General features: G+C 71.5%; 57 protein-coding genes, 2 tRNA genes and 1 pseudogene (1 of these 60 running past the window's edge). 37 read left to right on the top strand and 23 right to left on the bottom strand.

The genetic code is table 11. The features are described from left to right. The 9 genes from KBX46_RS28740 to KBX46_RS28700 all read left to right on the top strand — a co-directional run. Positions 1-103: the final stretch of an RNA methyltransferase gene (locus KBX46_RS28740; RefSeq protein ID WP_141912352.1), read on the top strand. The gene continues 521 nt to the left of window position 1, outside the view; only the last 103 of its 624 coding nucleotides appear in the window; the start codon falls outside the window, past its left edge; it ends in the stop codon at positions 101-103. An 11-nt stretch (positions 104-114) separates the two neighbouring features. Next, positions 115-861, top strand: a complete 747-nt coding sequence (locus KBX46_RS28735; RefSeq protein WP_330464265.1) for a DUF6758 family protein — start codon at positions 115-117, stop codon at positions 859-861. A 116-nt stretch (positions 862-977) separates the two neighbouring features. Next, positions 978-1,136, top strand: a complete 159-nt coding sequence (locus KBX46_RS28730) for a hypothetical protein (protein ID WP_172862153.1) — start codon at positions 978-980, stop codon at positions 1,134-1,136. A 6-nt stretch (positions 1,137-1,142) separates the two neighbouring features. Then, entirely contained in the window at positions 1,143-2,018 is an 876-nt protein-coding gene (locus tag KBX46_RS28725) for a PH domain-containing protein (RefSeq protein WP_088951386.1), read from the top strand. A 103-nt stretch (positions 2,019-2,121) separates the two neighbouring features. After that, positions 2,122-2,898: a SigE family RNA polymerase sigma factor gene (locus tag KBX46_RS28720; RefSeq protein WP_210795067.1), complete on the top strand. Its 777-nt coding sequence runs from the start codon at positions 2,122-2,124 to the stop codon at positions 2,896-2,898. Positions 2,899-2,981: 83 nt separating this feature from the next. Then, the gene (locus KBX46_RS28715) at positions 2,982-4,157 is read left to right on the top strand and encodes a hypothetical protein (RefSeq protein WP_210795065.1); all 1,176 of its coding nucleotides are present in this window, start codon (positions 2,982-2,984) and stop codon (positions 4,155-4,157) included. Positions 4,158-4,214: 57 nt separating this feature from the next. Continuing rightward, positions 4,215-5,087: a PHP domain-containing protein gene (locus tag KBX46_RS28710; RefSeq protein WP_210795062.1), complete on the top strand. Its 873-nt coding sequence runs from the start codon at positions 4,215-4,217 to the stop codon at positions 5,085-5,087. A 40-nt stretch (positions 5,088-5,127) separates the two neighbouring features. After that, positions 5,128-5,742 (top strand): MarC family protein, encoded by a 615-nt coding sequence (locus KBX46_RS28705; RefSeq protein WP_088951390.1) that lies wholly within the window; start codon positions 5,128-5,130, stop codon positions 5,740-5,742. Between the two features lie 44 nt (positions 5,743-5,786). Continuing rightward, positions 5,787-6,707 (top strand): PD-(D/E)XK nuclease family protein, encoded by a 921-nt coding sequence (locus tag KBX46_RS28700; protein ID WP_210795060.1) that lies wholly within the window; start codon positions 5,787-5,789, stop codon positions 6,705-6,707. A gap of 21 nt (positions 6,708-6,728) precedes the next feature. Here the strand turns inward: KBX46_RS28700 and KBX46_RS28695 are convergent, their stop codons facing one another. Together KBX46_RS28695 and KBX46_RS28690 are read right to left on the bottom strand one after the other, a co-directional pair. Then, a complete protein-coding gene (locus KBX46_RS28695; RefSeq protein ID WP_210795058.1) occupies positions 6,729-7,592 on the bottom strand; it encodes an oxygenase MpaB family protein in 864 nt (287 codons plus the stop codon). 135 nt (positions 7,593-7,727) lie between these two features. Then, positions 7,728-8,156 carry a Fur family transcriptional regulator gene (locus KBX46_RS28690; protein ID WP_210795056.1) on the bottom strand — a complete coding sequence of 143 codons (429 nt, stop codon included), beginning with the start codon at positions 8,154-8,156 and terminating at the stop codon, positions 7,728-7,730. A gap of 203 nt (positions 8,157-8,359) precedes the next feature. Between KBX46_RS28690 and KBX46_RS28685 the strand changes: the two genes are divergently transcribed. Further along, positions 8,360-8,842, top strand: coding sequence for a DUF2231 domain-containing protein (locus tag KBX46_RS28685; RefSeq protein ID WP_088952183.1), 483 nt, complete (start codon positions 8,360-8,362; stop codon positions 8,840-8,842). An 18-nt stretch (positions 8,843-8,860) separates the two neighbouring features. Here KBX46_RS28685 and KBX46_RS28680 read toward each other — a convergent pair whose 3' ends face one another. Then, positions 8,861-9,253: a hypothetical protein gene (locus KBX46_RS28680; protein ID WP_210795053.1), complete on the bottom strand. Its 393-nt coding sequence runs from the start codon at positions 9,251-9,253 to the stop codon at positions 8,861-8,863. A gap of 131 nt (positions 9,254-9,384) precedes the next feature. On the opposite strand from KBX46_RS28680, the gene KBX46_RS28675 reads away from it, so the two are divergent. Beyond that, positions 9,385-9,567, top strand: a complete 183-nt coding sequence (locus tag KBX46_RS28675) for a hypothetical protein (protein WP_088952184.1) — start codon at positions 9,385-9,387, stop codon at positions 9,565-9,567. A 21-nt stretch (positions 9,568-9,588) separates the two neighbouring features. Here the strand turns inward: KBX46_RS28675 and KBX46_RS32765 are convergent, their stop codons facing one another. The 3 genes from KBX46_RS32765 to KBX46_RS28660 form a co-directional block, all read right to left on the bottom strand. Then, positions 9,589-10,251, bottom strand: coding sequence for a flagellar biosynthesis protein FlgA (locus tag KBX46_RS32765; RefSeq protein ID WP_247668332.1), 663 nt, complete (start codon positions 10,249-10,251; stop codon positions 9,589-9,591). Positions 10,252-10,562: 311 nt separating this feature from the next. Next, a complete protein-coding gene (locus tag KBX46_RS28665) occupies positions 10,563-10,991 on the bottom strand; it encodes an FmdB family zinc ribbon protein (RefSeq protein ID WP_210795051.1) in 429 nt (142 codons plus the stop codon). A gap of 62 nt (positions 10,992-11,053) precedes the next feature. Further along, positions 11,054-11,704, bottom strand: a complete 651-nt coding sequence (locus KBX46_RS28660) for a 5-formyltetrahydrofolate cyclo-ligase (protein WP_374225035.1) — start codon at positions 11,702-11,704, stop codon at positions 11,054-11,056. Between the two features lie 112 nt (positions 11,705-11,816). Between KBX46_RS28660 and KBX46_RS28655 the strand changes: the two genes are divergently transcribed. From KBX46_RS28655 to KBX46_RS28630, 6 genes are all read left to right on the top strand, one after another. Beyond that, positions 11,817-14,129, top strand: coding sequence for a diguanylate cyclase (locus KBX46_RS28655; protein ID WP_210795049.1), 2,313 nt, complete (start codon positions 11,817-11,819; stop codon positions 14,127-14,129). A 9-nt stretch (positions 14,130-14,138) separates the two neighbouring features. Then, positions 14,139-15,101, top strand: a complete 963-nt coding sequence (locus KBX46_RS28650) for a UTP--glucose-1-phosphate uridylyltransferase (RefSeq protein ID WP_210795047.1) — start codon at positions 14,139-14,141, stop codon at positions 15,099-15,101. Beyond that, positions 15,098-16,411 carry a gephyrin-like molybdotransferase Glp gene (gene glp / locus KBX46_RS28645; RefSeq protein WP_210795046.1) on the top strand — a complete coding sequence of 438 codons (1,314 nt, stop codon included), beginning with the start codon at positions 15,098-15,100 and terminating at the stop codon, positions 16,409-16,411. Before KBX46_RS28650 ends, glp begins: the two co-directional genes overlap by 4 nt. A gap of 109 nt (positions 16,412-16,520) precedes the next feature. Next, entirely contained in the window at positions 16,521-17,171 is a 651-nt protein-coding gene (locus KBX46_RS28640) for a GNAT family N-acetyltransferase (RefSeq protein WP_088951400.1), read from the top strand. 177 nt (positions 17,172-17,348) lie between these two features. Beyond that, on the top strand, positions 17,349-18,131 hold the full coding sequence (locus KBX46_RS28635) for a hypothetical protein (protein WP_185755188.1): 783 nt from the start codon (positions 17,349-17,351) through the stop codon (positions 18,129-18,131). A gap of 377 nt (positions 18,132-18,508) precedes the next feature. After that, positions 18,509-18,585 (top strand) — tRNA-Ala (locus KBX46_RS28630). A 93-nt stretch (positions 18,586-18,678) separates the two neighbouring features. Here the strand turns inward: KBX46_RS28630 and KBX46_RS28625 are convergent. The 3 genes from KBX46_RS28625 to KBX46_RS28615 all read right to left on the bottom strand — a co-directional run bounded on the left by KBX46_RS28625 (position 18,679) and on the right by KBX46_RS28615 (position 20,107). Further along, positions 18,679-18,846 (bottom strand): hypothetical protein, encoded by a 168-nt coding sequence (locus KBX46_RS28625; RefSeq protein WP_374225034.1) that lies wholly within the window; start codon positions 18,844-18,846, stop codon positions 18,679-18,681. A 123-nt stretch (positions 18,847-18,969) separates the two neighbouring features. Then, the gene (locus KBX46_RS28620; protein ID WP_112673937.1) at positions 18,970-19,533 is read right to left on the bottom strand and encodes an NADPH-dependent FMN reductase; all 564 of its coding nucleotides are present in this window, start codon (positions 19,531-19,533) and stop codon (positions 18,970-18,972) included. A gap of 85 nt (positions 19,534-19,618) precedes the next feature. Then, positions 19,619-20,107 carry an SRPBCC domain-containing protein gene (locus KBX46_RS28615; RefSeq protein WP_088951403.1) on the bottom strand — a complete coding sequence of 163 codons (489 nt, stop codon included), beginning with the start codon at positions 20,105-20,107 and terminating at the stop codon, positions 19,619-19,621. Between the two features lie 139 nt (positions 20,108-20,246). Between KBX46_RS28615 and KBX46_RS28610 the strand changes: the two genes are divergently transcribed. Continuing rightward, a complete protein-coding gene (locus KBX46_RS28610) occupies positions 20,247-20,672 on the top strand; it encodes a helix-turn-helix domain-containing protein (RefSeq protein WP_088951404.1) in 426 nt (141 codons plus the stop codon). 303 nt (positions 20,673-20,975) lie between these two features. On the opposite strand, the gene KBX46_RS28605 is transcribed toward KBX46_RS28610, so the two are convergent. From KBX46_RS28605 to KBX46_RS28585, 5 genes are all read right to left on the bottom strand, one after another. Then, a complete protein-coding gene (locus KBX46_RS28605; protein ID WP_374225033.1) occupies positions 20,976-21,134 on the bottom strand; it encodes a hypothetical protein in 159 nt (52 codons plus the stop codon). 223 nt (positions 21,135-21,357) lie between these two features. Beyond that, positions 21,358-22,272 (bottom strand): protease inhibitor I9 family protein, encoded by a 915-nt coding sequence (locus KBX46_RS28600; RefSeq protein WP_210795044.1) that lies wholly within the window; start codon positions 22,270-22,272, stop codon positions 21,358-21,360. Between the two features lie 500 nt (positions 22,273-22,772). After that, on the bottom strand, positions 22,773-23,645 hold the full coding sequence (locus KBX46_RS28595; RefSeq protein WP_210795042.1) for a hypothetical protein: 873 nt from the start codon (positions 23,643-23,645) through the stop codon (positions 22,773-22,775). Between the two features lie 134 nt (positions 23,646-23,779). Further along, entirely contained in the window at positions 23,780-24,382 is a 603-nt protein-coding gene (locus KBX46_RS28590) for a hypothetical protein (protein ID WP_210795040.1), read from the bottom strand. A 46-nt stretch (positions 24,383-24,428) separates the two neighbouring features. Then, positions 24,429-25,163 carry a hypothetical protein gene (locus KBX46_RS28585; RefSeq protein WP_210795038.1) on the bottom strand — a complete coding sequence of 245 codons (735 nt, stop codon included), beginning with the start codon at positions 25,161-25,163 and terminating at the stop codon, positions 24,429-24,431. A 69-nt stretch (positions 25,164-25,232) separates the two neighbouring features. Here KBX46_RS28585 and KBX46_RS28580 point away from each other — a divergent pair, with 69 nt between their 5' ends. Both KBX46_RS28580 and KBX46_RS28575 read left to right on the top strand, forming a co-directional pair. Beyond that, positions 25,233-26,318, top strand: a complete 1,086-nt coding sequence (locus KBX46_RS28580) for a Gfo/Idh/MocA family protein (RefSeq protein ID WP_210795036.1) — start codon at positions 25,233-25,235, stop codon at positions 26,316-26,318. A 32-nt stretch (positions 26,319-26,350) separates the two neighbouring features. After that, positions 26,351-27,631, top strand: coding sequence for a ferritin-like domain-containing protein (locus tag KBX46_RS28575; protein ID WP_210795034.1), 1,281 nt, complete (start codon positions 26,351-26,353; stop codon positions 27,629-27,631). A gap of 296 nt (positions 27,632-27,927) precedes the next feature. Here KBX46_RS28575 and KBX46_RS28570 read toward each other — a convergent pair whose 3' ends face one another. Together KBX46_RS28570 and KBX46_RS28565 are read right to left on the bottom strand one after the other, a co-directional pair. Then, positions 27,928-28,815, bottom strand: a complete 888-nt coding sequence (locus KBX46_RS28570) for a DUF4352 domain-containing protein (RefSeq protein WP_210795032.1) — start codon at positions 28,813-28,815, stop codon at positions 27,928-27,930. Between the two features lie 148 nt (positions 28,816-28,963). Next, entirely contained in the window at positions 28,964-29,620 is a 657-nt protein-coding gene (locus KBX46_RS28565) for a 4'-phosphopantetheinyl transferase (RefSeq protein ID WP_210795030.1), read from the bottom strand. A 202-nt stretch (positions 29,621-29,822) separates the two neighbouring features. On the opposite strand from KBX46_RS28565, the gene KBX46_RS28560 reads away from it, so the two are divergent. Next, entirely contained in the window at positions 29,823-30,092 is a 270-nt protein-coding gene (locus KBX46_RS28560; protein ID WP_088951411.1) for a hypothetical protein, read from the top strand. 45 nt (positions 30,093-30,137) lie between these two features. Here KBX46_RS28560 and KBX46_RS28555 read toward each other — a convergent pair whose 3' ends face one another. The 3 genes from KBX46_RS28555 to KBX46_RS28545 all read right to left on the bottom strand — a co-directional run bounded on the left by KBX46_RS28555 (position 30,138) and on the right by KBX46_RS28545 (position 34,267). Continuing rightward, positions 30,138-30,920 (bottom strand): peptidase, encoded by a 783-nt coding sequence (locus tag KBX46_RS28555; RefSeq protein WP_210795029.1) that lies wholly within the window; start codon positions 30,918-30,920, stop codon positions 30,138-30,140. Next, positions 30,920-32,203, bottom strand: coding sequence for a VWA domain-containing protein (locus tag KBX46_RS28550; RefSeq protein WP_210795026.1), 1,284 nt, complete (start codon positions 32,201-32,203; stop codon positions 30,920-30,922). Before KBX46_RS28550 ends, KBX46_RS28555 begins: the two co-directional genes overlap by 1 nt. 402 nt (positions 32,204-32,605) lie before the next feature. Next, the gene (locus tag KBX46_RS28545) at positions 32,606-34,267 is read right to left on the bottom strand and encodes a dolichyl-phosphate-mannose--protein mannosyltransferase (protein ID WP_247668341.1); all 1,662 of its coding nucleotides are present in this window, start codon (positions 34,265-34,267) and stop codon (positions 32,606-32,608) included. Positions 34,268-34,399: 132 nt separating this feature from the next. Here KBX46_RS28545 and rsmI point away from each other — a divergent pair, with 132 nt between their 5' ends. Further along, entirely contained in the window at positions 34,400-35,248 is an 849-nt protein-coding gene (gene rsmI / locus KBX46_RS28540) for a 16S rRNA (cytidine(1402)-2'-O)-methyltransferase (RefSeq protein WP_088951415.1), read from the top strand. A 41-nt stretch (positions 35,249-35,289) separates the two neighbouring features. On the opposite strand, the gene KBX46_RS28535 is transcribed toward rsmI, so the two are convergent. Beyond that, a complete protein-coding gene (locus tag KBX46_RS28535) occupies positions 35,290-36,021 on the bottom strand; it encodes a hypothetical protein (protein WP_210795022.1) in 732 nt (243 codons plus the stop codon). Positions 36,022-36,602: 581 nt separating this feature from the next. Between KBX46_RS28535 and metG the strand changes: the two genes are divergently transcribed. Continuing rightward, positions 36,603-38,405 carry a methionine--tRNA ligase gene (gene metG / locus KBX46_RS28530; protein WP_210795020.1) on the top strand — a complete coding sequence of 601 codons (1,803 nt, stop codon included), beginning with the start codon at positions 36,603-36,605 and terminating at the stop codon, positions 38,403-38,405. A gap of 45 nt (positions 38,406-38,450) precedes the next feature. Here metG and KBX46_RS28525 read toward each other — a convergent pair whose 3' ends face one another. Continuing rightward, on the bottom strand, positions 38,451-39,698 hold the full coding sequence (locus KBX46_RS28525; protein ID WP_210795018.1) for a hypothetical protein: 1,248 nt from the start codon (positions 39,696-39,698) through the stop codon (positions 38,451-38,453). A gap of 205 nt (positions 39,699-39,903) precedes the next feature. Between KBX46_RS28525 and KBX46_RS28520 the strand changes: the two genes are divergently transcribed. The 6 genes from KBX46_RS28520 (at position 39,904) to KBX46_RS28495 (ending at position 45,932) form a co-directional block, all read left to right on the top strand. Further along, the gene (locus KBX46_RS28520; protein ID WP_088951418.1) at positions 39,904-40,803 is read left to right on the top strand and encodes a TatD family hydrolase; all 900 of its coding nucleotides are present in this window, start codon (positions 39,904-39,906) and stop codon (positions 40,801-40,803) included. Between the two features lie 46 nt (positions 40,804-40,849). Beyond that, entirely contained in the window at positions 40,850-41,719 is an 870-nt protein-coding gene (rsmA, locus tag KBX46_RS28515; RefSeq protein WP_099850378.1) for a 16S rRNA (adenine(1518)-N(6)/adenine(1519)-N(6))-dimethyltransferase RsmA, read from the top strand. A gap of 87 nt (positions 41,720-41,806) precedes the next feature. Then, entirely contained in the window at positions 41,807-42,757 is a 951-nt protein-coding gene (locus KBX46_RS28510; protein WP_210795016.1) for a 4-(cytidine 5'-diphospho)-2-C-methyl-D-erythritol kinase, read from the top strand. Positions 42,758-42,877: 120 nt separating this feature from the next. After that, positions 42,878-44,686 carry an ABC-F family ATP-binding cassette domain-containing protein gene (locus tag KBX46_RS28505; protein ID WP_210795014.1) on the top strand — a complete coding sequence of 603 codons (1,809 nt, stop codon included), beginning with the start codon at positions 42,878-42,880 and terminating at the stop codon, positions 44,684-44,686. A 100-nt stretch (positions 44,687-44,786) separates the two neighbouring features. Beyond that, a complete protein-coding gene (locus KBX46_RS28500) occupies positions 44,787-45,242 on the top strand; it encodes a DUF4383 domain-containing protein (RefSeq protein ID WP_088951422.1) in 456 nt (151 codons plus the stop codon). 213 nt (positions 45,243-45,455) lie between these two features. Next, positions 45,456-45,932 (top strand): DUF4383 domain-containing protein, encoded by a 477-nt coding sequence (locus KBX46_RS28495; protein ID WP_088951423.1) that lies wholly within the window; start codon positions 45,456-45,458, stop codon positions 45,930-45,932. A gap of 49 nt (positions 45,933-45,981) precedes the next feature. On the opposite strand, the gene KBX46_RS28490 is transcribed toward KBX46_RS28495, so the two are convergent. After that, positions 45,982-46,695 carry a TetR/AcrR family transcriptional regulator gene (locus tag KBX46_RS28490; RefSeq protein WP_088952186.1) on the bottom strand — a complete coding sequence of 238 codons (714 nt, stop codon included), beginning with the start codon at positions 46,693-46,695 and terminating at the stop codon, positions 45,982-45,984. A 224-nt stretch (positions 46,696-46,919) separates the two neighbouring features. Next, a complete protein-coding gene (locus KBX46_RS28485; protein WP_088951424.1) occupies positions 46,920-47,885 on the bottom strand; it encodes an acyl-CoA desaturase in 966 nt (321 codons plus the stop codon). 371 nt (positions 47,886-48,256) lie between these two features. Here KBX46_RS28485 and KBX46_RS28480 point away from each other — a divergent pair. From KBX46_RS28480 to KBX46_RS28445, 8 genes and pseudogenes are all read left to right on the top strand, one after another. Continuing rightward, a tRNA-Gln gene (locus KBX46_RS28480) sits at positions 48,257-48,328 on the top strand. 167 nt (positions 48,329-48,495) lie between these two features. Beyond that, a pseudogene (gene glmU, locus KBX46_RS28475) lies at positions 48,496-49,997 on the top strand (bifunctional UDP-N-acetylglucosamine diphosphorylase/glucosamine-1-phosphate N-acetyltransferase GlmU). Positions 49,998-50,055: 58 nt separating this feature from the next. After that, positions 50,056-51,036, top strand: coding sequence for a ribose-phosphate diphosphokinase (locus KBX46_RS28470; RefSeq protein WP_030329105.1), 981 nt, complete (start codon positions 50,056-50,058; stop codon positions 51,034-51,036). Positions 51,037-51,380: 344 nt separating this feature from the next. Continuing rightward, positions 51,381-52,073: a 50S ribosomal protein L25/general stress protein Ctc gene (locus KBX46_RS28465; protein ID WP_210795010.1), complete on the top strand. Its 693-nt coding sequence runs from the start codon at positions 51,381-51,383 to the stop codon at positions 52,071-52,073. Between the two features lie 95 nt (positions 52,074-52,168). Further along, positions 52,169-52,759, top strand: a complete 591-nt coding sequence (pth, locus tag KBX46_RS28460) for an aminoacyl-tRNA hydrolase (protein WP_088951427.1) — start codon at positions 52,169-52,171, stop codon at positions 52,757-52,759. Between the two features lie 155 nt (positions 52,760-52,914). Continuing rightward, positions 52,915-53,745 carry an inositol monophosphatase family protein gene (locus KBX46_RS28455; RefSeq protein WP_210795008.1) on the top strand — a complete coding sequence of 277 codons (831 nt, stop codon included), beginning with the start codon at positions 52,915-52,917 and terminating at the stop codon, positions 53,743-53,745. Positions 53,746-53,820: 75 nt separating this feature from the next. Beyond that, complete coding sequence (gene cysD, locus KBX46_RS28450; protein ID WP_088951429.1) at positions 53,821-54,732, top strand: sulfate adenylyltransferase subunit CysD; 912 nt, start codon at positions 53,821-53,823, stop codon at positions 54,730-54,732. Next, positions 54,732-56,060 (top strand): sulfate adenylyltransferase subunit 1, encoded by a 1,329-nt coding sequence (locus tag KBX46_RS28445; RefSeq protein WP_374223692.1) that lies wholly within the window; start codon positions 54,732-54,734, stop codon positions 56,058-56,060. Before cysD ends, KBX46_RS28445 begins: the two co-directional genes overlap by 1 nt. Positions 56,061-56,084 lie beyond the last annotated feature (24 nt).

Raw genomic sequence — 56,084 nt, 5'->3', positions numbered from 1 at the left:
CATCGCCCAGTACGGCTCGACCAGGTCGATCAACGCGGGCGTGGCCAGCGGTATCGCGATGCACGCCTGGATTCGTGCCCACGCCGGCCCGCCGCCGGACTGACCCGCGCCCGGGTGCCGAATCGGACGTTCCCGCTTGACGAGCCGGCGGTACCGGAGAACGGTGGGGATGTGAGTGTCGCGGTGAGTTGTCCGAGATGCGGGGGCCCGGTAAGGGCGCCGGATCTGATGCACACCGACTCGAGGTGTCTGCGCTGCGGCCCGGTGCCGCCCCTGCACGTGCCCGAGCACATCGGAGCGGAGATCGTGGCGAGCGTGGTGGAACGGATCACCGCGACCGCGGCTCCGCCGGGAACGCCGCTGTGGTGCCCGTGGCCGCTGCCGCCCGGCTGGACCCTCACCGGGGTGGCGTACGCCGGGGACGACCGGACGGGAGTGCGGGCGACAGCGGTGGCCTGCGCGGGCCCGGCGCCGCTCGGTGGTGGTCCGGCCGACCTGGTCTTCGTGGCCGAGGAGCCGGGTGTCGGCCTGGGCACGCGACTCGCCGGACTGGCCGGGCCGGACCCGGGACCGGAACTGGTGGACGCGTTGACCGACCCGGGGCCGGGTCACCCCGACCACGTTGGGCAGGCCAGGATCAGGGTCGCCGGGCATCCGACTCCACTGTGGTTGGTGAATTCTCCAACGGATCGAAGCGCGTACGCCGGCGAAGCTCGGGGAATGTGGCTCCATGCGATAGCCTGGCCGGCGAGTGCGGGTCACCTGCTCGCGGAAGACGTCGTCCTACACGACCTGACCGAGTGGACTCCCCCCGAGCTCGTGTATGGCGCACCGTCCCCGCACTTACCTGGGAGAGCCTGACAAGTCTCCCGGTTTGACGGAGAACGGACGCAGATATTCACTGTACGACGCCACACTGATACTCTGGGTGCCGCTGCGGTAATGGGACCCGGCGCCGCGCGAGAGGATGGCCCGCCATGGTCAAGAAGGTCCTCACCTGGGCCGGAATCGCATTCTTGATCTTCTTCGTCGCCTACCGGCCAAACTCTGCGGCGGATGTGTTCAAGTCACTCGGCGGCGGCGTCATGGACATCGCCCAAGGGTTCGGCGACTTCTTCACCAGTCTCGTCGCCTAGCAGCCGATGGGCAGCCCCTCCGGTCCACCCTTCGACCCGGACGACCCCGACCGGGAACGCCGCGAGCGTGACACCGAGCCGATCCCGAGGATCGGGCCCGATGACGGCCCGGGATACGGGGCCGGTCCCGGCCTGTCCGACGGTCCGTCCCTTTCGGACGACGTCGGCTATGGCGACGGGCCCGGCTATGCCGGCCAGGGCCGCTCCGGTCGAGGGTGGATCCGTGATCCGGAGGCGAGCTACCAGCCGCCGCAGATCTCCGAGGACGAGCTGGCCGGGTTGCGCGCCGACGCGACCGGTTCGACTCCCCGGCGGGTGCTGCCACTGGAAGACGAGCCCAGTTCGCTGGTTGCCCGCTACCTCTTCCCCACCGAGCGCTACCGGGGTGAGTGGAAGCGGCACTGGATCCACCTCACCAACCCGCTGCTGATCGGCGTCGCGGCGACCTTCGTGCTCGGCTACCTCTCCGGCTTCCTCGCCGGGCAGGACGTCGGTGCGCTGACCACCATCGCCGTGCTGCTCTGGTTCGCGGTGATGGGCTGGGTGGCGTGGAAGGTCGCCGACTGGTGGTATGACCGTTTCATCCTGACCAACAAGCGGGTCATGGTGGTCAACGGCATCGTCACCCGCAAGGTGGCCATGATGCCGCTGGTCCGGGTCACCGACATGAAGTACGAGCAGACCCCCACCGGCCGAGCGCTCAACTACGGCACCTTCGTGCTGGAGTCCGCCGGCCAGGAGCAGGCGCTCCGCGAGATCAAGAACCTGCCCAACCCGAACGAGCTCTACCTGCGCGTCGTCGAGGAGATGTACGAGCCGCAGGCAGTCGAGGCGCGGCTCGGCAAGGAAGCCGACGAGGCCAAGGCCGACGACGGGGCGTGAAGGTTTTCGACCGAACATCGGAGTAAGTGCGCACCTTTCGTCATGGACCGGAACGCCTCTGACGTGGCACTCTGCCAGGACGACTGGGGTGTGGAGGTGGGCGGTGGCGAGCAAGGACTCGTTGGAGGAGCAGTTCCGCGAGTTCGTCGCGGCCCGCTCCGCCGCGCTCCTACGCACCGCTTATCTGCTCACCGGAGACTGGGCCACTGCCGAGGACCTGCTCCAGACGGCACTGACCAAGACCTACCTCGCGTGGAAGCGGCTCGGTGGGATCGAGGCGGTCGAGCCGTACGCCCGCCGTGTGATGGTCAACACGTCGACGAGCTGGTGGCGGCGCCGCTGGCACGGCGAACGCCCGACCGAGGTGCTGCCCGAACGCGCCGGTGTCGACGAGATCGAGCAGCAGCTCGACCGTGACCTGCTGTGGCGGCACCTCAGGGAGTTGCCCAACCGGCAGCGGGCGGTGCTGGTGCTGCGCTACTACGAGGACATGTCGGAGGCGCAGACCGCCGCGATGCTGGACATCTCACCGGGCACGGTGAAGAGCCAGGCGTCGCGAGCCCTGGCCACGCTGCGCCGACGGTTGGGAGCCGACGCAGCGGAGCTCGCCGCCGCTGCCGGCATCGCCGGCCGGCAAGCATCACCGGCTGCCGACGGTCGTCCGGCCGCTGCCGGCGCCCCCCGACGTGGCGTCCCGGCCGGGCAGCACCCGACCACCGGTGCCGCCGCGACGCGCCGACCCCGGCAGGCGGAAGGCCGAGCCGTTCCCCGCCCTGCCGCGCCCCGACCGGTCGCTCCGCGTCCGATCGGCCCGCCGGTCGTGCTGCCCACCGCCCCGGCGGCCGTGCCCGTCGGCACGGGCTCCGGGGAGCAGCAGTGAGCGGATTCCCGGGCCGGTCCGACAACCTGACGGACGGCCCGCGGCGTTCTAACCAGGTGCGGCCTGACGAGTTGGAAGGTGCGGTGCGGGAGACCCTCTCGCACCAGGTCGCCCTTGCCCGCCCCCTCGCAGCCGACCCGGCGGGTCAGGCGATCCGCCGCGCGAACCGGATCCGTCGCCGGCGTACCGCAACAGGCCTCGCCCTCGCGGCGGCCGTCACCGTGCTGCTGAGCGCCGGGATGGCCCAGCTCGGTGCCGAGACCAGGCGGGACGGCGCGCCCATCGTGGTGATCGGTGATCCGGACCCGTCCAGCCGGCCGATCCCGACGGTCAGCGCCCCGGGCCCCGGCCCCTCGCCGGGAACGTCCGCGTCCCTGCTGGTGAGCGAGACGCTGGTCAGCGCCGATGGGAAGCGGCTGGTGCTACCCGACGTCGGGCCGGCCGAACACGCCCAGCTCCTGCCCGGCGGTACCGGTTGGTTGGTGGTCGGCACGGCGAGCACCGCCGGCCGATCCCTCTGGGTGGTGCAGAACGACGGCCTGGTGCAGGTCCTGCTGGCCGGGGCAGGCCCCATCGTCCTGGCACCGGACAGCCGCCAGGTCGCCTGGCGTGACGGCAGCGACCTGCTGGTGGCGGGGGTGGTGGGCACCCAGCTCATCGGCGCGGTACGCACGCCCGCGCCCGCGGACGCCCAGCCCGTCCGGTTCGTCGGTGACAACGTGCTGGTCCGACTCGACCCCGCCAGCGCCGGCCACACCCTCTGGCGGCCCGGCGCCGGGCCGCTGCCCGCGACCGTCGACCGACAGACCCTCCACGTCTACGGCGCGCTGCCCGACGGGCGGCTGGTCGGCCAGATCGCCGCAACCGACCCGGGCGGGACCTGCCTGGCCGTGCTCGACCCGACGCGTCACCTGACCCCGGTGGACTCCGGCTGCGGGCCGGACCTCAGCGAGGACGGCGTCGGCGGAGTCTCCGCCGACGGACGGTGGCTGCTGGTGAACGGACGGGTGGGCAAGGCCGACCGTGCCCTCCTGGTCGACCTGCGGCAACTCGGGCCGGTCACGACCGCCGTTCCGGCCGGACCGCCGATGACCGGCACGATCGTCTGGAACAACGACTCCCACGCCTCCTACCTCGACGAGGCCGGTGCACTGGTCCGGGTCGACCCCGCCCGGGTACGGGCAGGAGAGTCCGCCAACCCCGAGCCGGTGCCCGGCCTGCCCGCCGGGGAGCGGCCGGTCCTGGTGAGCAGCTTCTGACGCCGTCGGGATGACCTTCGCGAGGCGGGCTCGGCTATCCCTGGGTAGCGTCGTGCGGTGACCTCGCGTACCGGCGCCGCCCCGCGGATCGACCTGCACACCCACTCGACGGCCAGCGACGGCACGCTGACCCCGGCGGAGCTGGTCCGCGCGGCCGCCCAGGCCGGGCTGGACGTGCTGGCGATCACCGACCACGACACCACCGCCGGCTGGGTGCCGGCCGTCGGCGCGCTGCCGCCGGGACTACGCCTGGTCCGGGGGGCGGAGTTGTCCTGCCGCTGGTCCGGCACCGAGCCGGCGGTGCCGCTGCACCTGCTGGCGTACCTGTTCGACCCGGACCACCCGGAACTGGTCGCCGAGCTGGCCCGGGTGCGGGCCGCCCGGGAAGATCGCGGAGAACGGATCGTCGCGCTGTTGCGCGCCGACGGCATCGACGTGAGCTGGCCGGACATCCTGGCCGGAGCGGGCGGCGGCACTGTGGGCCGGCCGCACATCGCCCAGGCACTGATCCGGGTCGGCCTGGTCGGCAGCACCCGGGAGGCGTTCGGCCCGGACTGGCTGGGCGAGCGGTACCGGTTGCCCAAGGACGACATCGACGTGTTCCGGGCGATCCGGCTGGTGCGGTCGGCCGGCGGTGTGCCGGTCTTCGCCCATCCCCGGGCCACCCGACGCGGCCGGGTGGTGCCCGACGAGTTGATCGCCGAGCTGGCCGCCGCCGGGTTGGCCGGGCTCGAGGCCGACCACGAGGACCACAGCCCGGCCGAGCGTGCGCACGTGCGGGCGCTCGCCGCCGACCTGGGCCTCCTCGTCACCGGCTCCTCGGATTTCCACGGCACGCACAAGACCGTCCAGCTCGGCGAGTTCAGCACCAGCGTCGAGGCGTACGAGCGGATCGTCGCCGAAGGCGTGACCGAGGTCGCTTCCGGCTGATCCCCATTTTGGGGAATCTCGGCGCGGCTAGGTTGATCACGTGGATCTGAAGCTGTTTGGCGAGGTTTTCGTGACCCTGCTGGTGATCACCGACCCGCCGGGCATGATGCCGATCTTCCTGGCGTTGACCGGCCCGCTGCCCGCCCGCGACCGTAACCGGGCGGCCTGGCAGGCCGTCACGCTGGCGTTGGGCGTGATCGTGGTCTTCGCGGTGGCGGGGCAGACCCTGCTGGACTACCTGCACGTGGACCTGCCGGCGTTGCAGGCGGCCGGTGGGCTGCTGCTCGTACTCGTCGCCCTGGAGTTGCTGACCGGCAAGACCGACGGCCCGAGCTCGGAAGCCACCTCCAACATCGCCCTGGTGCCGCTGGGCACCCCGCTGCTGGCCGGCCCCGGTGCCATCGTGGCCACCATGCTCTTCGTCCAGCAGGCCGACGGGTTGGCCGACTTCACCGCGATCGCCGTGGCGATCCTCGCCGTGATGCTCGCGGTCTGGATCGTCCTCCGCTTCTCCGGCGGCATCGTGAAGATCCTGCGTCCCGGCGGGATCGAGGTGCTGACCAGGATCGCCGGTCTGCTGCTGGCCGCGATCGCCGTGCAGCTCATCGCCGACGCGGTGTTCGCCTTCGTCACGCAGTACGTCAACATGACCTGACCGGCACACCAGCGGTGTCGGGGGTGGGTGGCAGGATCGCAGGCGTGCGACGATCCTCCTCAGCGGGACGGCCGGCGGCCGGTGGCCGGGCTCCCCAACAACGCGCCGGCGGTGCCGAGCAGCTCGGCTTCGAGGGCATGCCGGAGCGCCTGTTCGTCTGCACACCGAGCAAACTCGGCGCTTTCGCGGACTGCCCACGCCGCTACCGCTACTCCTACGTCGACCGGCCGACGCCACCCAAGGGCGCGCCGTGGGCGCACAACTCGCTGGGCGCCAGTGTGCACACCGCCCTGAAGAACTGGTATGCGTTGCCCGCCGACCGGCGTCGCCCCGAGGCGTTGGCCACCCTGCTCAAGGGCACCTGGGTCCGCGAGGGCTACCGCGACGACGAGCAGGAGCGGGCCGCCTACCGGCGGGCGTTGGGCTGGTTGGAGGCGTACGTCGAGACGCTGGAGGCCGACTCCGACCCGCTCGGTGTGGAGCGGGTGGTGGCGGTCAAGACCGCCGTGCTGGCGTTCAACGGTCGCGCCGACCGGATCGACTCCCGGCCCGGGCCAGAGGGGCCGGAGCTGGTCATCGTCGACTACAAGACCGGTCGCAGCGGGCTGGACACCGACGACGCGCGCGGTTCGCAGGCGTTGGCGCTCTACGCGTACGCGGCCGAGCGGGTGTTCCGGCGGCCGTGCCGTCGGGTGGAGCTGCACCACCTGCCGACCGGCACGGTCGCCGGCCACGACCACACCGTCGAGTCGCTGGCCCGGCAGTTGACCCGCGCGGAGGAGACGGCCCGCGACATCATGACCGCCGAACGGGCGGTCGCGGACGGCGCCGACGCGGACGAGGCGTTCCCGGTGGCACCCGGCCCGCGCTGCGGCTGGTGTGACTTCCGGCGGCACTGCCCGATCGGCGCGCAGGTGCCCGGCAAGGAACCATGGGCGGCCGTGGACCGGCACACCGACAGCTGAATCCCGGCGGCGGACGCCGGGTCAGCCGGCCAACGTGGTGGCAGCGTGACGCGCGGCCCGCTCCTTGGCGGCCAGAATCAACGGCCCCTCCAGATAGCGACGGGGCACGGCAGCGAACGCGAGCCGCAGGGCGCGCACGGACAGGTCCGCCGACAGGGCGGTGGTGGGCAGGCCCAGCCCGCCGTACATCCGACGAGCCCACCCCGGCAGCAGTCCGAACGCGGTGCCGGCGATCCCCAGGTACGCCCACCGCGGCGGGCCGAGGTTGAGCCCCAACCGGGCTGGCAGGCTGAGCTTCCACGGAAACGGCGGGGCGGTCAGGAAGATCGCCGTCTCGGCGGCCTCCCGGGTCATCCGCAGCTCCCGCCGTACGGCGCGGTAGTACTCCGCGACCTCGGCCGCAGTGCCCGGGACGGTGGCCGGGTCCAGGCCGACCAGAGCGGCGGACCGGCGCTGCTCGGTGTAATAGCCGTCCACCTCCTCGTCGGTGAGCGGCAGCCCGGCCCGCCGGGCCGTGCTGAGGAACGACTCGACCTCGGTGACGTGCACCCAGCGCAGCAGGTCCGGCTCGTCGATCCGGAACTCCTCGCCGGTGAGCGGATCGGTGGCCCGCAGCCGGTCGTGCAGCCGGCGCAGCCGGGCCCCGGCCGTCTCCGCCTCGGCGGTGGTCCCGTAGACGGTGGTCTCGACGTAGGTGGCGGTGCGGGCCAGGCGGCCCCAGGCGTCGGCGCGGTAGTTGCTGTTCTGCGCCACCCCGGCCATCGCCCGAGGATGCAACGCCTGGAGGTAGAGCGAGCGCAGGCCCGCGACGATCAGGATCGGCTCCTCGTGCACCTTCCACGTGACCGAACCCGGACCGAAGAGGCCGAGGTCATCGGAGTCCACCGTCCAAGAGTGCCACGGTCACCCCGACCTCGTCGGGCACGTCCCGTCGGTGCCGGCGGGTCAGACGTCGGCGGGTCGGACGTCGGCGGGTCGGACGTCGGCGGGTTGGACGTCGGCGGGTTGGACGTCGAGTGGTCAGACGTCGGCGGAGCGACGAGCCCGGCAGCCCGGGCAGAGACCCCAGAAGGTCACCTCCGCCTCGTCCACCTCGAACCCGTGCGACACGCTCGGCTCCAGACACGGCGCGCTGCCCACCGCGCAGTCGATGTCGGCGATCTCGCCGCAGCCCCGGCAGACCACGTGGTGGTGGTTGTCGCCGACGCGCGCCTCGTAACGCGCGGGACTGCCGGCCGGCTCGATCCGGCGGGACAACCCGGCCCGGGACAGGGCACCCAGCACGTCGTAGACCGCCTGGGTGGACACCGAGTCGAGGCGTTCACGGACCCGCCGGGTGATCTCGTCGACCTCCAGGTGACCGCCACCGTCGAGCACGTCGAGCACCGCGAGGCGTGGCCGCGTGACACGCAGGCCCTTCGATCGCAGCAGCTCCTCGGCACCGGACATTGGCCAATGACAGCACGCGCGACCAGCATCGACAACCGTCGCCGGGCCCGGGTGGCCACCGACACAGCGCGGCAAGATCGTGCTCACGACCCGGGATGGTGAACCCGATGGTCGCGTCGCACGTGTCTCCGGTCGAGAGCCTCGGGACGATCGGCGGACCGTACGCTGACCAACCCCTGACCGTGATCCACCTGGAGGATTCGATGTTCGAGGAGATCCTGGGTCTACCGGCACACGTCCTGGTGGTCCACGCGGTCGTCGTGTTCGTGCCGCTGCTGGCGGTGCTGGCCATCGCGTACGTCGGTCTGCCACGGTGGCGGCACCGCCTGGACTGGGCCCTGGGTCTCCTTGCCGTGGTCGCACCGGTGACCGCCTTCGTGGCCGTCAAGTCGGGAGAGGTGTTCACCGACGCGCTGGTCGCCCGGGGTTTCCAGGGGCAGATCCTCGATCAGATCTTCGAGCACTCCCGCTACGGCGACATCCTGTTCCGCATCGTCGTGCCGCTGGGAATCGGGGCCATCCTGCTGCTGGTCGTCACCAGCGGGCACCCCCGGGTGCCGCAGCTGCCGGCGCTGGTCACCCCGGTGCTGGCGGTGGCGGTCGTGGCGCTGTCCATCGCCGCCCTGGTCTACGTCTACCTGACCGGGCACAGCGGCGCCGAGGCCGTCTGGGGCACCACTCTCTGACCTGCTCTGCCCGCCGCTCTAGAAGATGACCCGCGAGCAGAGCAGGCAGAACAGGACCACCAGCACCACAGCGGCCGCCGCGCCGAAACCGTAGGTGACGCGCTGCGAGCGCTGCTCGGCCGCGTCCAGGTCGGCCATGTCCTGCGGTGGCAGCCGCCGCGGCGGTGCCGGCTGAAGGTGTACGGGTGGACGCCAGCCACTCGGCGGCGGCACGCTCGGCGGCGGCCCGGCGTACCCGCTCTGGGGTGGGCCGGTTGGCACGCTCTGCGGTGGGTTGGTGGGGCCGCTCTGCGGTGGGTTGGTGGGGCCGCCCGGCGGTGTGGCGGGGGGATGGTTCGGCACCGCGTCGGCACCGGTGCCGGGCCGTCGCCAGTAGTCGTCCGGGGTGCTGCCACCGCTGGGGGTCGTCACGCCGTCCGACGCTACCAACGTGGGGAGCGGGCGGGTCGTTTCTCACCGGCGTGCCACCGTCGGCGACAGTGCCCAGGAGCAGAGGGTCAACGACGTGGGGGAGGCACCGGGTTGCGCTAGTCTTGCCGCTCGTGAGCACCGAGGACCCCGGCAAGCAGGGCGTACGCGACGACGACGACCGCACCGTCGACCTGAGCGAAGACTTCGTGGTGCTGCCCGAGCAGACCTCCGACGACACCGACCGTGGCTGGGGCGAGCGGTCGGGTGGCAACGATGACTGGCTGCTCGCCGAACGCCCTCCGCACTGGGAGTGACCCCGCTGGTGCGGTGAGCGCTCAACCGCGTACGACGATGGCGAATCGAGTGCCCTCGGGGAGCCCGACGGCGCGTTTCGCCTGGTCGGGGCGTAGCGCCAGGTAGAGCGCCGAGGACCCGTCGGTCGCGTCGGCGCCCAGCACGTCAAGCACCAGCACCGCGGGCGCGAGCAACGTCGCCTCGGTGCCCGCCCCACCCGGTGTCGCGGCGAGCAGGTCGACCCGGGTCCCCGGGCGGGCCACCGCCAGCGCGGCCGGCTCGGCCAACCGGACCGGCACCCCGACAGCGCCACTGGGCAGCGGCAGCGGGCTGGTCCTCCCGCTCCCGGTGGTCGTGCCGTCCCGGCCAGTGCTGCCGTCTCCGGCGGTGCCGCTTCCGGTGGTCGAGCTGTCTCCGGCGGCTGCTCCGGTTGGCGGTGGCCCGGCTGTGTCGCTGTCGCCGGTGGACCCTGCCCCACCGGGGTCGGTCGGCCCGCCCTCGTCGGACCGCCCGGCCGTGCCGTCGGCCCCCGTCGGCGCACGGGATGGCTCGGCCGTCGGCGGGCAACTGGTCGGGGTGTGCAGAATGGCAGCGGCCAGGCCGAGCAATATGGCGACCAGACCGGCCCGGAGCAGGGTGCGCCCGCCGGGCAGGGTGAGCCGGCGCAGCGGACGCAACGCCCGCGCGGAATCTGGGTCGCCCATCGTTGGTGCCGCCTCCCGTCCGAGGACGTCGCAGCGACACCCTCGGCGGCAGGTTAGGCCGTTCCAACCGCAGTTGGTCGGCCCTCGGCCGGCGCCTGTGGATAACCGGCCGGCCTGTGGACAACGCCCACCGGCCGGCCCGATTTGCTATGGCAGCGGCCTTGATCGACTCGACTTCAAGGAAGTCGGGGTGTCAGGGCAGCCGGGACAGGCCGGTTTCCGTAAACCCGAGTGGATCACGGGTCAGGCCGCCGGCTCAGGCCGACGGGTCAAGCCGCCGGACTCAGGCCGCCGGACTCAGGCCGACGGGGTCAGGACGCGGAGCTGGCCGCCGGGGACTTGCCGCCGCTCGACCCACCCGACGACGAGCCGCCAGAGGACCCACCAGAGGACCCACCGGACGACGAACCCGAACCCGAAGACGACCCGGAACCCGAGGACGACCCCGAACCGGAAGACGACCCCGACGAGGAGGAACCGGACGACCCCGAGCCCTCGCCGGAGGACGACTCGGACTTGCCGGGCTTGGTGGCCGTGCCGCCGGCCGTCGTCTCGGAGCCGGACGCCCGCGAGTCGGTGCGGTAGAAGCCCGAGCCCTTGAAGACGATGCCGACCGAGTTGAAGACCTTGCGCAGCCGCCCCTGACACGCCGGGCACTCGGTCAGCGGCTCGTCAGAGAAGGACTGCACCGCCTCGAGCTGCTCACCGCACGTGGTGCAGGCGTACTGGTACGTGGGCACGTTCTCCTCCGGATCTGGGCTCAGCCAGTTGGCACTCGACCTATTCGAGTGCCAATGGTGCGTCATCCGGCCCGGGTTCGTCCAGCGGACGTGTGGGGCGCGACACCATGCGCCGCACCCGGGCCGCCGTCAAGCGTACGCACTCCGTCGGCGGGTGTGACGACCGCGCGGACAAGCCGGTCGTGTGCCTCGGCCGGCAGCGCCTCGACCAGTTCCCCGTCGTGCAGAGGCACCACGGTCAGCGTCGACCCGGGCACCCGGGCGAGCGCGCGGTCGTACGAGCCGCCGCCGCGTCCGAGTCGCCGGCCGTGGTGGTCGACGGCGAGAGCCGGTACGACCACCAGTTCCGCGTCCGCCACGGCGGTCACCCCGAGGCGGGCGCCGGTCGGCTCCCGCATACCCCGACCGGCGGCGACCAGGTCCTCGGGTCCGGTATATGCCGCCCAGTCCAGATCGAGGTCGTCGAGGAGCACGGGCAGCAGCAGTTGGGCGTCGGTGGGCAACGCCGCCCGCAGTGCGTCCGGCAGGTCTGTGCCGCCCGGTTCGGAGCCGACCGGCACGTACGCCGTCATCGTGCGCGGGCGCAGTCTGCGTACCAGGGCGACCAGCTCGGCCTGCACGCGCCCGGCGGCGGCGGCCCGGGCGGGGCCGGGCAGCGAGCGGCGGCGGGCGAGCAGGTCGGCGCGGGCTTCCCGCTTCGCGGTACGGGTCACTTCCGCTTCATAAGAAAATTCCGGCACGCAACACTCCTGACGCAACGCCTCTCCCACGGTTGCACTGTGTCAGCATCGCAAGCAACGGAGGCGGAACTTCCGGGGGGACCGAGTGACGCTACGCGGGCGGTTGACAGCAGCCTTCCTCGTGGTGGTGCTCGGGCCGGTCCTGCTCGGCGCGCTGTTCGTCGCCTCCACGCTCGCGGCCGTCGACCGCAGCCGCTCCACCGAGCGCCTGGCGGTGGCGGCGTCCACAGTGCGTACCTCGGTCGACGCCCTCTGCCAGCAGCTGCGGGCCACCGCCGACGCGGTGGCGCTCACCGCCGAGCCGGCCGTCGGCGCCGCCCAACTGGTCGGTCGAGGTCTGGCCGCCGCGGTGCTGATCACCGACCTGACCGGCGAGGTCAGCTACGTCTCGCCGGACGCGCCGCCGACCCCGTGGCGGGACTGCTCCGGCGCGACCACCGGTTTGGCCAGTCCCGTCCGGGCGCTGGCCGCCCACGTCGACCTGCGCGACCGCGCCGGCACGCTGCGGGGCACTGTGACCGCCGCGCAACTGGTCGACCCGGCCTTCGTGGCCCGGCTGGCGGCGGTGACCGGGGTGGCGGTCACCCTGCTCGACAGCGGAGCGAGCGCCGCGCGGGTCACCCACACCACAGAGTCCCGGGAGGTACGCGACGCGGTGCTGGCCGCCGCCAGCACCGTCGAGGGCGAGCGGGTCACCGAAACCACCGAGGGCCGGTACGTGCGGAGGATCGGGCCGTCCGACGCGCAGCCGCTGCCACTGGTGCTCTCCGTGCCCAGTGAACGGCCGCCGGGGCTGCACGCCACGCTGGTGGGGGTGGTCGTGCTGGCCGGGCTGCTCGCCGTGCTGACCGCCTGGCGGCTGGCCCGGGTGACCACCCGGCCGCTGGTGGAGCTGGCCGGTGCGGTGGACCGGGTGGCCCAGGGTGACCTGACCGCCCGCGTGCCGGTCCGCAGCCGCGACGAGCTGGGTCGACTGGCCGCCGCGTTCAACCGGATGACCCGGGAGACCGGCTCCTACGTCGCGGCGTTGACCAGCAACCGCGACCAGCTCCGCGGGCACCTCGCCGTGCTGGGCGACACCCTGGCCAGCACGCACGACCTGCAACGCATCCTGCGGGTGATCCTGCACAGCGCCATCGGCGCGACCGGGGCGCGCGCCGGCGCGGTGCTGCTGGTGGAGGCGGGCGGGGTTCTTGTCGCACAGTGCACCGAAGGGCTGGACGGGCGGTGGCCGGAGGGCGACACGGACGGGTCGTCGACGCTTCGGGTGCCGGTGGGGGTCGGTGTGGTCGGCGCGGTCGCCGCCACCGGGGAACCACAGCGGGGCAGGATGGAGCCGACCGAGGTTCCGTCGGGTGAGCCGCGCTGCCGCACGTACGTCGCGGTGCCGTTCGCGGCCCCGGGTGGAGGCGCCGCAGCCACCCTCGGCGGGTCCGGCGACGAGGCCGGCGCGGCGGCGGCACTCGGCGTGCTGGCCCTGTACGACCGGCTGGGCGCCGACGAGTTCGACGACGACGACCTGGTCACCCTGCGCACCTTCGCCGGCCACGCGGCCGTGGCGGTGGACAACGTGCGGGTGCACGAGGAGGCGCAGCGGCTCTCGCTCACCGACCCGCTCACCGGGCTGTGGAACTACCGCTACCTGCGCGAGTCGATCCGGCGGGAGGTGGAACGGGCCAGCCGGTTCGGGCGGATGCTCAGCATCCTCGCGATGGACCTCGACCGCTTCAAGGACGTCAACGACACGTACGGGCACGCTGCGGGGGACACCGTGCTGGCCGAGTTCGCCCGGCGGGTGCGCGGCGAGATCCGCGAGGTCGACCTGGCCTTCCGGCAGGGCGGTGAAGAGTTCGTGCTGCTGCTGCCGGAGACCGACGCGCGGGGCGCGGCGATCGTGGCCGAGCGACTCGGCGCGGCGGTTCGCGAGACGCCGATCGCCGTCGAGGCGTACGCCGGGCCGGTCCTGGTGACCGTGTCGGTGGGCATCGCCGTCTACCCGGACAACGGCAGCACCGGGCGGGAGGTGCTGGAGGCCGCCGACGACGCGCTCTACGCGGCCAAGGCGGCCGGCCGTGACACGTACCGGGTCGCCGAGGTGCGCCCGGACGTGCCGACGAGGGAGATACCGGTGCTCGCCTGCGCGGTCAGTCCACCCGACGGGCTGCCGCGCGCCGGTCAACCCGCACAGGTCATCCGGGAGCCGGGCGGGCCCGCCCGGTCGGAGCCGGCTGTGGGCGTACCGGAATCATCTGCGGCGCACGCGCGGCCGGAACCGGCCGGCGACGGCCCGGACAGCGCGACCGGCGGGGCGCGGGCCGGCCCGGACGCCGCGCGGCCGGGGCCGGGTGGCGGCGCGTCTTCTGGGCCACACCCGCCGCGACAGAGCCGTGGCCGATAGTCTCGCGGCATGTCGGAGCACTCAGCGAACCCCTCATCGACGGTCGCCGCAACTGGCCGTCCCCTGGCGGTCAAGGCCGTCATCCCGGCCGCCGGACTGGCCACCCGGTTCCTGCCAGCCACCAAGGCGGTGCCCAAGGAGCTGCTGCCGGTGGTGGATCGGCCGGTTCTGCAGTACATCGTCGAGGAGGCCACCCAGGCCGGCATCGGTGACGTGTTGCTGATCACCGGTCGGGGTAAGACGTCGATGGTGGACCACTTCGACCGTCGCCCAGACCTGGAGACCAGGCTGGAGGAGAAGGGTGACACCGAGCGGCTGGCCGCGGTGCGTCGCCCCAGTGAGCTGGCCGAGATCTACACCGTCCGGCAGCCCGAGCAGCTCGGGCTCGGCCACGCCGTCGGGTACGCCGAGTCGCACGTCGGCGACCAGCCCTTCGCGGTGCTGCTCGGCGACGAGTTCGTCAAGCCGTCGGAGCCGCTGCTGCCGGCGATGCTGGAGCTTCAGGCCCGCACGGGCGGTGTGGTGCTCGCCTTCTTCGAGGTCGACCCGGCCGAGACCAAGCGGTACGGCATCGCCTCCGTCGAACCCGCCGAGTCGGAGCTGACCGACATCGGTGAGGTCGTCAAGGTGACCGGGATGGTGGAGAAGCCGCAGCCGGAGGACGCGCCCAGCAACCTCGCGGTGCTCGGCCGCTACGTGTTGCCGGGCAAGATCTTCGACGCGATCCGGCGGACCAAGCCGGGCAGCGGCGGCGAGATCCAGCTGACCGACGCGATGGAGTTGCTGCGCACCGAGGGCACCCCGGTGCACGCGATCGTCTACCGGGGCACCCGCTACGACACCGGCATGCCGCTGGGCTACCTGCAGACGGTGGTGCAGATCGCCGCCGAACGCGAGGACCTGGGCAAAGAGTTCCGCTCGTGGCTGGCCGACTTCGTCAAGGCCGACGCGGCGGGCGGATCTGGTACATGACCGCGACGGCCGACGCCGAGGCGGCCGCGAACGAGTTGACGCCGCTCGCCGACTACCTGGGCAGCGTGCTGCGCAGGTTACGCGCGCTGCCGCCACTCGACCTCGAACTCACCCAGGCGCACGGCAACGTCCTCGCCGAGGACGTCGTCGCGCCGCACGCCTTCCCGGCCTTCGACCAGGCTGCCGTGGACGGCTACGCGGCCCGCTGGGAGGACATTTCCGGAGGGGGTCGGGGCCCGAGCTACGTCCCGGCCCCCTCCGGCACGCCCGGCGGCCGGACCATCCGGCTCAACGTGGTGGGCGATCTGGGTGCCGCGAGCTGGCGGCCGGTCCGGCTCACCCCGGGTTCGTGCTTCTCGGTGGCCGCCGGAGCGCCGCTGCCGGTCGCTGCGGACGTGGTGGTTCCGGTGGAGTGGACCGACCAGGGCATGGCCGCTGTGGAGATCTTCCGCACCCCCAAACGGGGGTACGGGGTACGCCGAGCCGGTGAGGAACTGCCCGTCGGCACTCTGCTCGCCCGCGCCGGCACGTACGTCTCGCCGGCCCTGGTCGCTGTCTTCGCCGCCACCGGCATCGGGCACGTGGTGGTCCGGCCCAGCCCACGGGTGGTCATCGTGGCCACCGGCGACGAACTGGTCGACGTGGGTCGGGGCAGTCAGCCCGGGCAGGTGGTGGACGCGAACTCGCACGCGTTGACCGCCGCCGCGGCCGAGGTGGGCGCACTGGCGTACCGGGTGGGGATCTGCGACGACGACCCGGAGGGGCTGCGGGGGCTGCTGGAGGACCAGACCCTGCGCGCCGACCTGATCATCACCACCGGGGGCACCGGCACCGGCCCCGGAGACATGGTGCGCCGGATCCTGTCCCGCCGCGAGGGCGGCCGGGCCGGGCCGGTCACGTTCACCGACGTGGCGCTCTATCCCGGCACCGCGCTCGGGTTCGGCACCGTCGGCGCCGAGGAGGTGCCGGTGGTCTGCCTGCCCGGCGACCCGGGCGCCGCGCTGATCGGTTTCGAGGTGCTGGCCCGCCCCGCCATCCAACTGCTCGCCGGCGCCGAGCCGGTGTTCCGACCCAGCGTGCGGGCGCACCTGCTGGAGACCGTGTCGTCGCCGACGGGGCTGCGCGAGTTCCGGCCGGCGCACGTCGCCGAGCGACGCGGCGGTGGATACACGGTCCAGCCTCTCAGCGGTGGGCCGTTCACGCTCTCCGGGCTGGCCGAGGCGAACGGCCTGCTGGTGCTCGGCGAGCGGGTCACCACGGCCGCCGCCGGTTCCACGGTGGACGTCCTGCTGTTGGACCGCCGCCGGTGACGGTGACCCGGTCGATCCGCCGGCTGGCCACTCGGGCGCTGCGCGGTCATCGGGTCCACGCGGTGGGTCCACTTGCGCGCGACACGGTCCCGCGCGGGAGACTGTGCGGGTGAGTCTCTTCGGACCCCCGCGGGCACCGGGCTGGCCGGTGGAGTTGGCGGACGGCCCGGTGTTGCTGCGGCCCTATCGGCGCTCCGACGCGGCGGCATGGTCGGAGATACGGCGGGCCAACCGGGCCTGGCTGGCACCCTGGGAATCATCGCTGCCCGGCGCCTGGGACGACCTCAACTCGCCGGCCGCGTTCCGCTGGGTGCACCGTGACCAGCGTCGCTCCGCCCGTGAGGGTGAGGGAATGCCGTTCGCGGTCTGTCTGCGCGAGGCCGACCGGGACCGTCTGGTCGGGCACATCAACGTCGGCAGCATCGTGCGGCGGGCGCTCTGCTCCGGCTACGTCGGTTACTGGGTGGATGCCCGGGTCGCCGGCCGAGGTGTGATCCCGACGGCGCTCGCGCTCGCCGTGGACCACGCGTTCGGCCCGGGCGGGCTGCACCGGGTGGAGGTCAACATCCGTCCGGAGAACCGGCCGTCCCGGCGGGTGGTGGAGAAACTGGGCTTCCGCGAGGAGTCGTACCACGTGCGCTACATGCACATCGACGGCGCTTGGCGTGACCACATCGGATACGCGATGACGAGCGAGGAGATCGCCGCCGAGGGCGGCCTGTTGGCCCGCTGGCACCGGGTACGCGCCAACGCCCGCTGAGTCGTCCCACGGGCGGGATCGGCGCGGCGCGGTGGCATCCCGGTCGGCGCGCCGTAACCTCAAGTAACTGCAAGCTGCGGCAAGCGCTCCCCGGCCGGACGATCCACGCACCAAGGCGCGATCGGTGGAAGATCCTGCGGTCCGGTGGCGGTTGCGACGAATTCGGTGACGGGAGGGGTGAGGGTGCCGACCTCGGTGCTCCTCGCCGTCCTCGCCGCCGCCGGCCTGCTCGCCCTGGCCCCGGCGCTGGTCCGCCGGTACGACGCCACCGAGCGGCTGGTGGCGGAGCGGGCGCAGTCGACGGCGCGGGTGCTCCAGCGCCGCCGACGGCGCCGCACTGTGCCCGGACGGCAACCTGTCCACCCACCGCGCTCGCTGGTCGTCACCCTCAGTGAGAATGCGACTACGGGGGTGTTGGGTGCGCCGGTCTCCGCGCCCCCGGCCGCCCGCCGCTCCGGTCGGCTGCGCGCCGTGCCACCCGCACCCAAGCGGTCCCGTCGCCGCCCGCCGCCGCGCCGACAGCACACCCCCGCCGTGTACCGCCGCAGGCGGGTGCTCGCCGCGCTGCTGCTCCTCAACGTCGTCGAGCTCGTCGGCGTGCTGTTCGTCAGCCCCGGCTTCTGGATCGGCTTCTCGGTCACCTTCCTGCTCCTGGCCACGTACGTCGTCCACCTGCGCGGTCAGGCCCTCGCTGGGCGTCGTCGCCGCCGCGCCCGGGCCCGCGAGGCGGCCTGGTTGGCCGCCCGGCAGGCCGAGGTGCGCCGGGAACAGGCCCGCCGGGCAGCGGCCCGCCGGGAGGCGCAACGCCGCCTGGCCGCCCAACGCGAGGGGGTACGCCGAGCCGCGATGGGCCTGGACCGCCCGGGAGACCTGCCGGCGGCAGTCAACGGCGGGTCGGTCTCGTACCGGCGCTCGGGCGGCCTACGCGGACGCCCCTACGAGGCCGGCCGCGGCGCCTGATCCGGCGACGGCCGGGCGTGGTCTGGCCGCGCGTGGCCTGGCCTCGTCGGGCGTGGCCTGGCGTGGCCGGGCGTGGCCTGGTCGGGCGTGGCCTGGCCTGGCGTGGTCGGGCGTGGCCGGGTTTGGCGTGGCCTGGCGTGGCCTGGCCCGACTCGGCCTGGTTCGGTCGTGCTCCCGGCTTGATCGACTCGGGTTTCTGGAAGTCGGGGTGTCGTGGCGTCCCGGATGCCCCGATTTTCGGGAAGGCGAGTGGATCAAGCCGGAGGGTCGGAGCGCCGCGCCGGGGGCGGATTCGCGGTGAGGACCGACGACCTGTTAGCCTTGCTGCCGGCCCGCCCGGTGTAAGCCGGGTGGGACCGAAGCCGGCTCGCCGGTGGGGGGCTGTGGCGCAGACTGGTAGCGCACCTCGTTCGCATCGAGGGGGTCAGGGGTTCAAATCCCCTCAGCTCCACCACGAAACAGCAGGTCAAACGGTGGGTTCTCGTTCAACGGGAACCCACCGTTGATCGTTTGACCGCCGGACAGAGCCCCAGACCGTGGCATGGGGCTATGTCGAACGACGCCGCGCCTGGGCCAGGCCCAACTCGAGGGTCAGCTCCACCTCCCGCGCCTCCCCGGCGGCGAGCCGCTGCACGATCCGCAGCCGAGTCTCATCCGCGAACGACCGGAACAGGGCCACGGCTGGGGTCAGCCCGGCCACGACATTCGCGGTCACGCACTCTCCGTCATTTCATCGCTTTGGTTGGTCAAGCATCTGGATCCGTTTGCGGAGGCTGTCGGGACGGTCAGGTCATCGCCTGGGCGGCGACCTGACCGTCATCGTGAGCGGTCTGAGTGGTCAGGGTCGGCGCAGTGGTGCGAGCGCGTCGGCCCAGGCGGTCACCTCGGTGAAGAGTTGGTGGAGCGTGGTGTTGTGGCGGCCGTCGGGGGTGAACGTGGTGAAGCCGGCGAAGTCGGTGGCGAGTGACAGGCTGACCTGGGTGCGTACGCCGGCGAGTTGAAGACCTGCCGTGATGAGGCGCAGGTGTTCGGCCGCGCGGGCGCCGCCGACGTTGCTGCCGTAGGAGACGAAGCCCACCGCCTTGTTGTTCCACTCGCCGTAGAGGTAGTCGATGGCGTTCTTCAACGCCGCGGGGATCGATCGGTTGTACTCCGGGGTGACGAAGACGTATCCGTCGAACTCTGCGATCTTGTTGCTCCACTTCCTTGTGTGTGCGTGGGAGTAGGAGCCGAGTAGCGGTGACTGGGGCTCGTCGAAGATCGGCAGACCGTAGTCCTCGATGTCCACCAACTCGACATCGATGCCGTCGTGCTGGCCGCCCTGCTCAGCTACCCACTCGGCCACTTGGTGACCGACCCGGCCGGGCCGGGTACTGCCGAGGATGATCCCGATGTTCGTCATGCGTCGTCCGTTCCTGCTGATCCGAGGATTACTGACGGTCGAGAACTTGTGTTGCGCGAATCAGTACCTCCATCCGACACGCGCTTCACTGCCGTTGCTGACGCCGACGTCCGGATCGCAGCGCGGCGTCGAGGCCGTTCAGCCGCAGCACACTTGCGCCGCGTAGGTGCGCCAGGTCCACACTGCCGTCGCCCTCGTATCTGAGAAACGTCACCTGTTCGGTCCATTCCAGGCGGGTTCCGTCCGTTTCGGCGTCGAGCCGAACGGTGACCAGGGAGGTCCATCGCAGTTCGCCGTCGACGACGGCCTCGTAGCCGTAGACGATCCGGTGGATGCCCGCGATATCGATGTATCGCGACCGGTACTCCAGCCGTTCGGGCGCGGTGTCCAGCCCGGTGTAGGTGCTGCGCGCCGTCTCGCCTCCGCCCACCCGGAAGTCGTGTTCGTAGGAGGCCTCGCTGCCGGGGAGACGAAACCACCGCCGCCTGATCGCGGTGTCGGCAAACGCGGTGAAGACCTCGCCCGGTGGCACGTCGAGGTGCCGCGAGATCGTGAAGGTGTCGTGCCGGACCATGCTGTCCTCCCGCTGTCACGACCACGAAGGGGTGGCCGCACGTCAGTTACGATCAGTAAGAAACGTGCGCCCACGGGTTTTAGTCCGGCTCTCCGATACGCACTTAAAAGTCAGCTACTGACGCATGAGGAACAAAGCCATGACGCACTTGCGTGGTGCCGAACTCGCGCAGCGCGGGGTCGCGCCGGACTGCGTCCAGACGATCGAGCTTGTCCGCGACGTGCTGGCGCGGGTGGGCGACAAGTGGACGCTGCTGACCATTACGGTCCTGGCGTCCGGCCCGCTGCGCTTCACCGCGCTGCACGAGCAGGTCGCCGGCATCTCCCAGCGGATGCTCAGCCAGACACTGCGCGCCCTCACCCGCGACGGGTTGGTGACCAGGACCGCGTACCCGGAAGTACCTCCGAGGGTTGAATATGCCCTGACACCGCTCGGCCGCTCACTGAGCGAGGCCGTGGACGGACTCGTGCACTGGGTTCGTAGCCACCAGGGCGACATCGTCCGCAACCGCGACGATTTCGACCAGACACCGGCCGCGAAGACAACCGCCTCGCCCCACGCATAGCCGCGACCTGTCATTCGCGACCGCCGCATCGCGAATCCAGTCGACCGTTCCCCCGTACCGGCCGCGGTCGGCCGCTCGGCGTTGACCGGTGAGCGACACCGACGCCGATCCACTCGATCGGCTGCACGCCGCCGACCCTTTGCGCGTTGGTGGTAAGCGCCGCTCGGGCCTGCTCGGACAGGCAGCCAGCCTCTCGTTCGCATCGAGGGGGTCAGGGGTTCAAATCCCCTCAGCTCCACCAGCACGACGTACTACCTGGGGAAACCCGCCGACCAAGATCGGCGGGCACAGATCCGGCACAAATCAGCGGGAATTCGAGGCCTTCGGGCCTCGTTTTCGTTTGGCGCTCGAGTCGCGCAGAGCCCCGCTGATGATGTTGCGGCGCGGGTCCTTCTTCGGCCACCAGTGGACGTAGGTTTCCAGCGTGATCCGCAGGCTGGAGTGCCGCAGCGCGTTCTGCACGTCGGTGGGATCGGCACCCGAGGTGATCAGGCGGGTGGCGAAGTAGTGCCGCAGAGAGTGGAAGGTGCCCTCATCGGGCCAACCGGCCGCGTCGCGTCAGGTCCGCCGCGAGGGTGACACTGAGCGCCTAGGCGCACTCACATGCCGAGAACAGCGCATCGTCGGCTGCAAGCGCACTCCGCCCATCATCGTGGCGGAGTCAGACATCAGCCCAGCCGCACGATCAGTCGTCCAGTTCGACAGTCGCATTGTCCTCGATGTCCACCACGTCGGGGTCCCGGCGCAGAGTTCGAACCTGAGCATCAGTCATGTCAGCGGAGAAGCTGTTGATGAAGTCGAACACTCTGCGCGGGGAGACCCCGGCTCGCGCGGCGACGGTAAGCGGATCACCGCTGCAACGAACGAGGACTATGTACTCACCATCGACGCGCCGTTCCTGTGGAGCACGGAAATGCGGTGCAAGCCGATCGGGGTCGGGCTCGATGCGATCGATGTCGGAGTCTTCGGAAAGTGCCGGGACCCCGGCCCTCGGCGACTGTTCCAACTGCAGACCGGTCAGCCTGGCGCCGAATCCCCAAGAGGCGCCGATGCGGTACAACTGGTTGGGCGAAAGCTGGTGCCGACTGAGTATTTGATAGGGATCGGTTCCCGGCTTGACGATGACGAGGTAGTCGTTCTCAGCGGAGCGCCTCGCATATAGTGCCTCCAACGAGTGCGGCTCGGGTTCTGACTCGTTCTCGATGGCGTTCAGCATGGCGGTGGGGTCGTAGCCGCGCTCGCGCGCCTTGATGACGAGATGCGCCGGAGGGCGGCGGCGCAGCTGCGCGTACGCGAACGTCCCCCTCGACTTGTGCATGTCTTCGAGGCTCAATTCGTCCAACGGGTGCCAGGGCTGATAGGCGTTGGGATATTCGGCCCGCAACGAGTCATGGTCTGCCGGCAGATCCTGCACCGCGACCCTGATCGAACGCACCGAGCGCGTCGGAAGACTCGCCGACCCGCCAGCCGGATCACGGACGAAGACGAAGTCCGGTGTCATCGTCACGAAATGGGCCGGGCATGACCGAACCTCGCCATCTTCCTGCTCGATCTCCACGATGTACGGCAGATACACCGTCGGATCCGGCCACTCCGTCATCAGTGCCTCCCCTGTGAACCCCATTTCGACCGGTTGGCGGTGGTGGTCACCGACCGCTCCGCTTCATCAGGAAGCCCATAACGGCGGATTTCGAGCGAATTTTTCAGCGGTCTGCCGCACGGACTTAGCCGATGACGTGATCATGCCACGCAGGCGCCCTCATGCCGCGATGCGCGCCCCTGTCGCGGACCGTGAGGGCCTGCACGAGATCAGCGCAGGGGACGTCGAGGCGGCGTCAGGGCTGCACCGTTTGCTGGGCGAACACGCTGACGCCGCCCGGCACGGACCTCTCGACTCGACGCAGGAGCGGGCGTGGAGCCAGGTGTGGGCGAGCCGGCCGGATTACCGCCGTGTCCCGGCCGTGGGGTGGTTCACCGCCTAGGTGTGCTGTCCAGGGACGTTGGTCAACCAGGTCAAAGGCCGTTTCCGCTAGTCGGAGACGGCCTTTTCCGATCTTGTGTGGCAACGGTCGGCGGGTCGGGGCCATCCAGCTCGCCCGGTCAGGTCCACCTCAGCCTGGCGAGTTCTGCCCGGAACTCCTTCAGGCTGAAAGTCCCGCCCTCGGCGGGCGTCAGCCTCAGCGAGTACGTCACGTCCCCGACCTCCCACCGCACCTGCCAGGAGAGTTCCGGCCTGCCGGTGATGGTGCCCTCGCGTGAGCCGATGGAGACGGTGCCGACGGCTGCCGATGATTCCCCTCCGACCGTTCGGCCCGCACCCGTGAACAGCGTCGAGCCGTTCGGGCCGTTGTAGCCCTGACACAAGCCCTCATCGCAGTGACTCGAATGTGGACTCCACCTTTTGTCGGAGGCCAGGTCCGGCAGCTCGCGTTCGGAGAAGGTCGGTGGTGGCAGAGCACTGGCGGCGTCGCGGAGGACCCGATCGCCGAGGGGCTTCTGAAGCGACACGACGAGGGGCATCCGGATGCCGCTGGTCGAGCAGTCGTTGGCGTCGATGATGCGACCGTTGACCGCGACGACGACCTGGGTGTCCGTCTGCTCGGTGACCGTGGCCTGTGGTTGCACGACATCCTTGCAGCGCATGTCGGCGAGGCTGGCGTACACGGTGATGGTGGTGTCGTTGCGGGCGACCAGCGCCGCATTCCAGCCGATGGCCGACGTCACTGGCGGCGCTGCGGCCGGCGCCGTGTTCGCGGCCGGGGGTTGGGTCGTGGCCTGGTCGGGCACGCGGCGGCTGAGGAGGATGCCGCCAACGAGCGCGAGGGCGACGGTGACGCCCACCGCCGTGCCAACGACCCTCCGGTGACGGCCGACGTGATCCTCGCTGCCATTGCTCTTGGCGGGCCGTTCGTCGGTCTGCACAGCTTCCGTCCCCCCTGCCGGAACACGCGGAAACGGATCGTACGTGAGCATCCGCTGCTCCCGGGTCCCCTCGGATCGGCAGGTGGTCGGCCACCCCTACTGTCGGCTCGGTGACCTGCGGAAGCTGTTGCTCGTGGCGGCCTGGATGGTCCCGGTGGTGGCCGTCCTGGGCGTCGTCACCGGTATCAGGCCCTGCGCTCCATTGACACATCGCGCGGCCACCCGCCGAGATGCGCGAACTGGCGAAGGTAGCGCTCGCACCTCTGGGCAAAGTCCCCCGACTCCCGTGGTAGTCGAGTCGCCGTGACCATATGGCGCGGGTGGGTGTGGCCTGGCCGCAGCAGCTGGATCTGGTCGTCGGTGAACTCGCCGCCGGTGAGGTCGGCGACGGCAAGTGCCATGGCCAGCGCTACCACGACACTCACACACGTGCGGTAGGGGCTGAAGACGGCCTCCGGGACACCGCCGGTCTCGGTCTCGTGGTCGATGACCAGGAGCCAGGCACCGTCCGCGAAGCCCGAGACACCGATCTCAAGGTGGATCGAGGCCGGCATTCCGTTGGGCTCGCGTTCCAACGGGTCGCCGATGGTGGTCGACCGCAGTTCGGCCTCGTCGAGGCGGCGGCCGGAAGCGACGCGGCGTCCCTGCTCGTAACGTCGGTCGGTGAACACGCTCAGCTCAGGCGTCGTGTCCAGGCCGAGCAGCTCGGCCAGGGTGGCCTGCGCGGCGGTCACCATCTCGGCGAGCGAGATGGGTCTGGCCAGTGTTGCCTCAAGATCGACTGACATCCGAGCCTCCAGTCTTGTCGGGCAGTCCGGTGGTCGGTGCCACACGCTAGGAGAAGCGTTCGGTCGTCACGGGTATCAAGCCGTGCTGTCGTAGGACGTTGGTCAGGTCGCTCAGAGTCACGCCCACAGCCTCGGCCGCATCGGTGGTCAGCAGGACGGTCACGTCGAGACACCAGGCGAGGTGATGGCCGGCCCGCCGCAGTTCCCAGGTGATCTGGTCCGCACCCGTGTCGAGACGACCACTCGCGGCGGACGCGCTCGTGCCGCCCGCCGGTGTCCGCCAGGCTGTCCGCAGGCTCCTCAGCTGCTCGGCGTGGAGATCCTTGGCGAAGAGGACGCGGTACACCCGCCGCTCGTGGAAGCCGGCCGGCGGGTGTGCGGGGCCGAGCCGCAGCGGTGGAGCGCTGGCGATCGGGCGATGGTCGAGAAAGTGCGTACGGAGCACCGACTCGTCCGGCAGTCGCCCACCACCGAGCGAGCGGTAGGCCTCCTCGGCCTCCCAGCGGGAGGCGGGGACCACCCGCGACAGCAGCTCGGGGTCGGTGCGCATGGCGCGGCACAGCGCGGCGGAGCTCCACCAGCCGACCTCCGGCGTCCAGCCTGCGCTGTCCAGCCCCGTCGTGCTGAAGTCGTGGTGGCGGGTGAACTCCTCGACGAGGATGCCCTCCACAGTGGCCGTCGGTACGCGGCCGTCGGGTCGAGGTAGGACGAGGTAGTAATCCAGGGGCGGTCCCGCATCGGGCACCAGCACGGGTGCGGCGCGCAACGGGTCGATGGTCATCAGCACAACCGTAGCGAAGAAGGTGGCCCCGGAACGGTTAGCATCCGGACCTCTACGTGAGGAGCCCAGATGACTTCGGTGGCCCAGACCCGGTTCGGCATCGTCGGCAGTGGCTGGCGGGGTGAGTTCTTCCTGCGACTGGCTCGACTGCTGCCCGAGCGGATGCGGGTTACCGGGGTGGTGACGCGTACCGAATCGCGTGGTGCCGAGGTGGCGGCCGAGTGGGGCGTGCCGACCTTCCGCACGGCGGCCGACCTGCTGGCCCACGAGCGACCGGACTTCGTCATCGTGTCGGTGCCCTGGCCGGTGACTCCCGACGTGACCCGCGAGTTGGTCGCGGCCGGCGTGCCGGTGCTCGCCGAGACGCCGCCCGCCCCCGACCTGGCCGGGCTGCGCTCACTGTGGGCGGACGTCGGCGGCAGCGGTCTGGTGCAGGTCGCCGAGCAGTACCTGCTGATGCCGGGGCACGCGGCCCGCCTGGCGGTGGTCCGTGCCGGGGTGCTCGGCGAGCCGACGTCGGTGCAGATCTCCTCCACCCACCTGTACCACGCGGTGTCGCTGATCCGTGGCCTGCTCGGGGTTGGTCACGAGAGCGCCGAGGTCAGCGCGCGCGCCTTCGTCGCGCCGCTGGCCAACCCGCTGTCGCCGGCCGGCTGGAGCGGTGACGACACCCCGCAGCAGCTCTCCACGACCCTCGCGACAATCGACTTCGGCGGGCGGATGGGTTTGTACGACTTCACCGACAACCAGTGGTGGAACCCGCTGCGGACCCGCCGGTTGGTGGTGCGGGGTACGCGCGGTGAGCTGGTGGACGATCGGGTCGTCCGCCTGGTTGACCCCACCACGCCGGTGGAGTCGTCGCTGAGCCGACGCCAGACCGGTCTCGACCTCAACCTAGAAGGGCTCGACCTGAAGCACATCAGCTTCGACGGCGACGTGGTCTATCGCAACCCGTTCGTCGGCAGTGGGATGTCCGACGACGACATCGCGGTGGCCGACATCGTGGCCCGCACCGGTGCGTGGGCGCGGGAGGAGGGCCCGGCCCCGTATCCCCTCGCCGAAGCCTGCCAGGACCACCTGATCAGCCTCGCCATCGAAGAATCCGTACGCGCCGGCCGGCCGGTCGTCACCGACGCCGAGGCGTGGGGGCGGTAGCTCCACGATTGTGGAAGAACGGGGGAAACGACATGGGATTCGAGACCTGGGTACGCGAGTTCACCGAGAACGCCGAGCGTCGCCGAGAGGAGCCGGATCCACCGTGGGACGAGGGGAGTCCACTGTCGCGAGCACTCATTCGCAGCCTGCAGAGATTCCAGGCCGGTGAGGACGGCGACGGCGCGAACCTTATCCGGAAGAGCGCCAGTGCTGGTGATCCGAGCTACCTGGCGGCGGTGCGACTGTTCGTCGCCGAGGAGCAGAACCACGCCCGTCTCCTCAAGCAACTGCTGCTCAGCACGGGCGGGGATGTCATCGACGGTCACTGGACCGACCGGGTCTTCGTGGCGATTCGGCGCGCCCTGGGGTTGCGGCTGGAACTGATGACGCTGATGGTCGCCGAGGTGGTCGCGTTGCGCTACTACCGAGCCGTTCGCGACGGTACGGCCGATCCGCTGCTCACGGACGTGGGTGCCCGCATCCTGACCGACGAGCAGAGGCACGTGCCGTTCCACACCGAGCGGTTACGCGAGGCATGGGACGGGCGCAGCCGACCGGTACGGGCGGCGTTGGCCGCAGGGTGGTGGGCGTTGCTGCTCGGCGCCGTCGTCGTGGTCGCTTACGGGCACGGCGCCGCGCTGCGTCTGCTCGGTGTCGGCCGGCTCCGGTTCATCGCCGATACCGCGACGCTGTTCCGGCCGGTCGTACGGGAGGTGCTGTTCGTTCCTCGCCGAGAGGTTCGCCTGACCACCCCCACGACCGAGGCCGAGCAGCCCGAGATGGCTTCGACGGTTCGGAGAACCAGGACGCGGCTCTGGCGTTGGGGCACGATCCTGCTGGTGATCGCCGGATTGGCGGTGGCGCTCTACCCGCCCGCGCACTTCTGGGGTCCGAGGCCCTATCGGCACCCGGACGGGCTGTTCGGTGTGACCCGGGGCGACTTCGAGGACGACATACTGCCGCACTACGAGGTCAGCCTGCCGTGTGACGTGGACGGCCTCCGGTACAGCAACGCCGAGGACATGACCGGACCGATGGGCCAGCTGTACCTGCACTTCACCACGTCCCAGGGATGCCTGGACCGGATCCTTGACGGCTGGGCCGCCGTACCGGCAGAGCCATCGACGATGGCACCGACCGATCCCGGTTTCCCGCTTCCCGCCGCGGCCATTCCGGGCACGATCGGGTGGCGCTTCGACGCGCCGTCTTACCAGGTCTACCGACGCGAGGGGGACGTCGTGACCGGAGACGTGGTGGTGGTGCGCGACGGCAGGCAGCTCAGCGTGTATCTTCTCGCTCGCTACGCCTACTGACGACGCCGGCGACAGGTCCGGCAGCTCCACTTTGTCGCTTCGGCGACAGTGCGCAACCGTGAAGCCCATCCAGCTGTGCAACCGGTATCAGTCACCGCCCGGAAGCGCTCGGGCCGATCACGGGGAGCACGGTCGAGGTGCTCGATGCCCCGGTCGACGCCCAGCCGAGTGGGATCACGGACAACGGGACCATCGTCGGTAGCGCCGGGCCGGCGCGCTGGACCGGCTGCTGACCCACCGACTCGCGACAGCGTGAGGCCGGCCCGTAGGGGCCGGCCTCACGTCGTGTCAGCGCGTCACGGCTTCCAGGAGCCGGCGGTCTCGAACCTGTGCTGGTACTCCAGCACCCCCGACGTGTCGGGTACGTCGAACACCACGCTGCCGGTGCGCCTGGTGCCGGCAGTCAGATCATCGGCGGGGGGCATCGGTTTGCCGCACCCGGAGAAGGCCCCGGCGATCGCGTTGGCCTCGGTGCCGTCGGCGGCCACCCACTCGAAGAAGAGCGGGTTCGCCGAAGCGGTGCCCTTGGTGACGGTCAGTGTCACGTCGGCGATCACGTACATGCCCTCGTCGGGCTTGAGGCCGTAGGGAGCGCACGGCTTGGTGGCGGTGCTGAACTTCGTCACGGTGATCTCGATGGTGCCGCCGTCGCCATCGATGACCAGGGTGTCTCCGGGTGCCATGTTGCGAGTGTCGCCGCTGGCCGTCGACGAGGGGGCTTTGGCCGACGGCTGCGCCGTGCCCCGGGTCGCCGCGGGGGTGGGGCGTGCCTCGGTCACCTTGTCCGCAGCCCGGTTGGTGCCGATGACGACCGCCACGATGGCGCCGGCGCAGCTGAGGAGGGTGAGGACGGCCGCGGTGATGGCGACGGCCACGACTGTCCTCTTGGAGCCCTGCGTCGGTGCCGCCGGCGGTGCGAGGAGTGGATGACCCGGCCCGCCGATTGCCGGGTGACCTCCGCCAGCGCCGACGTACCCACCGCCGGCCGTCGGGTACGCGGTGCCCGAGAACGGCGGCTGCGACGCGCTCCCCGCCGCGGACCACGGGCTGGGCGGCAGTGGTGTCTGCGAAACCGTCGACTCGACAGTGGACTGCGGCTGTGTCGCGGGGGACGGCTGCGTCGGTGGCTCCGGGTTCGGGTGCTGGGGGTCCTGCGGCCCGGCGGGGGGCTGGGGGTGGGTCACCGTACTCCTTGACGCCTCGGTACGTGCGGTTCGGGAACCCGCCGACGCTACCGTGCGTGGCCGATCGCCCGGTCGCCGCGCCGGATTCCGTCCCACCGTCGGCGGCGACCCTCGCTTCGATCCGGTCAGCCTGGACGGTGTCCGGGAATCAGCCCAGCGGGAGCACTGCGGCGGTGCGGACCAGCCCGCCGGCGACCACGAACCGGCCGGCGATGGTTGTCGGCGGAGCGTCGACCGCCGCAGCGTCCACCCGGGCCGGTGCGATGCGGGCCGTGAACGTGCCGGCGTCCGGGTCGACGTCGAGCTGGGCGTCACGGAAGCCGAGCCACGTCCCGACCACCGGGTACCACACCTTGTAGACGGTCTCCTTGGCGCTGAACAGGACGACCGGCCAGGAGATGTCGCCGGGCAGCCGTGCGCAGAGGGCCTCCTCCTCGGGCAGCAGCACCATTCTGCGTACTCCCGGATCGACCTCGTGGTGCTGCTCGGCGTCCATTCCGACGGATCGGACATCGGTGGTGAGCGCCGCCGCGGCGGCGCAGTAGCCGGTGGTGTGGGTGATGGTGCCGACCACCCCGGCCGGCCAGACGGGCGCGCGGTCGGGGGCGGCCGGCACGGCGGTCGGTGGCAGGCCGAGACCGGTCATGGCCCGACGGGCGCAGGCCCTCCCAGCGGCGAAGTCCCGCCGACGGGTCTGCACGGCCCGCTCGCTGAGGCACGCCTGCTCGGCGGGGAGCAGTTCGCCGACCCAGTCGTCCGGCCCGGCCACGGCCACGGCGACTGTCGACGGCAGCAGGTCACGCATCGCGGCAGCCTACTGGTCGGTGGGAGCAGCGGCTCCTGTCAACCGTCAGATTTCCGACTCCCACGACGGGAGAAGGTACCGCAAAGATGTAACACCGGAGGGACGTGCAGCGCGCCCTCCCTGATGGCTCCGGGGGGACCACCATCAAGAACTGGTCGGGCAGGGCAGCCACCAGTCCCGTGGACATCTGGAAGGACGTGCGATGACCGATGGTGCGGAACGGTCGGGGGTGCGGGTGGACGATCACGCCCCGAAGACCCCCTGCTGGAGCTGCGGCTCCTGTGGCGACGAGTGGCCGTGCGCGACGAAGCGCAGTCGGCTGCTGGCGGAGTACGGGAGTGACCGCGCGATGCTCAGCGTCTATCTGGGTTCCTGTCTCGCCGCCGCCACGGAGGATCTGCGCGCCGCGCCGGTGATGTCGCTCCAGAGTCGGTTCATCGGCTGGTTGCCACGCGGCTCCCGCCGGGGTTGAGCCGCTGGTGGCCCCACCTTCGGGCAGGGCCACCAGCGGGGCGGTTCAGCGACGCCGGGGCCGCCTGGTCACCGCGAAGCCGACGACGCCGGCCACCGCGGCGAGCACGCCGCCGATGGCGGTCCAGACCCACCGCGAGCCGAGATTCGGCAACCAGTCCGCCAGCGAGTCACCGTCGTCGCCAGCTTCCGGGTCCGCCACGGGTACGGCGTTGAGCACCGTGCCCGCCTTGGTGTTCGGCACCAGCGGCGCTGCCAACTCACCGTCGTCGGCCGAGGCGCCCCGGTCGGCGACCGTGCCGACCAGCAGGTCCACGTCGATCGGTGCGCCCAGATCCGGCTCGGGCAGATCGATCACGGAGAGCCTGATGACGTACGTGCCGGGCAGTGGATCGGCCGACCAGGGCTCCGCCCACGGTCGTACCTCGCGCAACGTGCAGCCCAGCGCCACGCTCGACGCCTTGGCGTCCACGGTCGGGGTCTGCGCCCCGGCCGTGCACGCCTGCCGCCGGCGCAGCCCGTCGAACACGTCGACCGTCCAGGTGGAGGCGCCGCTGCGCCCCTTCGGGAAGGTGACGGTGGCGGTGATCTCGTGCACCTGGCCGGCTTTCGCCGGGAACGCCCAGTAGAGGTGGTCGCCGATCGACGCGTCCACCCGTACCGGTTGCCCCGCGGCGATCGGGGTGGCGCTGAGGAACGACGTGCCGGCCCGATTCACCGGCGTGGCGCCCGGGGAGGGGCTCGGGGCGGCGACGGCCGAGGCGGGGAGCAGCGCGGCCCCGCCGGCGGCGAGCAGCGCCGCCAGCGATCGGAACAGGGCGGTACGCATCAGTTCTCCCTCCAGGTGGCGACCCACCAGCGCGTGAGCAGCCCGGCGATCAGGCCGGTGAGCAGCCCGGCGACGGTGAGCAGGGCGAGCAGCACCCAGCCTCGACCGAGGTCCGGGCCGTCCGGTGCCGGTGCGGCGGCGACCACGTCGATGGTCAACTCCACAGGCATGCCCGGGGTGGCCGCAGTGCCGGGGCGCGGGGCGAACGAGTTGCTCACCACCAGGCAGACGGTGGTGGGTTCGACGACCGGCGCGGAACTCTCCTCGGCCTTCGCGGCATCCTCGTCGTCGGCGCTGGCCGACCAGCGCAGCCCGGCGGAGAGCACATCGGCCCGCCCGCTGCCGGCGTCAGCGCCGCGAACCAGTTCCCGGCCGTCCGCTGCGGTGGCCCTCAGCAGGACCCCGTAGTCCCGGTTCACTCCTCGGTCCAGCGCCATGCTCACCGACGCGCGCAGCTCCTGCCCGGGGCGTACCGGCACCCGGTAGTAGCGGTGCTCGGAGAAGGCCTCCCGGTCGGCGTAGACGCCGGGGGCGAGCAGCGGCGCCGAGTCGCAGACGTTCGTGCCGCCGACCACCGTCGGGGCGCGGGTGTTCGTGTCGCCGGCCCGCTCGACGAGCTGTTTGATCCGTCCGGTCAGCTCCTCGGCGCTCTGTGCGGCGGTGTAGGTGCCGCCGGTCGCGCTGGCGATGCAGAGCAGCTGCTTTCGGACCTTCTCGTCGGGGGCCAGACCGAGGGTGTCGACGACCAGGCTGGTGCCCTGGGCGGCCAGCTCCCGGGCCACCTCGCACGGGTCCGGCGGGGCGCAGGTGTCCTCGCCGTCGGTGATCAGCACGATCCGTCGGGTGGTGGCCCCTCGGCCCAGGTCCTCCGCGGCGGAGCGCAGTGCGAGGCCGACCGGTGTGAACCCGGTCGGCCGCAGCGTCGCCACGGCAGCTTTGGCCGCGGACCGGTCCACCGGGCCGACCGGCACGATCTGCTGAGTGTCCTGGCAGCCGACCTTCTTGTCCTTGCCGCGGTAGGTCGCGCCGAGCACCCGGATGCCGAGCTGGGTCTCCGCCGGCAGCGCGTCGACGACCTCGTTGAAGGCCTGCTGGGCAACGGAGATCCGGCTGCGCCCGTCGATGTCGGCGGCGCGCATCGAGCCACTGACGTCGAGCACCAGCTCGACCCGGGGCGGCTCGGGCACCGGCTCGTCGTCGGCCTGCGCCGGGGCGGGCCCGGCCAGTGCGGTGGTCGCCAGCAGCCCGAGAAGGACCGCCGTCGATCGTCTGAAGTTGATCACGGCCCGCAGTGTAGTGAGATCCACTTTGGATGATCGTCTGGGTGGGCGTGGATCGGACCCCGGTGCCTCCGGCCAGGTCGATGACCACCTCCGACCTTGCCTTTCCGCGCTCTGGGTCCACGCCAGGTCACCCTCGGTCAACTGCAGGCGGGTACGAGTCGGCCCGGCCACCATCCGTCGGAAATCTGACCCAAGTTGACCCGTTGTGCCGGTGGTGCGCGGTGGTTAAGCTCTTCATGCGCGCCCCAATCGCCCGCTTCCCCCGTGGCAGGCGATCGGGGCGCGCGTCTTTGTCGAAAGGCCCCGCACGGTCACAGTGCCCGCAGGGTCACAGAAGGGCCCGCACGCTTCGGCGTGCGGGCCCTTCTTCGTCGCGCTGTGCGGCGCGTCGCCTGTCGGTGCTTATATCCACCGACCGTCGAGCCACATCCGGGACAGCCAGTCTGAGTACGGAATCACCTTGCCGACGAAGATCGGATAGAAGTACGCGAAGCAGAGCCCCACCAGCAGCACATACGCCCCGGCCGCGATGCTGCCCACCAGTCGACGTTCGTAGCTCGGGTCGCCGGGCACCAGCGGCGCCACCTCACCCACGTCACCCCCGGCGGGCGCGATCAGCGCGCCGAGCACGTACACCACGGCAAGCACCAGGAACGGCAGCGCCGGCGCGGCGTAGAACGAGAACATCGTGCGGCCGTCGAGGGCGAACCAGAACCAGGGCAGCAGCCCGGCCGCCACGGTCAGCAGGATCGCGCCGGCCCGCCAGTCGCGGCGGGCCAGACCCAGCCAGGCCAGCGCCGCCAGGGCGGGCAGGAACGACCACCAGAGCAGTGGGGTGCCGAGCAGCAGGATCTCGGAGGCGCAGGTCGGTGCGCCGCAGGCGCCGTCACCGGACCAGTGGAACGCCACCGGCCGGCCGAGCAGCAGCCACTGCCACGGCCACGACTGGTATTTGTGCGCGTCGTCGAGCTGGGCGTGGAAGCCGTACGCCGCCCGGTGGTATTCGAAGAGGTTGATCAGCGGCCCGATCACCGGGCGGTCGCTGAGCGGGGCGCTCGGGTAGGCCGACGCGAGCCGGTAGTAGCCGTCGTCGGTGAGCAGCCAGCCCGACCAGGTGGCGACATAGGTGGCCAGCATGAGCACACCGGCGAGGACCAACCAGGGCAGCTCGTCGAGCACTGTGTCCCGCCAGGGCCGGCGGACCCCCGCCGAGCGGCGGCCGCCGACCTCCCAGAGGATCACCAGCAGCGCGAAGACCGGTACGAAGTACAGAGCGCTCCACTTGACCGCGCAGGCGCAGCCGATCAACACCCCGGCTGCCAGCCGCCACCACGGCCAGGTGCGCCAACCGGTCGGCGGCCGGCCGGCACGGCCCGGTTGGCTCGGGTCGAGCCCGTCGTCCAGGGCCCGCGCCCAGCGCCTGCGGCGGGCGTCCCGATCGAGCACCAACGCGCCGAACGCGGCCAACACGAAGAAGAGCAGGAAGATGTCGAGCAGCGCAGTGCGGGACAGCACCAGGTGGAAACCGTCCAGGGCGAGCAGCAGGCCGGCCGCGCAGCCGAGCACCGTCGAGCGGAACATCCGCCGACCGATGCGGACCAGCAGCAACACCGACAGGGTGCCGATCACGGCCGCCGAGAACCGCCAGCCGAACTCCGGCGTGGTGGTCATCAGGTGCCCGGGTACGGAGACCTTCGAATCCGCGTCCTGGTAGCCGAAGGCCCACTCGCCGAGGCCGATGAGCCACTTGCCCAGCGGCGGGTGCACGACGTACGACGGGACGTTGTCCTTGTAGTTCCACTCGACGCCGCGGGAGATCAGCCCGTAGCCGTCCTTGGCGTAGTAGGTCTCGTCGAAGATCTTGGTCTTGATGCTGGACAGCCCGACGAAGCGCAGGATCGCCGCGATGGCCACCACCACCGCCGTGGCCAGCCAGGAGAACCGGTCCACCTGGCTGTCGACGGTGGCGAACCTTCGCCGGAGCGCGGCGGACACGCCACCGCCACCGGCACTCGGTGCCGCCGGCTCCTGGTTGGGGCTGGGCTCGCCCGTCACCTCGACCATCTTGGCAGGCTCGGCGCTCGGGCTCTGCGCTGTCGACGCACTCGTCACCCGGCGATCGTAGGCTGCCAAGGTGTCCTGTGGCGCCCGTCGTCCCTGATACCGGTATTCGCTGTCGATGAAGGAGACGAATTCGTGGGTGAAAAGTCCGAAGCTGGGCGCCTGATCCTGCTCGGTGCCCCGCTCGGCAACCCCGCCGACGCCTCGGCCCGGCTCCGGGAGGTGCTGAGCACCGCCGACGTGGTCGCAGCCGAGGACACTCGCCGGCTGACCCGGCTGGCCCGCGACCTCGACATCACGGTCGGCGGCCGGATCGTCTCCTACTTCGAGGGCAACGAAGAGCGGCGCACCCCCGAGCTGGTCGAGGTCATCCTGAGCGGGTACGTGGTGGCACTGGTCACCGACGGGGGGATGCCGAGCGTCTCCGACCCCGGCTACCGGCTGGTCCGGGCCGCACTGGACGTCGGGGCGCCGGTCACCGTCGCCCCCGGGCCCAGCGCGGTCACCACCGCGCTGGCGGTCTCCGGGTTGCCCTGTGACCGGTTCTGCTTCGAGGGCTTCCTGCCCCGCACCCCCGGCGCCCGGCGAACCCGCCTGCGCGCGCTCGCCGCCGAGGAACGCACGCTGGTCTTCTTCGAGGCCCCGCACCGGATCGGTGCGGCTCTCACCGACCTCGCCGACACGTTCGGCGCGGACCGGCCAGCCGCACTCTGCCGGGAGCTCACCAAGACCTACGAGGAGGTGCTCCGCCGTCCCCTCGGCGAGCTGGCCCGGTGGGCCGCCGAGGGAGACCCGCGCGGCGAGATCACTCTGGTGGTGGCCGGTGCGCCGGTGATCGCACCGGAACGCCCTGACGACGACACCCTGCGCGCGGCCGTCGCCGAGCGGGAGGCCGCCGGCCGGTCCCGCCGGGACGCCATCACCGACGTCGCCACCGAGTACGCGCTGCGCCGACGCGACGTCTACACCATCGTGCACAGCTGACCCGGGCGCCCGGCCGTGCCGGGGTTCACCGGGCGACGCGCTCACCAGGCGAAGGCCAGGAAGCCGACGGTGATCAGCACGGGGCCGGCGATGGCCGCCGTCACGGCCCAGCGACGGTGCCGACGGCCGGGCAGCCGGGCCGACCCGGTCCACCGGACGATGCCGGCCGTGCAGGCCAGCACCACCAGCAGACCGGGCAGCCAGAGCAGGTGCCGGCCCACGCCGGTGTCCGCGTACGCGGTGCCGGCGTCCGGGCCCGTCATCCGTGCCGGCACCGGTGTGCCGCTCGCGTTCTCCCCGGCGGGTACGCCGCTGACCCGTACGCCGTGCGCGATGAACCGCCCGTCGTCGGCCGTGAACGTCCCCCGACACCGTTGGGTGAGCCCGTCACCGGTGCAGCCGTCGAGCACCACGGTGCCCACCCGGGCGTGCCCGACGGCGAGCCAGAACGGGCCGGCGCTGACCCAGGCGAAGAAGGCCGCCACCAGGCTCAGCGTCACCAGCGCGGCCAGCCCGGGCAGCGGATCGGGCGGTGGGGCCGTACGGCTGGGTGCCCGGCGGCCCACCGGGCGGAAGCCGCGGTCCCCCGACGGCGCCGGGTCCTCCCGCACCGGGGTCCCGTCCCAGTGCACCTCCTCGATCGGTGCCCAGAAGGCAGCGACGTCGTCCGGCGTGTCACCGTCGGACCGGCCCTCCCGTTGCAGGCGGCTCTGCTGGCGGACGGGCACTCGACGCGGCACCGCGTCCACCGGCGCGCCGGTGGTGGGTTCCATCTCGACGGCCTCCGTGGCGGCGGGTGCCGAGCCGACCGGGGGGCCTGGTGAGCCGGGTCGGGCCGGGCTCGGTGCGGGTGCCGCCGGGGTCGGCCGGGCCGGCGTGGGTACCGGTGCGCCCGGCGTGGGCCGGGCCGGGGTGGCGGTGCGCTCCGCAGCCTCCTCCCGCCCCGATGTGACCGCCTGCCCCGACGGCCTGGCCTGCTGCTCCTCGGGCCGGTCGGCCCCGGGCCGCGGGGCGGGGCTCGGTCGCGGGCTGGGACTGGGGCGCGACGCGGAACCCGCGTCGGCTCCGGGCACCAACCGGGGCTGGGGTGCTACCCCGGCACTCCGAGTCGAGGCGGGGTCGGGGCCAGGGTCGTCGCCGACCGTCGGGCCGGTGCGAGGGTCCTCGTGGTCCCGTGCCGCTCGTCTGCCAGTCACGACGTTCATTGCACACCGGTCCGGGAGGCGGAACGGGCAGCTCGACCGCGTGTCGGCGACAAATCGGACCAATGGTGGAGGTGGTCCGGCCGGTCCGCCGGCCCGGCACCCCCCATTGGTTCGCGGTCGCCCCTGGCGGGTCACTAGGCTTGCTGCTCATGAGTCACGTTCTCGCGGCAGTGGCCTGGCCGTACGCCAACGGCCCCCGCCACATCGGCCACGTCTCCGGTTTCGGCGTTCCCTCCGACGTCTTCGCCCGGTACATGCGGATGGCCGGCCACGACGTGCTCATGGTCTCCGGCACCGACGAGCACGGCACCCCGATCCAGGTGCAGGCCGACGCCGACGGGGTGACCCCGCGCGAGCTGGCCGACCGGTACAACAGGGTGATCGTCGAGGACCTGCACGGCCTGGGTCTCTCCTACGACCTGTTCACCCGCACCACCACCCGCAACCACTACGCGGTGGTGCAGGAGTTGTTCGAGGGGATGTACCGCAACGGCTACATCGTGCCGAAGACCACCATGGGCGCGATCTCCCCGTCCACCGGCCGCACCCTGCCCGACCGTTACATCGAGGGCACCTGCCCGATCTGCGGGTACGACAGCGCCCGGGGCGACCAGTGCGACAACTGCGGCAACCAGCTCGACCCGATCGACCTGATCGACCCGAAGTCACGGATCAACGGGGAGACCCCGAAGTTCGTCGAGACCGAACACTTCTTCCTGGACCTGCCCGCGCTGGCCGAGGTGCTGCGGCAGTGGCTGGACACCCGGGAGGGGTGGCGGCCCAACGTGCTGCGGTTCTCCCGCAACCTGCTCGACGACCTCCAGCCCCGGGCGATCACCCGTGACCTGGAGTGGGGCGTTCCGATCCCGCTGGACGGCTGGCGGGACCGGCCGGACAAGCGGATCTACGTCTGGTTCGACGCGGTGATCGGCTACCTGTCCGCCTCGATCGAGTGGGCCCGCCGCTCCGGCGACCCGGAGGCGTGGCGGCAGTACTGGTCCGCCGACGGTGCCGGTAAGGACTCCCAGTCCTACTACTTCATGGGCAAGGACAACATCGTCTTCCACTCGGTCATCTGGCCGGCGCTGCTCTCCGGATACTCCGGCGAGGGCTCCCGCGACGGTGCGCCGGGCGAGCTGGGTCGGCTCAACCTGCCCACCGAGGTGGTGTCGAGCGAATACCTGACCATGGAGGGGCGCAAGTTCTCCTCGTCGCGCAAGGTGGTCATCTACGTTCGTGACTTCCTGGAGCGCTACGACGCCGACGCGCTGCGATACTTCATCGCCGCCGCCGGCCCGGAGAGCAACGACACCGACTTCACCTGGGCCGAGTTCCTGCGCCGCAACAACGACGAGCTGGTCGCCGGCTGGGGCAACCTGGTCAACCGGTGCGTCTCGATGGCGGCGAAGAACTTCGGCGAGATCCCGCCGGTCGACCCGGCCGGGCTGAGCGAGGCCGACGAGGCGCTGCTCGCGACCTCTCGGGCCGGCTTCGCCACAGTGGGCGACCTGATCGGCCGGCACCGGCAGAAGCAGGCCATCGGTGAGGCCATGAGGGTGGTCGCCGAGGCCAACAGATACCTCTCCGAGCAGGCCCCGTGGAAGCTCAAGGGCGAGGCGGACAAGCCCCGGATGGGCACCATCCTGCACGTCGCCCTCCAGGTGATCAGCGACGCGAACACGCTGCTCACCCCGTTCCTGCCGCACTCGGCTCAGCAGGTGCACGAGCTGCTCGGCGGCACCGGTGTGCACGCCCCGATGCCCGTCATCGAGCAGGTCGACGACCTGGACGGCGGGCCGTCGTACCCAGTGCTCACCGGGGACTACACCGTCGGCGCGCGCTGGGAGTCGGTGTCGATCGAGGCGGGCCGGCCGCTGGCAGCGCCGAAGCCGGTGTTCCGCAAGCTTGACCCGTCGATCGTCGACGAGGAGCTGGCCCGACTGGCCGACTGAGCGCACGACGCCCCCGGCGGCAGGGCATCCGGCCGCCGGGGGACGTCACATCACGTACCGGGTGTCCATCACCTGGTCGTCGCTCACCTCGGCGCCCGGTGCCCAGGTCTCGTAGATGCCGCGGTCGTGACACTGCGCGCCGGTGGCGACCACGGTGTCCGGGTCCGGGAAGCGCAGCCGCAGCCGCAGCCAGCCGGCCTCCTCGCGCAGCACCAGGCACGGCACGCCCCGCCACTGGGCGAACCGGAGCCGTCGGGCCACCGCGTCCACCGGGTAGCGGGCCGCCCGGGTCATCGCCAATACCCGGAACCCGCCGGGCAGGTCGGCCACCGCCTCGTACTCGGTGTCGCCGTAGAGGCCCACCAACTGGGTGGAGCGCAGCGCGTCGCCGGTCGGCACGTACTCCTGGTCGGGGGAGAGGCCCGGCACCGCGGCGAGCAGGTGCCGCCACTGCGGACCCACCATCCGCAGCCAACCGCGCTGCTCCGCCTGGTACGTGTAGAGCACGACCTCCACCCCCTCGGCGGGGTAGGCGAGCAGGGTGGCGTTCGCCGGCATCGGCAGGTCGGCGAAGTCCCGGGTGATGAACTCGGGGATGAGTTGACCGTTGCTCGGCACGAAGCCGGTGCCCAGCACCGGTGGGCCCAGCCGGTCCCGGGCAGCCAGCGCGGTCAGACCGCGGTGCGTCTCGCCCACCGGCACGTCGTAGTCGCCCGGGTCCGCGGCCCGCCAACGCAGCGCGTACGCGACGTCCGAGCCTTCCCGCCCGACGTCACCGTCGGTGCGCAGCACCGTGGTCGCGGTCGGCGTACGCAGGTGCGCCACGTCGTGCTCGCGGAAGCAGAAGCCGTGCGGCAGCCAGCCCCGCACGTACCCGGCGAGCTGCCGGGCGGAGAGCACCTTCACCATCCGGGTGCCCCTCCGCACCACCGCCGAGGCACGCACCGCGGTCAGGACGGGGTCGCCCGCCGCGGACGGCTGCTGGCTGAGCTGGTGTACGTGCGTCCAACCGCGTTCCCGGTGCGCCGGCATCATCAGCGGCGTCTCCGGCTCCTCGGCCGGCTCGGTCGCCCCGTGCACCGCGCTCGCCTCGGTGACGTGCACGAACCGGCGCCACGGCAGGGCGCTGCCCGGTCGGGGCGCCCGCTCGAAGCCGGCCACCTCCTCGGCGCTGAACAGCTCGTACGCGGCGCCCCGGGCGATCTCCTCGGCCGGGTACACGCCGCCGCCGAACGCCACGCGCAGCCCGGTACGTTCGCCGGCCGCGCCGCTCGCGTGAGGTGTGACGCTCACGCCACGGCCTCGCTGCTGTCCCTCAGGGTTCGCTCGCTGCGCTCGCTCACGTCGCCGCCTCGCTGCGCTCGGCAGCGGCGTGAGACGCCTCGCTGCTGTGCCTCATGGTTCGCTCGCTGCGCTCGCTCACCCGGCGACGGTAGAGTCGCGCGGCGTAGTCGAGGTGAACGTCGGGTGGCGGGCAGATGGCCAGGCCCGGTGTGTGATGCTGTCGCTGATGAGCGAGCCCACTGAATCCCGCCGAGAGCGTGCCGCCCGGCGGGCCGGAGAGTTTCCGCCTGCCCCCGAGCCGCTGCCCCGGCCGGTGCTGGACAGCCACACCCACCTGGACATCACCGTCAGCGAGGCCGGCGTGCCCGGCGGCGGGCCATCCGACGACCCGGTGGGCACGGCGATCGCGCTGGCCACCAAGGTCGGCGTGGACCGGCTGGTCCAGGTGGGCGTGGACGTCGCCTCCTCACGGTGGGGCGCGGACGCCGCCGACCGGTACCCCGCGGTGCTGGCCACCGTCGCGCTGCACCCCAACGAGGCGCCCCGCCTCACCGACCTCGACGAGGCGCTGCGGCAGATCGAGTCGCTGGCCGCCCGCGACCGGGTCCGGGGGATCGGCGAGACCGGGATGGACTTCTTCCGGACCGGCGACGACGGGCGTGCCGCGCAGGAGCACAGCTTCCGGGCGCACATCGCCATCGCCAAGCGGTACGGCAAGGCGCTGGTCATCCACGACCGGGACGCGCACGCGGACGTGCTGCGGATCCTCGACGACGAGGGCGCTCCCGACCGGGTGGTGCTGCACTGCTTCTCCGGTGACGCCGACTTCGCCCGCGAGTGCGTCCGCCGGGGCTACCTGCTCAGCTTCGCCGGCACCGTGACCTTCGGCAGCGCCACCGCGCTGCGCGAAGCCGCAGCACTCACCCCGGTCGACCAGATCCTGGTGGAGACCGACGCCCCGTACCTCACCCCAACGCCGCACCGCGGCCGGCCGAACGCCTCGTACCTGATCCCGCTGACCGTCCGCGCGCTCGCCGCGACCACCGGCAGTGACCTGGACGAGCTGTGCGCGGCCATCTCCGCCACCGGCGACCGTGCCTTCGGGCCGTGGTGAGCCCGGGCCGGCGGTCGGCCCCGACGTCGCCGCTACGCTGCCAGGCATGACCGGTCTCCTCGGCCCGGCGGAGATCCGGGAACTCGCCGCCCGGCTGGGCGTCGCGCCCACCAAGAAGCTGGGCCAGAACTTCGTGCACGACCCGAACACCGTGCGCCGGATCGTCACCGCCGCCGGGCTGACCCCCGACGACGTGGCCCTGGAGGTGGGCCCCGGCCTCGGCTCGCTGACCCTGGGGCTGCTGCCGGTCGCCGGGCACGTGCACGCCGTGGAGATCGACCCGGTGCTCGCCGGGGCGCTGCCGGAGACCGCCGCGCGGCACGCCGGGGCGGACGCCGACCGGCTCACCGTGCACCGCGCGGACGCCCTGCGCATCCACGCCGCCGAGCTGGCCGATCCACCGCCGACCGCGCTGGTCGCGAACCTGCCCTACAACGTGGCAGTGCCCGTGGTGCTGCACCTGCTCGCCGTGCTGCCCACCCTGCGGCACGGCCTGGTCATGGTGCAGAAGGAGGTCGCCGACCGGCTGGTCGCCGGTCCCGGCTCCAAGGTGTACGGCATTCCGTCGGTCAAGCTCGCCTGGTACGCCCACGCCCGGGGCGCCGGCAAGGTGCCTCCGAACGTGTTCTGGCCGGTGCCCAACGTCGACTCCGGTCTGGTCGCCTTCACCTGCCACGAACCGCCCCGAACCGACGTACCCCGGGAACGGGTCTTCGCCGTGGTCGACGCGGCGTTCGCGCAGCGGCGCAAGACGCTGCGCGCCGCGCTCGCCGGTTGGGCCGGTAGCGCGGACCGGGCCGCCGCCGCGCTCACCGCGGCCGGCGTCGACCCCGGCGCCCGGGGGGAGTCACTGACCGTCGAGCAGTTCGCTGCCATCGCCGCGTCGGCTCCGGTCGGTACGCCGGCCGCGAAGTAGGCTGACGCCCGTGCCCGCCGAGGACGCCGAGGAGCAGATTGTGGCCAACCCCTTCGACATCCGCCTGCGCGTACGGGACCTCACCCCGTGACCGAGGCCTGGCGACCGGACGGCGAGGACGAGCGACGCGGGTCCGTCGGGCCGGTGAAGGTCCGGGTGCCCGCGAAGGTCAATCTGCACCTCGGGGTGGGCCCGTTGCGCCGCGACGGCTACCACGAGCTGAACACGATCTACCACGCCATCTCGATCTACGACGAGCTGACGGCCCGTCGGGGTGACACCCTCGCCCTGACCATGGAGGGTGAGGGCACCGGCGAGCTGGCCCTGGACGACACCAACCTGGTGATTCGGGCGGCGCACGCCCTCGCCGGGTACGCGGGCGTGCTGCCACACGCCCGGCTGCACCTGCGCAAGCAGATTCCGCTCGCCGGTGGGCTGGCCGGCGGCAGCGCCGACGCCGCCGCCGCTCTGGTGGCCTGCGACGCGCTCTGGGGCACCGGGCTGTCCCGCGACGAGCTGGCCGGGATCGCCGCCGACCTCGGCTCCGACGTGCCGTTCCTGATCTACGGTGGCACCGCGCTGGGCACCGGCCGGGGCGAGGCGATCAGCCCCGTGCTGGCCCGCCCGACCTCCTGGCACTGGGTGGTGGCGATCGCCGACGGGGGCCTCTCCACTCCGGCCGCGTACCGCGAGTTGGACCGGCTGCGCGACTCCGGCGCCGCCGGCACCCCACTGGGCTCCACCGACGCGTTGCTGGGCGCGCTGCGTCAGCGCGACCCCCGGGTGCTCGCCCGGACGCTCGGCAACGATCTTCAGGACGCCGCGCTGGCCATGCGCCCGGCGCTGGCCGACACCCTCAAGGCCGGCGAGGCGGCCGGCGCGCTCACCGGGATCGTCTCCGGCTCCGGCCCGACCTGTGTGTTCCTCACCGCCGACGCGGCCGACGCGGAGCGGGTCGCCGCCGAGCTGAACGCCGCTGGTGTGTGCCGGGAGGCGCGGGTCGCGCACGGCCCGGTCGTCGGCGCCCGCGTCGGCTGACGGGTCGTCCCACCCGGCCTGCGGGCGCGCGGCGCGGGTGTCCGGGGCGTCCGCGTACCCTTGAGGCAGGCGTCCAGGTGCCCGCCGGCACCGGGACGCCTTGATCATGAAGGGTGGAACGTGGCGAACATCGTCAATCTGGACCGGGTGTCCAAGGGGTACGGCGCCGCCGGGCGGCTGCTCACGGACGTCTCGCTCGGTCTGGACGACGCCGACCGGATCGGCGTGGTCGGCCTCAACGGCGCCGGCAAGTCCACCCTGCTGCGGCTGCTCACCAAGCAGGAGGACCCCGACGACGGCCGGGTGACCCACCGCCGCGACCTGCGCGCGCTCTGGCTGCCGCAGCAGCTCACGCTCGCCCCCGACGCCACCGTCCGGGACGTCGTGCTCGGCACCGCCTGGCTCAACGAGGGCATGGGCGCCGAGCACGAGTGGGCCGGCGACGCCGGCGTTCGCGGCATCCTCGACGGCCTCGGCATGCCGCACCTCGGCCTCGACCAGCCGGTCGGCCCGATGTCCGGTGGCGAACGCCGCCGGGTGGCGCTCGCCGCGCTGCTCGTCCGCGACTCCGACCTGCTGATCCTCGACGAGCCCACCAACCACCTCGACGTCGGCGGTGTCGACTGGCTGGCCCGGCACCTGGTCGGCCGCAAGGGCGCCCTGGTCGTGGTCACCCACGACCGGTGGTTCCTGGACGCGGTCTGCACCACCACCTGGGAGGTCGCCGACCAGACCGTTCGCGCCTACGAGGGTGGATTCGCCGCCTGGACCCTCGCCCGCGCCGAGCGCGAGCGCGTCGCCGCCGCCACCGAGGCCCGCCGGCAGAACCTGCTCCGCAAGGAGATCGCCTGGCTGCGCCGCGGCCCGCCGGCCCGGACGTCCAAGCCCCAGTTCCGCATCGACGCCGCGAACGCGTTGATCGCCGACGTGCCGCCGGCGCGGGACACCATGTCCCTGCAGCGCATGGCCACCTCACGGCTCGGCAAGCAGGTGTACGACCTGGAGAACGTCGAGCTGCACGCCGGCCCCAAGGAGATCCTGCGCGACGTCACCTGGCTGGTCGGCCCCGGTGACCGGATCGCCATCCTCGGTGCCAACGGCGCCGGCAAGACCACCCTGTTGCGGATGCTCGCCGGCATCACCCGTCCCGACGGTGGCCGCCTCGGGACCGGCTCCACCGTGCGGCCCGCGTTCCTCTCCCAGGAGCTCACCGAGCTGCCCGGGCACCTGCGGGTGCTGGAAGCCGTCGAGGAGGTCGCCCGCCGGGTCCAGCTCGGTGACCGGGAGGTCTCCGCCGCACAGCTCGCCGAGGTGTTCGGCTTCGACGACCGCCGACTCTGGACCCCGGTCAGTGACCTCTCCGGTGGGGAACGCCGCCGGTTGCAGATGCTGCGGCTGCTCGCCGGCGAGCCCAACGTGCTGCTCTTCGACGAGCCCACCAACGACCTCGACACCGACACCCTCGCCTCGCTGGAGGACCTGCTCGACTCGTGGCCCGGCACGATCATCGTGGCGAGCCACGACCGCTACCTGATCGAGCGGGTCACCGACACGGCGTACGGGATGTTCGGCGACGGTCGCCTGGTGCACCTGCCGGGCGGGGTGGACGAGTACCTTGCCCGGACGGCCGAGCGGGCCGGCTCCGCCCCCCGGGTCGGCGTGAACCCGACCGCCGGGCCCACCGGCCCGAGCGCGGGTGGCATGTCCGCTGCCGAGGTCCGCCAGGCCCGCAAGGAGCTGAGCCGGCTGGAACGGCAGCTCGGCAAACTCGACCAGCGCGAGACGACGCTGCTCGGTCAGCTCGCGGCGGACGCCACCGACTATGCCCGGGTGGCCGAGTTGGACACCCAGCTCAAGGATCTGCGCGCCGAGCGTGAGCGGATCGAGGAGAGCTGGATGACCCTCGCCGAGGACCTGCCGGAGAGCTGACCGGGCCGGGCACGCCGGGCGAGGACCGTGTGCGGCGTCACACCGCCACATGCGAGACAATCGTCGGTGACACCTACCCCACGGCGTTGGAGACACAGACATGGCACACACCCCCGTCAACCACCCCGCGCGGCCGATCTACCGGGCGATCGGCGGGCTGACCGGTCTGTACCTGGTGGTCTTCGGTGTGCTCGGCATCATCGCGAGCATGGGCGACGAGATCCTCGCCCAGGACGACACCCGGGTCCTCGGTCAGGGCACCAACCTCGGCTTCTCGCTGCTCAGCGTGCTGCTCGGGATCATCGTGCTGGTCGGCACGGCCCTCGGCCGCAACATCGACGTGGCGATCAACCAGTGGCTGGCGTACGCCCTGATGGTGATCGGCCTGGCTGGTCTCGCGTTCATCCGGACCGACGCCAACATCTTCAACTTCAGCATCACCACCGTGGTCGTGGTGCTGGCGGCGTCCCTGGTGCTGCTGATGGTCGGCATGTACGGCAAGGTCGGGTCCGAGGATGAGGCGGAGGCGTTCCAGAAGGCTCGTCTCGTTCTCTGAGCTTTCCCTGGTTGCGGTGGTGGTTTTCGCCGGAGCCCGAGCTGCTCCGGGCGGTCAGGCTTGATCCCTGCGCAGCTCGGGCTCCGGCGAAAACCTGACCTGGTCCAGCCTTTGGCGGACCCTTTCCGGCTTTGTGGTTCTTCGGACAGTCACCTCTGCCTTGGGTGACAATCCTCCTGAAACGGTCTAACTCGGGTGGACGGGGTCAGGAGCATGCCGCACTTTCCGGTGAACCATCCGGCACGGCCGCTCTACCGGGTCCTGTCCGGTCTGATCGGCGTCTACATCCTGGTCTTCGGCGTCTGGGGCGTCGCCGAGACGATCGGTGACCCGCTCTTCGCCCGGACCAGCACCTGGGCCCTCGGACTCCGGACCAACCTGGCCTTCTCGCTCGCCTCGGTGATCTTCGGTGTCGTCCTGATCATCGGGGCGTCGCGGCGCAGCAACCTCGGCCACTACATGAACCTCATCGCCGGTGTCGTGTTCCTGGTGACCAGCATCCTGATGATGTCCGTGCTCCAGACCGAGGCGAACTTCCTCAACTTCTCGATGTCGACAGTGGTGGTGTCGATGCTGTTCGGCCTGATCCTGCTCGGCACCGGCCTGTACGACAAGATCGGCCCACCGGAGCACGCGGAGGCGGAGCTGGAGCGCCGCAAACACCCGGTGGCCGACGCGCACCGCCGCTGATCGGGCTCAGCGGCGCCGGCCGTTCATCGGGCTCAGCGGCGCCGGCCGTTCATCGGGCTGAGGGGCGCCGGCTGGTGATCAGCGTCGGCTTCGCCTCCAGGTGCGACAACCCGTTCCAGGCCAGGTTGACCAGGTGCGCCGCCACCGTCTCCTTGCGCGGCTTGCGGACCTCCAGCCACCAGCGCCCGGTCAGTGCCACCATGCCGACCAGCGCCTGCGAGTACAGCTCGGCGAGCTTCGGGTCGTACCCCCGGCTCTTGAACTCGGCGCCCAGGATGTGCTCGACCTGGTGGGCCACGTCGTTCATCACGCTGCTGAAGTTGGCAGTGCCGGCCATCAGCGGCGACTCGCGGACCAGCACCCGGAAGCCGCTGGCGTCCTCCTCGATGTAGCCCAGCAGCGCCAAGGCCGCCTGCTCCAGGAGCTCTCGGGGGTGCCCGGCGGTCAACGCCGTGGTGATCCGGTCCAGCAGGGCGCGGACCTCGCGGTCCACCACCACCGCGTACAGGCCTTCCTTGCCGCCAAAGTGCTCGTATACCACCGGCTTGGAGACCTTGGCGCGGGCCGCCACCTCCTCGATCGAGGTGGCGTCGAACCCGCGCTCGGCGAAGAGCTGCCGGCCGGTCGCGATCAACTGCTCCCGCCGCTGGGCCGCCGACATGCGGACCCGGGAGGCGGGTTTGGCCTTGGGTGCCGCGGCCGGGGCCGGCGGCGTCACCCGTCGGCCGCCGGCACCGGCATCGCCGTCACTGACCTCGGGCATGTCGCCGCCTCGCTGGCGCTCGGTGACGCCCTGCCGTGGAATGGTGCCTCCGCTGTGCCCGTTCACGTCGTCGCCTCACTGTCGGGCGGTGCGACCGCCCTGCCGCGCCGTCCGACCGTACCCGGATCGGGCCCGGCTCCCCGTCTGCCGAGCCGTCCGGTCCCCCCGCGTGGCTCGGTCACCCGGCCATCCTGCCAGGCGGCATGTCGGAGCACCGCCCGGTTTTAGTGGGGTGCGACCGGCTTCACCAGCTTCGCGGCGAGGCGCTCCGGCTTTGGCCAGCGCACCTGCGTCGCGGCGCCGACCTTCTCGAACAGCCAGATCACCCGGGCGGAGATGTCCACCTGGCCCCGCAGGACACCGTGCCGGGCGCTGGTCGGGTCGGCGTGGTGCAGGTTGTGCCAGCTCTCGCCGAACGACAGGATCGCCAGCGGCCAGAAGTTGGATGCGCGGTCGCCCTGGCGCATCGCGAACGGGCGCTCGCCGTAGACGTGGCAGACCGAGTTGATCGCCCACGTGACGTGGTGCAGCAGACCGATCCGGACCAGCCCGGCCCAGAAGAACGCGGTCAGCGCGCCCTGCCACGACCAGGTCACCAGGCCGCCGATCAGCGCGGGGCCGAGCAGCGAGACGGCCACCAGCGCAGGGAAGAGCTTGTCGACCCGGCTGATGTCGCGGTCGGCGATGAGGTCCGGAGCGAAGCGTGCACGGTTGGACAGCTCCCGGCGGAACAGCCAGCCCACGTGTGCGTGGAACAGGCCTCGGGTCAGCGCCCAGAAGCTGGTGCCGAAGCGCCACGGCGAGTGCGGGTCGCCCTCCATGTCGGAGAACGCGTGGTGTCGGCGGTGGTCGGCGACCCACTGGATGATCTCGCCCTGCACCGCCAGGGAACCGGCGACCGCCAGCGACACCCGCAGCCACCGCTTGGCCTTGAACGAGCCGTGGGTGAAGTAGCGGTGGAAGCCGACGGTGATGCCGAGCCCGGAGACGACATACCAGACCAGGCCGATGACCACGTCGGTCCAGCCCAGCCAGCCACCCCAGGCCACCGGCACGGCGACCAGCAGGGCGACGAAGGGGATCACCACGAAAGCCCAGAGGGCGGCCAGGATGCCGGTGGACTGGCTGCCGTCGGTGAGTGGCTTGGGGCCGGATCCGGCGGTGTTGGGATCGAGCAGAGCAGTGGACATGGGACCTCGCAGGGGGATGGTTACGATCACGAAGCTACGCCTACGTCACCGTAACTTACGGCACCGTAGATCGCACGAGGAAGTTCGAAAGCTCCTCACGTGCCCGTCGAAAGCCGCAGGTCAGGTGCCGTCGGCGCAAGTGGGGCGGCGTCGTCCACTTGACGCGACTCGCGTTCGCTGTCCCGGCACCCGCGAATCCCCGACATCCGGGGAACCGGGTTGATCAGCGGGCCCGCGTCGCCGGCTCTCGTCCCGCGCTCCCGCGTCGCTCCCGCTCTGCGGCGGGATGAGCGATGGCGTCCGACGGCAGGGACGCTAAGGTGTAGCGGCGGGATGTTCATCCCCCTGATGCGACGTGCTCGCGTCGCTGATCGGCCGTGGTGTAATTGGCAACACCCGGGTCTTTGGTACCCGTATTTCAGGTTCGAACCCTGGCGGCCGAGCTGCCCATCTACGTCCGGTTCAAGGGCCGGTGGGGGTAAGAGGAAGACAGGCCGGGCCTCGCGGTTAGCATGACCGCGAGAGTGTCCGCCGTCCCGACGGGAGCCACGTCGTGCCCCAGCCCCACCTTCGTACCGTCGTCGTTCTCGCCGCCGGTGAGGGCAAGCGGATGAAGTCGACACTGCCCAAGGTGCTGCACCCGCTGCTCGGTCGGACGCTGCTCGGTCACGTGCTGAGCGCCGCCGCGCCGCTGGCCGCAGACCGCACCGTCGTCGTGGTGGGGCACGGCGCCGACCAGGTCCGGGCCCACCTGGGCGAGGTCGCCCCGGACGCCACGCCGGTGCTCCAGGCCGAGCAACTCGGCACCGGGCACGCCGTGCGGATCGCCCTGGACGCCGTCCCGGACGGCGCCGGCACCGTCGTGGTGATCAACGGGGACGTGCCACTGCTGCGACCCGAGACGGTGGGCGCGCTGGTGACCGCGCACGAGCAGGCCGCCGCAGCAGCCACAGTGCTGGCCGCCGAGGTGCCCGACCCGACCGGGCTCGGTCGGATCGTCCGGGACGCCGACGGCCGCCTGGAGCAGATCGTCGAGGAGCGCGACGCCGACGCGACGCAGCGTGCGATCCGGGAGATCAACGCCGGGATCTACGCGTTCGACGCGGTACGGCTGCGCGAGGCGCTGAGCAAACTCTCCACTGACAACGACCAGGGCGAGGAATACCTGACCGACGTCTTTGGCCTGCTCCGCTCGGTCGGTGAGCCGGTCGCGGTGCACATGGCCGACGACCACGTCGAGACGTTGGGCTGCAACGACCGGGTGGAGCTGGCGACGCTGCGCCGGCTGCTGCGCGACCGGGTCAACGAGGCGTGGATGCGTACCGGGGTGAGTCTGCTCGACCCCGCGACCACCTGGATCGACGTGACGGTGGCTCTGGACCGCGACGCGGTGGTCGACCAGAACACCCAACTGCGCGGCGGCACCGTGGTCGGCGAGGGCGCATTGATCGGGCCGGACGTCACGCTGGTCGACACGATCGTGGGCCCTGACGCGTCGGTGGTCCGCAGCCACGCCGTCGGCGCCGAGATCGGCGCGGGCGCGAGCGTCGGGCCGTACGCGTACCTGCGGCCGGCGGCCCGGCTGGCCGAGAAGGCGAAGGTCGGCACGTTCGTCGAGGTGAAGAACTCGCAGATCGGCGCCGGCTCGAAGGTGCCGCACCTGACCTACGTGGGCGACGCGACGATCGGCGAGCAGACCAACATCGGCGCCGCGTCGGTCTTCGTGAACTACGACGGCGTCAACAAGTACCGCACCGTGATCGGCAGCCACGCGCGCACCGGTGCGGACAACATGTTCGTGGCGCCGGTCGAGGTGGGTGACGGGGCGTACACCGCCGCCGGCTCGGTGATCGTCGACGACGTCCCGGCGGGCGCGATGGGTGTGGCGCGCGCACGTCAGCGCAACATCGAGGGCTGGGTCGTGAAGCGTCGCGCCGGCACGGCTGCCGCCGAGGCGGCACAGCGGGCCCAGGACGCGAAGGGTGCGCAGCCGAACGGTGACGCGAAGGGTGCGTCGTGACACCCGGCACCGCAAGCGACAGTGAGGCAATCCACGGGGTGACCGAGACGGTGGGCGGCGCATCCGGCACGGGAGATACTGCAACCGAATAGTCCCCGACCCACCACCACCGGGTCGGGTACCGCCGACAAAACGGGAGCAGACGGGCCCATGGGCAGCATCGTCGCCGAAAACCGCAAAAGCCTGATGCTCTTTTCCGGACGTGGCTTTCCGGAGTTGGCCAAGGAGATCGGCGAGGTGCTCGGCGTCGCGCCGACCCCGGCCGACGCGTACGAGTTCGCCAACGGCGAGATCTTCGTACGGTTCAAGGACTCGGTGCGTGGTTCGGACGCCTTCGTGGTGCAGTCCGTCACGCACGGGGTGAACACCTGGGTCATGGAAACCCTGATCATGGTGGACGCGCTGAAGCGGGGGTCGGCCAAGCGGATCACCGTGGTGCTGCCGTTCTACCCGTACGCGCGGCAGGACAAGAAGCACCGGGGTCGGGAGCCGATCTCGGCCCGGCTGGTGGCGGACCTGCTGAAGACCGCGGGCGCGAACCGCATCCTGACCGTCGACCTGCACACCGCGCAGATCCAGGGCTTCTTCGACGGCCCGGTGGACCACCTCTTCGCCATGGACATCCTGGCCGAGTACGTGGAGCACAAGTACGCCGGCCGGCCGATGACCGTGGTGGCCCCGGACTCGGGCCGGGTGCGGGTGGCCGAGCGCTGGACCGACCGGTTGGGCGGCTGCCCGCTGGCGTTCATCCACAAGACCCGTGACCCGATGAAGCCGAACCAGGTCGTTGCGAACCGGGTGGTCGGCGAGGTCGAGGGCCGGGTCTGCCTCATCGTCGACGATATGATCGACACCGGTGGCACGATCGCCAAGGCCGCCGACATCCTGAAGGAGTCGGGGGCGGCGGAGATCGTGGTCGCGTCCACCCACGCGCTGCTGTCCGACCCGGCCACGGAGCGGCTGAAGAACAGCTCGATCAGCGAGATCGTGGTGACCAACACCCTGCCGCTTCCTCCGGAGAAGCAGTTGGACAAGCTGACCGTGCTGTCGATCGCGCCCCTGCTGGCGCGGGCGATCCGGGAGGTCTTCGACGACGGCTCGGTGACGACCCTCTTCGGCGGCCTGAGCTGAGCGTCGCGCGTCGGTGAGCCCCGTTTCCGCCACTCGCCGCGCCGGTGGGGGCGGGGCTGTCAAACTGGTGGAAACGGGGCCGGCGCGCTGGTGGGAGCACCACCGGCGCGCCGGTCTGGAGCCGTGAACGGGGACTGCCGGAAACCCTGGAAACAGCTCGGGTAGACTGGTGCGGTTGCCACGGCGAGGGTGCCCGGCGGGCCGCTGAAAAGCGCCGCACGGAGGCACCGTCATCGACGCGGTGCTCCGGGCAGTCGTTCATGACGCATGAGCCCCAGCGAGCCCCTCGCCCCAGCACCGCAAGACGACAAGCCGCCGCAGCGAAAAGCATCAGGAGTTTCCCCGTGTCCGAGGTAAAGATCAGCGCCGAGCCCCGCACCGAGTTCGGCAAGGGTGGTGCCCGCCGTACCCGCCGGGCCGGCAAGGTGCCCGCCGTGCTGTACGGCCACGGCGAGAAGCCACAGCACATCTCGCTGCCGTCCCGGGAGTTCGCCGCCGCGATCCGCAAGGGCGGTGCCAACCAGCTCTTCGCGATCGACATCACCGACGGCACCCAGGTGCTCGCGCTGCCGAAGGCGATCCAGCGGGACCCGATCCGCGACACCTTCGAGCACGTCGACCTGATCCTGGTTCGTCGGGGCGAGCAGGTCACCGTCGACGTTCCGGTTCAGCTGACCGGCGAGGCCGCACGGGACACCCTGATCGTGCACGACCACGACACCCTCTCGGTGACCGCCGACGCCACCAAGGTTCCGGATCACCTCGAGGCCTCGATCGACGGCCTGGAGGCGGGCACCCTGGTGACCGCCGGTGACGTCAAGCTGCCGGCCGGCGTCGAGCTGGCCGTCGACTCGGACCTGACCGTCGCGTCGATCACCGCCGCCCCCACCGCCGAGCAGCTCGAGGCGACGCTGCCCGAGGTCGAGGTTGCCACCGACGAGGCCGAGGCCGAGGTCGGCGAGACCACCGAGGGCTCCGAGGGCGCGGACACCGCTGCCGAGGGCTCCGAGACCACCGAGGCGCGCACCGAGGCCTGATCGGTTCGTACTGTGCGACAGGCGTCCCCGGATCTTCGGGGGCGCCTGTCGGCGTATCGGGAGTCGGTGGGATGGACGTCGGGAGGGACAGGGTCGTGACGGACGAGGCGTGGCCGTGGTTGGTGGTCGGCCTGGGCAACCCCGGTCGGGAGTACGCCGGGAACCGGCACAACGTCGGGTTCATGGTGGCTGACCTGCTGGCCGGGCGGGTCGGCGCGCGGTTCGGGCGGCACAAGCGGGCGGTGGCCGAGGTGGCCGAGGCGCGGCTGGGGTTTGGTGGACCGAAGCTGGTGCTGGTCAAGCCACTGACGTACATGAACCTGTCGGGTGGGCCGGTGGCGGCTCTGGCCCAGTTCTACAAGGTGCCGACGACGCAGGTGATCGCGGTGCACGACGAGCTGGACATCGAGTTCGGTCAGGTGCGGATCAAGTTCGGCGGCGGTGAGGGCGGGCACAACGGCCTGCGTTCGATGTCGAAGTCGTTGGGCACGAAGGACTACGTCCGGGTGCGGTTCGGCGTCGGTCGACCGCCGGGGCGGCAGGATCCGGCGGATTACGTACTGTCGGATTTTGGCGCGGCCGAGCGCAAGGAAGTGGATTTCCTGGTGGACCGGGCCGCCGATGTGGTGGAGTCGGTGATCGTCAAGGGCGTGGAGCCGACGCAGAACCTCTACCACGGCAGTTAGAGACTTCCCGCCAGTCTCTGGCCGGGCGGGGCGTACCGGATCGGAAACGGCGGGCCGGTAGTCTGCGCCTTTCGGCGTGCCGCGACCGGCGACGCGGGTCGCGGCGAATCGGTCCGTGCGGGCACGGGTCGCGGCGAGGCGACGGGAGCGGACAGATGACGAGTCCTCCGATGATCGATGGCGCGTTCGCCCGATGGTTGGCGTCCCGGGCCGGGCAGGCGTTGCTCGACCTGCGGACGGAGATGGGTTTCGCCGACGCCGGCGCGCTGAAGTCGGCCGGGGACAAGGTGTCGCACGACCTGATCCGCACGGAGCTGGCGAAGTGGCGGCCGGGTGACGCGGTGCTCTCCGAGGAGGACGAGGGCTCGCGGTTGGCCTGGGCGGCGGAGGTGAACACCGGAGCGGTGTCGCGGTTGACCGCGGACCGGGTGTGGATCATCGACCCGTTGGACGGCACCCGGGAGTTCTCCGAGGAGGGCCGCTCGGACTGGGCGGTGCACGTGGCGCTCTGGGCGCGTCGCGCGCCGAGCCCGCACGGGCTGGTCGCCGGTGCCGTGGGGCTGCCGGCGCAGCACCGGGTGCTGGGCACTGACTACCCGCCGGCGTATCCGCCGATGACGGTGGAGGCGGCGACGGCCGGCGAGCGGAAGATCCGCCTCGCGGCGAGCCGGAGCCGGCCGCCGGTCTTCCTCACCGACCTGGCCGAGGACGTCGGGGCGCACCTGGTGCCGATGGGCTCGGCCGGAGCGAAGATCGCCGCCGTCGTCACCGGCGAGGTGGACGCGTACATCCACGCCGGTGGGCAGTACGAGTGGGACTCGGCTGCCCCGGTGGCTGTGGCGACGGCCACCGGACTGCACGCTTCCCGGATCGACGGATCTGCGCTGAGATACAACGAGGCGGATCCGCGCCTGCCGGACCTCCTGGTTTGCCGCAAGGATCTCGCCGCCCGGTTGCTTGCAGCGCTGCAGAGACATTCCGGGTAGCCTGAGCGCACTTTCTTGACATGCCCGACCGGAAAGGTCTGGAAATCGGATGAGCGAGCGAATCGAGCCGGCGTCATGACCACCCCCGCGGCGTACCGGGTCTCCCACCTGGACGCCCTGGAGGCGGAGAGCATCTTCGTGATGCGCGAGGTCGTGGCCGAGATGGAACGCCCGGTGCTGCTCTTCTCCGGCGGCAAGGACTCGATCGTCATGCTGCGCTTGGCGCAGAAGGCGTTCGCCCCGGCCAACATCCCCTTCCCCGTCATGCACGTCGACACCGGGCACAACTTCCCCGAGGTCCTCGAATACCGCGACCAGCGGGTCGCCGAGCTGGGGTTGCAGCTCGTAATTGCGAGCGTGCCGGAGGCCCTGGCGAGCGGCATGGTCCGCGAGTCCGGCGACGGCATGCGCAACCGGATCCAGACACCGGTGCTGCTCGACGCGGTGGAGAAGCACCGCTTCGACGCCCTGTTCGGTGGCGCCCGCCGCGACGAGGAGAAGGCCCGGGCGAAGGAGCGGGTCTTCAGCTTCCGCGACGAGTTCGGCCAGTGGGACCCGAAGAACCAGCGACCGGAGTTGTGGTCGCTGTACAACGGCCGCCACCACCCCGGCGAGTCGATCCGGATCTTCCCGCTGTCCAACTGGACCGAGCTGGACGTCTGGCACTACATCGCCCGGGAACGCATCCCACTGCCCTCGATCTACTACGCGCACGAGCGTGAGGTGATCGAGCGGGACGGCATGTTCTACGCGGTCAACGAGTTCTTCCGGCCCCGGGCGGGCGAGGAGCGGTTCAAGGCGCAGGTGCGCTATCGCACCGTGGGCGACGCCTCCTGCACCGCCGCGGTCCGATCCGACGCGGACACCGTGGAGAAGGTCATCGAGGAGGTGGCGGCCACCCGGATCACCGAGCGCGGCGCGACCCGTGGTGACGACCGGGTCAGCGAGGCCGCCATGGAGGACCGCAAGCGGGAGGGCTACTTCTGATGAGCACCGAGATCGTGGCGTCCGCGAATGCTGAGGCCCGTGCTGTTACCGGGGCCGGGCCGGAGGCCCGGGCCATGGACCTGCTGCGGTTCGCCACCGCCGGCAGCGTGGACGACGGGAAGTCGACCCTGATCGGCCGGCTCCTCTACGACACCAAGTCGCTCTTCACCGACCAGCTGGCGGCGGTCGAGGCGGTCAGCGCGGCCCGTGGCGACGAATACACCAACCTGGCCCTGCTCACCGACGGTCTGCGCGCCGAGCGGGAGCAGGGCATCACGATCGACGTGGCATACCGGTACTTCGCCACCCCGCGCCGCAAGTTCATCATCGCCGACACCCCGGGGCACATCCAGTACACCCGCAACATGGTCACCGGGGCGTCCACCGCCGACCTGGCGTTGATCCTGGTGGACGCGCGCAAGGGCCTGGTCGAGCAGTCCCGCCGGCACGCGTTCCTGTGCTCGCTCCTGCGGGTGCCGCACCTGGTCCTCTGTGTCAACAAGATGGACCTGGTGGACTGGTCGCAGGAGGTCTACGAGCGGATCGCCGACGAGTTCACCGCGTTCGCCGCGAAGCTCGACGCGCCGGACCTGACAGTGGTGCCGATCTCCGCGTTGCGCGGCGACAACATCGTCGCCCGCTCGGAGAACATGCCCTGGTACGAAGGCCCGTCGCTGCTGCACCACCTGGAGCGGGTGCACATCGCGAGCGACCGCAACCTGGTCGACGTCCGGTTCCCCGTGCAGTACGTGATCCGCCCGCAGTCGACAACTGTCACCGACTACCGCGGTTACGCCGGTCAGGTCGCCTCCGGCGTGCTCAAGCCGGGTGACGAGGTGATGGTGCTGCCGTCCGGCTTCACCAGCCGGATCGCCGCGGTGGAGACCGCCGACGGGCCGGTCGCGGAGGCCTTCCCGCCGATGTCGGTGACGGTACGACTGGCCGACGAGATCGACATCTCGCGAGGTGACCTGATCTGCCGCCCGAACAACGCGCCTGCGGTGGCCCAGGACATCGAGGCGATGGTCTGCTGGATGGACGAGACGGCACCGCTGCGGGTCGGCGCCCGGTACGCGATCAAGCACACCACCCGGTCGGCGCGGGCCATCGTGCGCGGGCTGCACTACCGGTTGGACATCAACTCGCTGCACCGTGACGAGTCGGCCGACGAGCTGCGGCTCAACGAGATCGGCCGGGTGCGGCTGCGGACGACGGTGCCGCTGCTGGCCGACGAATACCGGCGTAACCGCACCACCGGGGGCTTCGTCATCATCGACGAGACCACCAACCGCACGGTGGGCGCCGCCATGATCGTCGAAGCCAGCTAACCAAACCCCAGCCCACCCCACCCC

It is taken from the genome of Micromonospora sp. C81, assembly GCF_018070425.1.
Taxonomy (GTDB): domain Bacteria; phylum Actinomycetota; class Actinomycetes; order Mycobacteriales; family Micromonosporaceae; genus Micromonospora; species Micromonospora zamorensis.
This window is presented reverse-complemented; position numbering and strand designations above follow the sequence as displayed.

What these genes read in the sequence shown, in the direction of transcription:
- KBX46_RS28580 (WP_210795036.1), top strand. Translation starts at nt 25,233, where the DNA reads ATGACTTCGGTGGCCCAGACCCGGTTCGGCATCGTCGGCAGTGGCTGG.
- KBX46_RS28585 (WP_210795038.1), bottom strand. Translation starts at nt 25,163, where the DNA reads ATGACCATCGACCCGTTGCGCGCCGCACCCGTGCTGGTGCCCGATGCG.
- KBX46_RS28565 (WP_210795030.1), bottom strand. Translation starts at nt 29,620, where the DNA reads ATGCGTGACCTGCTGCCGTCGACAGTCGCCGTGGCCGTGGCCGGGCCG.
- KBX46_RS28470 (WP_030329105.1), top strand. Translation starts at nt 50,056, where the DNA reads ATGGGCAGCATCGTCGCCGAAAACCGCAAAAGCCTGATGCTCTTTTCC.
- KBX46_RS28520 (WP_088951418.1), top strand. Translation starts at nt 39,904, where the DNA reads ATGCTGTCGCTGATGAGCGAGCCCACTGAATCCCGCCGAGAGCGTGCC.
- KBX46_RS28490 (WP_088952186.1), bottom strand. Translation starts at nt 46,695, where the DNA reads ATGCCCGAGGTCAGTGACGGCGATGCCGGTGCCGGCGGCCGACGGGTG.
- KBX46_RS28545 (WP_247668341.1), bottom strand. Translation starts at nt 34,267, where the DNA reads ATGGTCGAGGTGACGGGCGAGCCCAGCCCCAACCAGGAGCCGGCGGCA.
- KBX46_RS28600 (WP_210795044.1), bottom strand. Translation starts at nt 22,272, where the DNA reads ATGACGGAGTGGCCGGATCCGACGGTGTATCTGCCGTACATCGTGGAG.
- rsmA (WP_099850378.1), top strand. Translation starts at nt 40,850, where the DNA reads ATGACCGGTCTCCTCGGCCCGGCGGAGATCCGGGAACTCGCCGCCCGG.
- KBX46_RS28455 (WP_210795008.1), top strand. Translation starts at nt 52,915, where the DNA reads ATGACGAGTCCTCCGATGATCGATGGCGCGTTCGCCCGATGGTTGGCG.
- cysD (WP_088951429.1), top strand. Translation starts at nt 53,821, where the DNA reads ATGACCACCCCCGCGGCGTACCGGGTCTCCCACCTGGACGCCCTGGAG.
- glp (WP_210795046.1), top strand. Translation starts at nt 15,098, where the DNA reads ATGACCGCGACGGCCGACGCCGAGGCGGCCGCGAACGAGTTGACGCCG.
- KBX46_RS28610 (WP_088951404.1), top strand. Translation starts at nt 20,247, where the DNA reads ATGACGCACTTGCGTGGTGCCGAACTCGCGCAGCGCGGGGTCGCGCCG.
- KBX46_RS28495 (WP_088951423.1), top strand. Translation starts at nt 45,456, where the DNA reads ATGCCGCACTTTCCGGTGAACCATCCGGCACGGCCGCTCTACCGGGTC.
- KBX46_RS28500 (WP_088951422.1), top strand. Translation starts at nt 44,787, where the DNA reads ATGGCACACACCCCCGTCAACCACCCCGCGCGGCCGATCTACCGGGCG.
- KBX46_RS28595 (WP_210795042.1), bottom strand. Translation starts at nt 23,645, where the DNA reads ATGCTCACGTACGATCCGTTTCCGCGTGTTCCGGCAGGGGGGACGGAA.
- KBX46_RS28615 (WP_088951403.1), bottom strand. Translation starts at nt 20,107, where the DNA reads ATGGTCCGGCACGACACCTTCACGATCTCGCGGCACCTCGACGTGCCA.
- KBX46_RS28535 (WP_210795022.1), bottom strand. Translation starts at nt 36,021, where the DNA reads ATGGAACCCACCACCGGCGCGCCGGTGGACGCGGTGCCGCGTCGAGTG.
- KBX46_RS28725 (WP_088951386.1), top strand. Translation starts at nt 1,143, where the DNA reads ATGGGCAGCCCCTCCGGTCCACCCTTCGACCCGGACGACCCCGACCGG.
- KBX46_RS32765 (WP_247668332.1), bottom strand. Translation starts at nt 10,251, where the DNA reads ATGGGCGACCCAGATTCCGCGCGGGCGTTGCGTCCGCTGCGCCGGCTC.
- KBX46_RS28650 (WP_210795047.1), top strand. Translation starts at nt 14,139, where the DNA reads ATGTCGGAGCACTCAGCGAACCCCTCATCGACGGTCGCCGCAACTGGC.
- KBX46_RS28685 (WP_088952183.1), top strand. Translation starts at nt 8,360, where the DNA reads ATGTTCGAGGAGATCCTGGGTCTACCGGCACACGTCCTGGTGGTCCAC.
- KBX46_RS28445 (WP_374223692.1), top strand. Translation starts at nt 54,732, where the DNA reads ATGAGCACCGAGATCGTGGCGTCCGCGAATGCTGAGGCCCGTGCTGTT.
- KBX46_RS28485 (WP_088951424.1), bottom strand. Translation starts at nt 47,885, where the DNA reads ATGTCCACTGCTCTGCTCGATCCCAACACCGCCGGATCCGGCCCCAAG.
- KBX46_RS28690 (WP_210795056.1), bottom strand. Translation starts at nt 8,156, where the DNA reads ATGTCCGGTGCCGAGGAGCTGCTGCGATCGAAGGGCCTGCGTGTCACG.
- KBX46_RS28730 (WP_172862153.1), top strand. Translation starts at nt 978, where the DNA reads ATGGTCAAGAAGGTCCTCACCTGGGCCGGAATCGCATTCTTGATCTTC.
- KBX46_RS28560 (WP_088951411.1), top strand. Translation starts at nt 29,823, where the DNA reads ATGACCGATGGTGCGGAACGGTCGGGGGTGCGGGTGGACGATCACGCC.
- KBX46_RS28575 (WP_210795034.1), top strand. Translation starts at nt 26,351, where the DNA reads ATGGGATTCGAGACCTGGGTACGCGAGTTCACCGAGAACGCCGAGCGT.
- KBX46_RS28555 (WP_210795029.1), bottom strand. Translation starts at nt 30,920, where the DNA reads ATGCGTACCGCCCTGTTCCGATCGCTGGCGGCGCTGCTCGCCGCCGGC.
- KBX46_RS28620 (WP_112673937.1), bottom strand. Translation starts at nt 19,533, where the DNA reads ATGACGAACATCGGGATCATCCTCGGCAGTACCCGGCCCGGCCGGGTC.
- metG (WP_210795020.1), top strand. Translation starts at nt 36,603, where the DNA reads ATGAGTCACGTTCTCGCGGCAGTGGCCTGGCCGTACGCCAACGGCCCC.
- KBX46_RS28590 (WP_210795040.1), bottom strand. Translation starts at nt 24,382, where the DNA reads ATGTCAGTCGATCTTGAGGCAACACTGGCCAGACCCATCTCGCTCGCC.